Below are 54,307 nucleotides of genomic sequence, written 5' to 3'. Positions count from 1 at the left end.
ATGGGCCGTACGACGGCGATGAGTGCGGTCGAGACGACGACGAAGGCCGCGACCTGGACCACGGCGTCACCGCCGAAGACGCCGGCGGCGACCGCGGCCGCGACGGCGCCGACCGCGAGCATGCCGAGTTCGGGCATCGCGGTGATCACGAGCCCGATGCCGAGCGCTGCCGCGCCGATCAACCACCAAACCCACGCGTCGATTTCCACATGGTCATGGTAGGACTGCGGACCCTGTCACCGACAGGGCGCCGATCGTTCGAAAGGCCCTTCTTACCGGGGTTTCGCGGGGTGAAGGTGTGGGTCAGGAGAGCGGGAGGCCCTGTGCCGTCCAGCGGTCGCCGACCTGCTCGACGACGAGGGGGAGGCCGAAGCAGAGGGAGAGGTTGCGGGAGGTCAGTTCGAGCTCCATGGGGCCGGCGGCGAGCACCTTGCCCTGGCGGATCATCAGGACGTGGGTGAAGCCCGGCGGGATCTCCTCGACGTGGTGGGTGACCATGAGCATCGAGGGGGCGATCGGGTCGCGGGCGAGGCGGCCGAGACGGCGTACGAGGTCCTCGCGCCCGCCGAGGTCGAGGCCGGCGGCGGGCTCGTCGAGGAGGAGCAGCTCGGGGTCGGCCATCAGGGCGCGGGAGATGAGGGTGCGCTTGCGCTCGCCCTCGGAGAGAGTGCCGAACTTCCGGTCGAGGTAGTCGCTCATGCCGAGGCGGTCGAGGAAGGCGCGGGCGCGCTGCTCGTCGACGTCCTCGTAGTCCTCGTTCCAGGTGGCGGTCATGCCGTACGCGGCGGTGAGCACCGTCTGGAGGACGGTCTGGCGCTTGGGGAGCTTCTCGGCCAGGGCGATGCCGGCCACGCCGATGCGCGGGCGCAGCTCGAAGACGTCGGTGCCGGGCTTGCCGAGGGTCTCGCCGAGGATGGTGGCGGTGCCCTTGGTCGGGTAGAGGTAGCTGGACGCGACGTTCAGGAGGGTGGTCTTGCCGGCGCCGTTCGGGCCGAGGATGACCCAGCGCTCGCCCTCCTTGACCGACCAGGAGACCTGGTCCACCAGAGCCCGGCCCTCGCGGACCACGGATACGTCCTGAAGCTCCAGAACATCGCTCATGAGCGCGTTGTCTCCCCTTGCAGTGTGACCGGTCTCGGCGTCTCGGCGTCTCGGTGGTCGCGTGCGCCTGTGGGCGCAGCCCTCAACGAAATCTACGCCACCGGTCCACCCCTTCATTCCATCGGTCCGGTCCTTAGGGTGGGGGCATGCTCTCGGAACCACGTTCAGGACGCCTTGCCGCTTGGGGAAATGCCCTTTTGGCCGGACTTGTCTCACCGGATGACGCCGTGCACGAGATCGTCGGTGACGACGCCGTGCACCGGGTGGAGGGGGTGCCCGGCGAGTCGGCGCCCGTGGGGCTCACGCTGGGGTTGGGGCGGCTGCGGACACTCGGGGTGAGCGGGCTGCGGATCGCGCTGCCGGCGCCGGGGCATCCGCTGGGGCTGAGCGGCCCGCCGGAGTTCAACGCGCGGGCGATGGATGCCGAGGAGGCGGTGATCTGTCACGGTGCCGCGTTCGGGCTGGTGCCGGGGGTGTACGAGGCCGGGCCCGACGGTGATGTGCATGTCGAGGTCGTCTGGCAGGTGCTGCCGGTCCGGGAGGCTCCACCGGCGGACGTGCCGTCGCTGGGTGAGGCCGAGCGGGAGCTCGCGGAGGGCCTGCGGGAGGCGACCGAGGTGCTGTCCCGGCTGGATGTGGCCGGATCGGGGCCCGTGGCCGAGGCGGCGATCGACGCGTACCGGGCGCGGGCCGAGCGGGGGCGGGAGGTGTTGGCGCCGGGGTATCCGCCGCGGGCGGTTCGGGTGCTGGAGCTGGCGCAGCGGGTGGGGCTGCTGGTGTCGCTGGCGCGGGAGAACGGGCACGGGGGTGCGGTGAGCTCCGCGGAGATGGGGGCTCGGACGGAGGCGTTGCGGCCGGTTGAGCGGGTGGCCCGGCGTGCGCAGGTGGCCGCGTACAACTCCGTTGTGGAGGAGCGGGAGCGGGGGGTGCGGTGAGTGTGGGGCGCCGGGTGAGGGGCGTTGCCGTACCTGGGGGCTCCGCCCCCAGACCCCGTGTCGGCCCTGAACGGGCCTTGTCCTCGATCGCCGGACGGGCTGGTCGATGGCAAGCAGACCGGCCCCCCGGGAAGCCCGGGAGGCCGGAGGTCACTGCCTGTTCTGGGGGGTCGTCACTTGTTGACGGCCAGGTTGCCGAAGGCGGGGTTCAGGACGCCGACGACGTTCACGCTGTTGCCCGAGACGTTGACCGGGATGTGGACCGGGGCCTGGACGAGGTTGCCCGAGGCGACGCCCGGGGAGCCCACGGCCTGGCCGTCGGCGTGCGCGCCGTCGGTGGCGGAGGCCATTCCGGCACCGGCGGCCAGCAGGCCACCCGCCACCATCGTCACGGCCGCTGCCTTCTTCAGGTTCTTCACTTCTAAGCCCTCCTTGCGATTGCCGCGGCAGTCGCCGCAGCACGCACTGGAGAACGGTGGAGATCCACGAAGGATGCGCCATCCGGGGGACATTCCCACGACGGTATGAATCTCAGTCCGGAGCGGAACCCTCCGGACTGCCGTCCGTCACGCCCTGCGCAGAGCGTTTCAGCCGGTCACGCCATGGCGTACGGCCCACAGGGCGGCCTGGGTGCGGTCCGCGAGGTCGAGCTTCATCAGGATGTTCGAGACGTGCGTCTTGACGGTCTTCTCGGACAGGACCAGGGCCCTGGCTATCTCCCGGTTCGAGCGGCCGTCCGCGATCAGCCCGAGCACCTCGCGCTCCCGCTCCGTCAGCGACCCCCCTCTCCCCTGCGCCGAGTTGGCCTCCTCCTGGGACAGCAGGGCGCCCGCGACCTCGGGCTGCAGCAGGATGTGTCCGGCGTGGACCGAGCGGATGGCTCCGGCGAGCGCGTCCGGATCGATGTCCTTGTAGACGTACCCGGCGGCGCCCGCGCGCAGGGCCGGGATCACCGTGCGCTGTTCGGTGAAGCTGGTGACGATGAGCACGCGCGCGGGGTTGTCCAGCTCGCGGAGCTTGCGCAGGGCGTCGACGCCGTCCATCCCCGGCATCTTGACGTCCATGAGGACGACGTCCGGCTTCAGCTCCTCGGCGCGGGCCACTCCCTCGGCGCCGTCCGCGGCCTCCCCCACGACCTCGATGTCGTCCTGCACTTCGAGGAAGGTGCGCAGGCCCCGGCGGACCACCTGGTGGTCGTCGACGAGCAGCACCTTGATTGCGTCAGCCACCGGGGACCTCCATCTCGATCACGGTGCCCTTGCCGGGCGCCGATTCCACGGTCAGCGTGCCGCCGACGCCGCTCGCCCGGTCCCGCATGGAGACCAGGCCGAGATGGCGTCCCGCGCGGCGTACCGCCTTCGGGTCGAAGCCGCTGCCGTCGTCCATGATCCGCAGGACCGCTCCGCCGCCGCGCCGGTCCAGGGTCACGTCGACGTGCTCGCCCCCGGAGTGCCGCAGGGCGTTGTGCAGGGCCTCCTGGGCGACGCGCAGCAGGGCCTCCTCCTGGGCGGAGGGCAGGGCCTTCACTCCGCGGCCGGCGAAGGTGACACGGGCGCTGTGGGCGCGGTCGAGGACCTGGATCTGGGTGCGCAGGGTGGCGACGAGACCGTCCTCGTCGAGGGCGGCGGGGCGCAACTCGACGACCGCGGCGCGCAGTTCGTCGGCGGCCTCGGCGGCGAGCGCGGCGACCTGGTGCATCTCGCCCTTGGCGCGGGCAGGGTCGCGGTCGACCAGGGCGGTGGCGGCCTGGGCGGTCAGGCGCAGCGAGAACAGCTTCTGGCTGACCGCGTCGTGCAGCTCGTGGGCCAGGCGTGAGCGCTCCTCGGCGATGGTCAGCTCACGGCTGCGTTCGTACAGGCGGGCGTTGGTCAGGGCGATCGCGGCGTGCTGGGCGAGGATGGAGAGGAGTTCCTCGTCCTCGGCGGTGAAGCCGCAGCTGCCCTCCGGCTTGAGGCAGTTCTTGTTGGCGAGGAACAGTGCGCCGATGACCTCGTCGCCGTCGCGGATCGGCAGGCCCAGGAAGTCGGACATGTCGGGGTGCGCCGACGGCCAGCCCTCGAAGCGGGGGTCCTTGCGGACGTCGGCGAGGCGCTCGACCTTGGCGTCCTGGAGCATCGCGGCGAGGATGCCGTGCTGGCGGGGCAGCGGGCCGATGGCCTTCCACTGCCGGTCGCTGACCCCGTCGACGACGAACTGGGCGAAGCCTCCGTGGTCGTCCGGCACGCCGAGCGCGGCGTACTGCGCGTCGAGCAGTTCGCGGGCCGAGGCGACGATCGTCTTGAGGACGTCGCGCACCTCCAGATGCCTGCTCATGGCCAGCAACGCGGAGCTCACCGCGGAGAGGCCGGACCTGGGGGCTTGACTCATGCCCTCACCGTACCGGCGGGGTGTGACAGCCGGATCGGACCTGCGGCGGCGGCCGGCTGGGGCGCCGGTCCTAGTCCTCTGGTCCCCCGGTCGGCGACGTAGGGCGAACGGCCCCGGGTGCTCGGCCTAGGACGAAGGGCCCCGCGATGTTGCGGCCCGCGTCCGAGGCGGTGCGGGCGGCCCCGTTCCTACGTTGAGGGCACCGCCGATCCGAGGCGGCTGGACGAGGGGACGGTTGTCATGCCGGTAGCGATCATCACGGGGGCCTCGAAGGGGCTGGGGCGGGCGCTCGCCGAGGCGCTGGCCGCGCGCGGCTGGGATCTGGTGCTGGACGCCAGGACGCCGGAGGTCCTGAAGGAGACGGCGTCCGGGCTGAGGGAAGCGCACGGCACGCGCGTGACGGCGGTGCCGGGGGACGTCACGGACGCCGGGCACCGGGCCGCGCTGGTGGCGGCCGCCCGGCAGCTGGGCGGCGTGGATCTGCTGGTGAGCAACGCCAGCGCGCTGGGCGCCGAGCCGCTCCTGCGCCTGGACGCGCTGCCGCCGGCGGGGCTGCGGCGGGCTCTGGAGGTGAATGTGGTCGCCGCGCTGGCCCTGGTGCAGGAGGCGCTGCCGCTGCTGCGGGCGGCCCGGACCGGGGCCGTGATCACGGTGAGCTCGGACGCGGCGGCCGAGGCGTACGAGACATGGGGCGGTTACGGGGCGTCGAAGGCGGCCCTCGACCATCTCGCGGCGGTGCTCGGCGAGGAGGAGGCCGGGCTGCGGGTGTGGGCGGTGGACCCCGGGGACATGGCCACGGACCTGTACGCGGCGGCCGTACCGGACGACGACGATCCGCGGCCGGCGCCGGCGAGTGTCGTGCCGGCGTTCCTGCGGCTGCTGGACGAGCGTCCGGCGAGCGGCCGCTACGGGGCTCCGGCGCTGCTGGAGGGGCGGCGATGACGCCGGCGGTGCGGGTGCCCGGGGAGTTGTCGGCGCGGGTTCCGGCCGAGCAGCGAGGGCCGGGGCTTGGCCGGGATGCCGTACGACTGCTGGTGTCGCGGGGCACCGCGGTGTCTCATCACACGTTCCGTGAGCTGCCGCGGCTGCTGCGGGCCGGGGATCTGCTGGTCGTCAACACGTCGGAGACGCTGGCCGCGGCCGTGGACGGGTGGGTCGGGCACGCGCGCGTGGTGGTGCACTTCTCCACGCGCGGGGACGACGGGCGGTGGGCTGTCGAGCTGCGCGATCCGGACGAGCGGGGCACTACGCGCGCGCATGTATGGAGCAGTGCGCGAGGCGCTCGCTGGAAGGGTGGTGGCGGGCGACGGGCGGGAGGGCCCGCGGGTGGTGAGGTGCGGCTGCCGGGCGGGCTGCGGCTGGTCCTGGAGGAGCCGCTGAGTACGGGGAGCGAGCGGTTGTGGTGGGCTCGGGTCGCCGGGCCAGGGGGCAGCGGGCCCGTCGACCGCCACGGTCCGGAGGGCGGGGCGGACCGCTCGGCGGCCGGCGCGGGCTCGGGGGTCCTCGGGCTGATGCGGGCGCACGGGCGGCCGATCCGCTACTCCTACACCGAGCGGGATCAGCCGCTGTCCGTGTACCAGACGGTGTTCGCGCTGCCGTCGGCCGACGGTGCGGGCAGTGCGGAGATGCCGAGCGCCGCGCGGCCCTTCACGGTCGGGCTGGTGACGGAGCTGGTCAGCAGGGGCGTGCAGGTCGCGCCGATCAGTCTGCACACCGGGGTGGCCTCGGCCGAGGCGCACGAGCCGCCGTATCCGGAGCGGTTCGCGGTGCCGGAGGCGTCCGCCCGGCTGATCAACGCGGTGAAGGCCGGGGACGGCCGGGTCGTCGCCGTGGGGACGACGGCCGTACGGGCCGTGGAGTCGGCGGCGGACGCCGACGGGGTCGTACGCGCGCGTGAGGGGTGGACGGATCTCGTCGTGACACCGGAGCGCGGGGTGCGGGTGGTGGACGGGCTGCTGACCGGGCTGCACGAGCCGGAGGCGTCGCATCTTCTGATGCTGGAGGCGGTCGCCGGGCGGGACGCGATCGGCCGCAGCTACGAGGAGGCGCTGCGCGGGCTCTACCTGTGGCACGAGTTCGGCGACGTGCACCTCATCCTCCCGGCCGAGAACCCTCACACAGAGCATTGCTTCAGCAACTCCTGGTGAGACCGACAGTCGGCCGGTGTGAGCCCGCGCATAGGGTCCACATCACGTACGAAAGTCCGTAGTAGGTAGCGACGTCCCTTTTGAGCGGCACGGACGGCCCTGTCTGTCCTATTTTGCCCTTCCCGGCTCCACTATCGAGGATCGTACGTCACACCTTTGCCAGGCAATTTTGCGGCCGCTAACAATGGCTCTCGTCGCTCAGCGCCGTGGGTTCAGCCCGCGGCGTTTGTGCAGGAAGCACCCGTGTCCCGTGTCGGACAGCGAGCGACCTCCGCGCTATTCGAAGAGGTCCCACTGCCATGCTCAAGAACACCAAGAACCGTGGTCTCAGTCGTTCCATCAACAAGCGTCAGAAGATCGCGATCGCAGGTGTCACCACGCTCGGTGCCGCTGCCCTGGCCATCTCCGCCGTACCCGGCAACGCCACGACGACCACGGCCGAAGCCCCCGCGGGCAAGGTGGCCTACAGCAACGAGCAGATCAAGGACGTCAAGGGCAGCGTCACCGACCAGCTCGCCGGCGAGAAGGTGAAGGCCGCGGAGATGACGGCCAGGCACAAGGCCGCCGTGGCCGCCGCCAAGCACCGCGCCGCCGTGGCCGCCGCCGAGCACCGCGCCGCCGTGGCCCACGACAAGCACGTGGCCGCCCAGGCCGCCGCCAAGCAGCGGGCCGCCAAGGCCGCCGCCGCGAAGAAGGCCGCCGCCGAGCGCAAGGCGAAGGAGGCCGCGAGCCGGTCCGCCAAGCGCGCCGCGGTCAAGCCCGTCGCCGCCAAGAAGACCTACGCCAACAACCTCGACGGCTGGATCCGTGAGGCCCTGGACATCATGAAGAAGCACAACATCCCGGGCACCTACCACGGTCTGCACAAGAACATCATGCGTGAGTCCTCGGGCAACCCGAACGCGATCAACAACTGGGACATCAACGCCCAGAACGGCGTCCCGTCGATCGGTCTGCTCCAGGTCATCAAGCCGACCTTCGACGCGTACCACGTCCCGGGCACCGCCCACAGCCAGTACGACCCGGTCGCGAACCTGACCGCCGCCGCCAACTACGCGGCCGACCGGTACGGCTCGATCGACAACGTCAACAGCGCGTACTGAGCGAGGTAGGCGCGGGCCTCTGATCCGTACGCCGAAGGGCGGCACCCTCCTGACGGGGTGCCGCCCTTCGGGCGTCGTACGGGTACGGCTACTTGCGCATGACCTCGGGCTCGTGGCGGCGCAGGAAGCGGGCCACGAAGATGCCGCAGATCACGCCGAGGACGATCAGGGCGATCATGTCCATGGCCCAGACGCCGACGGTGTGCTCCCACAGCGGGTCGTTGCTCTCGCCCTGGCCGGGCGGGCTGATCTTGTTGAAGTCCAGCGTGGCGCCCGCGGCCGCCACCGCCCAGCGCGACGGCATCAGATACGAGATCTGGTTGGCGCCGATCGAGCCGTTGAGGGCGAAGAGGCAGCCGGTGAACACCACCTGGATGATCGCGAACATGACCAGCAGCGGCATGGTCTTCTCGGCGGTCTTCACCAGGGCCGAGATGATCAGGCCGAACATCATCGAGGTGAAGCCCAGCGCCATGATCGGCACCGACAGCTCCAGCAGCGTCAGCTTGCCGAAGACCAGGCCCTCCTCCGGGATCTCCCGGCTCGCGAAGCCGATGACGCCGACCATCAGGCCCTGGAGCACGGTGATGAAGCCGAGCACGAACACCTTGGACATCAGGTACGCCGAACGGGACAGGCCGGTGGCGCGCTCCCGCTCGTAGATGACCCGTTCCTTGATCAGCTCACGCACGGAGTTCGCGGCGCCGGCGAAGCAGGCACCCACCGCGAGGATCAGCAGCACGGTGGTGGCCGTGCCGTTCGGGATGATCCGGCCCGTCTGCGGATTGGCCGGGTTGGGCAGCAGGCTCTTGCCCGAGTCGATCAGCAGGCTCACCGCGCCCAGGACGCCCGGCAGGATCACCATCAGGGCCAGGAAGCCCTTGTCGGAGGCGATCACCGAGACGTAGCGGCGCACCAGCGTGACGAACTGCGACATCCAGCCCTGCGGCTTCGGCGGCTTCATCGCCTGCATCGGAGGCATCTGTACGGACTGCGGAGCAATCGCGTCGATGTCCGCGGCGTACATCTGGTAGTGCTGCGAGCCCTTCCAGCGTCCGGCCCAGTCGTAGTCGCGGTAGTTCTCGAAGGCGGAGAAGACATCGGCCCAGGTGTCGTAGCCGAAGAAGTTCAGCGCCTCCTCGGGCGGGCCGAAGTAGGCGACCGCGCCGCCCGGCGCCATCACCAGGAGCTTGTCGCACAGCGCCAGCTCGGCCACCGAGTGGGTCACGACGAGGACCGTACGGCCGTCGTCGGCCAGGCCGCGCAGCAGCTGCATGACGTCGCGGTCCATGCCCGGGTCGAGGCCCGAGGTGGGCTCGTCCAGGAAGATCAGCGACGGCTTGGTCAGCAGCTCCAGGGCCACCGAGACACGCTTGCGCTGGCCGCCGGAGAGGGACGTGACCTTCTTGTCCCGGTGGATGTCCAGCTTCAGCTCGCGCAGCACCTCGTCTATCCGGGCCTCGCGCTCGGCCGCCGTGGTGTCGGCGGGGAAGCGGAGCTTGGCCGCGTACTTGAGGGCCTTCTTGACGGTCAGCTCCTTGTGCAGGATGTCGTCCTGCGGGACCAGACCGATGCGCTGGCGCAGCTCGGCGAACTGCTTGTAGAGGTTCCGGTTGTCGTAGAGGACGTCGCCCTGGTTGGCCGGTCGGTAACCGGTCAGCGCCTTGAGCAGGGTCGACTTGCCGGATCCTGACGGGCCGATGACCGCGATGAGCGACTTCTCCGGGACGCCGAAGGAGACGTCCTTGAGGATCTGCTTGCCGCCGTCGACCGTGACGGTGAGGTGGCGGGCCGAGAAGGAGACCTCACCGGTGTCGACGAACTCCTCGAGGCGGTCGCCGACGATGCGGAACGTGGAGTGACCGACGCCGACGATGTCGGCCGGGCCGAGCAGTTGCGAGCCGCCCTTGGCGATCGGCTGACCGTTGACGTACGTGCCGTTGTGGGAGCCGAGGTCGCGGATCTCCATGCGGCCGTCGGGCGTCGAGTGGAACTCGGCGTGGTGCCGGGAGACCTGGAGGTCGGAGACGACCAGTTCGTTCTCCAGGGCACGGCCGATGCGCATCACACGGCCGATGGAGAACTGGTGGAACGTGGTGGGGCTGCGGTCGCCGTAGACCGGCGGCGCCCCCGCCGCGCCACCGGGACCCTGCTGCTGCGGGATGTGCGCGGCCTGCTGCGGCTGCTGCCAGCCGGCCTGCTGGGCCTGCGGCTGCTGCTGCTGCGGCGTCGGCTGCTGGGCCCAGCCTGCCTGGGCGCCCTGCGCGGCGTACGGCTGCTGCTGCGGCTGGGCCTGCGGCGTGGCGACGGAGGCCGCGGTGCCGGAGAGATCCAGTCGCGGTCCGTCGGTCGCGTTGCCCAGGTGAACGGCCGAGCCCGGGCCGATCTCCAGGTGGTGGATCCGCTGGCCCTGCACGAACGTGCCGTTGGTGCTGCCGTGGTCCTCGATGACCCAACTGCGGCCGCTCCAGCTGATCGTGGCATGCCGCCAGGACACCCTGGCGTCGTCGAGCACGATGTCACCCTGCGGATCGCGTCCGAGGGTGTAGGACCTGGACGGGTCGAGCGTCCAGGTCCTTCCATTCAATTCCAGTACGAGTTCCGGCACTCCATGCCCCACTGAGTAGTCCCCCGAGTTACCCCCATCACAGGGAGTCTAGGGATGTCGAACATCGTCGGGAACTATTTCAGGCTCGGCCCCCTGACCGAAAGCCGGGCCTTGTGTGGACCACGCTCCACGCGCTTCGACTGGTTCCGTTGACGGGGTTGAAACCAGCCCGGAGAGTGGTAATCCACGCGAGGGGGACATGCGCGGCGACCGGCCGCGCCGCGGATCGGGGGGTCTGCCATGAGTGCGTCCACGTACGTCGGGACCTCGAAAGGCGCGAGGCTGCCGTGGGGAGACATCCTGCTCTCCGCGACAGCGGCGGTGAGCTGGGCGTTGATCGGGATGGCCGGCACGGCGGCGCTCGGACTGCATCTGCTGGAGGCGGATGCGGCGAGTTCCCTGGGCCCGATGACCGCCGCTGTGGTGGCCCTTGGGGCGGGTGGTTCCGTCACGCCGTCCGGAGATGTGTCCGCTTTCGGTCTGACCGGCGCGCAGGCGGCGACCGCCATCGAGATCACGCCACTCGGGGTGAGCCTGGTCGGTGCGGTCCTGCTGTCGTGGTTCTTCCTACGGTCGTTGCGGGGCGCGGGAGTTGTGATCGCGCCGGCCGAACTCCTCGCACGCGCGGGCACGGTGGTCGCGCTGTTCGTGGCGACGCTGGGCGGCCTGGCGTGGGCCGGGCACGACGTCATCACGATCGACGGGAGCTCGCTGGGGCTGGACGACCTGCCGGGCGGGGGTGGCGGCGGTCTCGAGATCCCCGGAGTCGGCGACATCGGCGGGCTGCTGCCCGACCAGGTCGGCGACCTCATCGACGCCAAGGCCGCGGTCGGCTTCACGGTGGACACCGCGCCGACGCTGCTCGGCGGCCTCGGCTGGTCCGCCGGCATCCTGCTGATCGCGCTGCTGGCCTCGCGCCGCACCCCGCTCCCCCGTGCCTGGAACGCGGTGCACCGTGTCGTACGGCCCGCCGTGTCCGCCCTCGTCACGGTGCTGCTGGTGGCGGTCGTGGCCGGGCTCGCGGCGGCGGCGTACGCGGCCATCGGCGACGACCACCCCAAGCGGATCGCGGGCGCCGCGCTGCTCGGCGCCCCGAACGGCGTGTGGCTCGGCATCCCCGTCGGTCTGTTCGTGCCGTTCGACGGCCGGGCCTCGGGAGTCCTGGTGGGCCTGCTCCCGGACCCCCTGGACGACCTCCTGAACAGCGACGCCGACCAGTCCGTGACCCTGAGCCGGCTGGCCGACCTGGACAGCCGGGTGTGGCTGCTGGGCGTCGCGGCGGCGGTGACGATGCTGCTGGCGGGCGTTCTGACGGCCGCGCGGACGCCGGTGGTGCCGAGGGGCGGCCCGGGGGTCGAGGCGGTGGGCGGCTCGGGTGCGGGGTCGGCCGGTGGCCCGGGTGCCGGGTCCGTGCGGGGTGCGGGTGATCACGGGGACGTACGGGACCCGGGGACCCTCCGTTTCGCCGTGCGGTGTGCGCTGCGGCTCGGGATCGTCACGGCGTTGACGCTGCCGTTGCTCTCCTGGCTGGCGGAGGTGTCCGTGGACGCCTCGCTGTCGGTGCTGGGGTTCGACGCGTTCGGCGCCGGGGTGGAGCTGCGGGGGAACCTCGGCATGGCGCTGGTGCTCGGGGCGGTCTGGGGAGCGGGGGCGGGTGCCGTGGGCGCGCTGCTGGCCCGCGCGACCGGGGCCGCGGGGCAGCGGGCGGCGCCGTTGGCCCTGGGGGCGGCGGTGGGCGGGGCGGATCGGGGCTCGGATGCTGGTACGGCCGCCGAGGCACCCGGTGCTCCGGGGCACGCCGGCCGGTCCGGGCCGTACGCCCCGGGTACGCCGTACCGGCCCCCGAACCCCGACACGAACCCGTACCTGCGGGTGCCGGACGGTCTGCGCGAGCCGGAGGACGCCCGGCCGCCCCACGCCGACGGCGGGCCCGAGGAGCCGCCGCCCGGCAGGGGCGACGACATGTACGGCGCGCCCACGGTCGTGCGGCCGTTCACACCGCCGCCGAGGTCGCCCCGGACTCCGCGAGGGCGTCGGAACGGGTCCTCGTCCGGAACGGGCGACGGGCCGCCGCCACCGCCGCCACCCCCTCCCGCCCCGCCGCCGAGGAAGCCCAAGGGACGTCCCTGAGGGTCCGGGAGGCCACCGGCACGTGGCCGTGAGGTGTCGGGCCACAGGTTTTCCTGGGGCGGTGCACAGCAACCGGTACGGAGATGTCCGGAACGTAAGACCTTCGCCATCCTGTCGACACCCACTGTTCCGTGTCCGCTAGACGGACCTCAGGGGCGGCAGGCACTGGGTGCCGGATACGGTGGAAGCACCATGAGCGCTTCGCAGACCTCAGAGATTCCCGCCGTCCCCACACTTCTCGTCAAGATCTTCGGGAAGGACAGGCCGGGTATCACCGCCGGCCTCTTCGACACCCTGGCCGCCTACTCGGTCGACGTGGTCGACATCGAGCAGGTCGTCACCCGAGGCCGGATCACGCTGTGCGCGCTCGTGACGCAGCCGCCGGCCGGCATGGAGGGTGACCTGCGGGCGACCGTCCACAGCTGGGCGGAGTCGATGAAGATGCAGGCGGAGATCATCTCCGGCCTCGGCGACAACCGTCCGCGCGGCCTCGGACGCTCCCTGGTGACCGTGCTCGGACACCCGCTCACCGCGGAGGCGACGGCCGCCATCGCGGCCCGGATCACCAAGTCCGGCGCCAACATCGACCGTATCTTCCGGCTCGCCAAGTACCCCGTGACAGCGGTGGAGTTCGCGGTCTCCGGCGCCGAGACGGAGCCGCTGCGCACCGGCCTGGTGACGGAGTCCGCGGCACTGGGTGTCGACGTCGCGGTCGTCGCGGCCGGGCTGCACCGCCGCGCCCAGCGTCTGGTCGTCATGGACGTGGACTCCACGCTCATCCAGGACGAGGTGATCGAGCTCTTCGCCGCGCACGCCGGCTGCGAGGACAAGGTGGCCGAGGTGACGGCGGCCGCCATGCGCGGGGAGCTGGACTTCGAGCAGTCGCTGCACGCGCGCGTGGCGCTGCTGGCGGGGCTGGACGCCTCGGTGGTGGAGAAGGTGCGCACCGAGGTGCGGCTGACGCCGGGGGCGCGCACGCTGATCCGCACGCTGAAGCGGCTCGGCTATCAAGTGGGAGTCGTCTCGGGTGGGTTCACGCAGGTCACCGATGATCTGAAGGAGCGGCTCGGGCTCGACTTCGCCCAGGCGAACACGCTGGAGATCGTCGACGGCAAGCTCACCGGCAGGGTGACCGGCGAGATCGTGGACCGGGCGGGCAAGGCGCGGCTGCTGCGCCGGTTCGCCGCGGAAGCCGGGGTGCCGCTGTCGCAGACGGTGGCGATCGGTGACGGCGCCAACGACCTGGACATGCTCAACGCGGCCGGGCTCGGCGTCGCCTTCAACGCGAAGCCGGTGGTGCGGGAGGCCGCTCACACGGCGGTGAACGTGCCGTTCCTGGACACGGTCCTGTATCTGCTCGGCGTCACCCGCGAAGAGGTCGAGGCCGCGGACATGCACGACGACGAGGACTGACGACCCGCACCGGACGCGCCCTGCGGGAGGCCCGGACGTCCTGCGTGCGCAGGGGCCCGGCACCATGACGGTGCCGGGCCCCTTCGTGCGGGTCGGTCACTCGGACGGGGCCCAGTAGTCGAGCAGCGTGGCCACCCCGGGCTCCAGCGTCTTCCAGGAGCCGCTGAAGGACAGGACGGCGAAGGCGGCGGCCGGGAAGCCGCGGCGGCTCATCCGCTCGCGCGCGTCACCGTCGGCGGAGCCGGACAGCACGTCGGCGAGGCCCTGCACACCGGGGTTGTGGCCGATCAGCAGGACGTCGTGCGCGTCGTCCGGGGTTTCGTTGAGCAGGGCGATCAGCTCGCCGGGCGAGGCCTCGTAGACCCGCTCTTCGTAGACGGTCTTCGGCCGGTGCTGGAACTCGTGGACGGCGAGCTTCCAGGTCTCCCGGGTCCGGGTCGCGGTGGAGCACAGGGCCAGTTCGAAGGGGATGGCGGTGTCGGCCAGCCTGCGGCCGGCCTCCGCCGCGTCCATGCGGCCCCGCTCGGCGAGCGGCCGCTCATGGTCGGTCACCTGTGGCCAGTCGGCTTTCGCATGCCGGAAGAGGACGATCCTGCGGGATTCTGGGACGCTCATGAGATCCAGCTTCGCACGAAACAGGCCATGGGGCGCAGGTAGTTGACCGGCGCCTCCGGGGGCGCTCAGTGCGTGATCAGCTGCTGTATGCGCTCGAAGAGCTGGGTGACCGCGGGCTCGGCGGTGGCGGCCTGCGCGTCCGCCGGGTTGAGTATCAGGGTCAGCAGGGTGATGAACGCGAGCGTCGGCAGGGCGATGGCCCACCAGGGCAGCCGGATCTCGGCACGGCCCGGGGACGCCGGCTGGGGCGGGGTGTGCGTACGGGCCGACATGATGCCTCCGCGGATCTTCGAGTGGTCGGTGTCCGCTCGTCGCGGCCACACTTCGAAGTTACGGACCGATCGGCCCTCAACCCATCCGGTGATCCACCCAGTTGACCCTGACACACACCCCCTAGGGGATGGTGGTGCCAGCCCCACCATCGGCCGCCGAGGTGTGCCTTTCGGCGTCCCTCGGGGACCGGGTTCAGGGTGAGGCGATCGTCGCGATGATGCCGATGATCACGAAGATGGCGAAGAACGCGCCGAAGACGAGCAGCAGCTTCTTCTGGCCGTTCTGGGGGTTCGGGTCGAGCACTGGCATACGGGAAGTCTCCCATCCGCCGCCCGTGCCCGCCCCGCCGGGGTGTGCTCAGCGGGCCGCTTCCTCCTCCACGACGCGGTCGCGTCCCGCGAGGACGCCTACCGCCATCTGCGGGATCATCAGGCCGGCCATGAGGGCGATCGGCAGCCCCCAGCCGCCGCTGTGCTGGTAGAGCACTCCGACCAGGAGCGGGCCGGGGATGGAGATCAGATAGCCGGTGCTCTGCGCGAAGCCCGAGAGCTGGGCCACGCCCGCGCTGGACCGGGCGCGCATGCCGACCATGGTGAGGGCCAGCGGGAACGAGCAGTTGGAGACGCCCAGCAGCACGGCCCAGACCCAGGCGCCGGAGACCGGGGCAAGGTACAGGCCGGCGTAGCCGACGAGGCCGCAGGCGCCCAGCGCGAGCACGATCGGCCCCTGGTGGGGCAGCCTGGTGGCGAGGCGCGGGATGACGAAGGCCAGCGGCACGCCCATCACCATGGTGACGGCGAGCAGCAGGCCCGCCTTGCCCGCGTGCACTCCGGAGTCCCGGAAGATCTGCGCCATCCAGCCCATCGTGATGTAGGCGCCGGTGGCCTGGAGCCCGAAGTAGACGGCGAGGGCCCAGGCGGTGCGGCTGCGGGTGACGCGCACCGGGGGCGCCTGCACGCGCGCGTGGCTCTCGCGCCCGGCGGCCGTGCCGGGCGCCGCCGAACGGTCCCGCACGAAGGGGACCCACGGCACCACGGCGGCCACCGCGAGGCCCGCCCACACCGCGAGGCCGCTGTGCCAGTTCCCGCCCAGCAGGTCGGTCATCGGCACCGTCACGGCCGCGGCGGACGCGGTGCCCAGGGCGAGGGCCATGGAGTACAGGCCGGTCATGGAGCCGACCCGGTCGGGGAACCAGCGCTTGACGATGACCGGCATCAGGACGTTGCTGACCGCGATGCCCATGAGGGCGAGCGCGGTGGCGGCCAGGAAGCCTGCCGTACCGCCCGCGTACGGTCGTACGAGGAGGCCCGTGGCGATGGCGACCATGCCGGCGCACACCACGGCGCCGGGGCCGAAGCGGCGGGCCAGGCGCGGGGCGGCTACGCCGAAGACGGCGAAGCACAGCGGCGGCACGGAGGTGAGCAGTCCGGCCACGCTGCCGCTCATGCCGAGGGAGTCGCGGACCTCTTCGAGGAGGGCGCCGAGGCTGGTGATGGCGGGGCGGAGGTTGAGCGCGGTCAGCACGATGCCGGCCACGAGCAGCCGCATCGTCCACGCGCGCGTGGCGGGCTCCGAGAGGGTCGGGGTCTCAGGGGTGCGTATGCGCATGGACGTCACCGTCCGGGTGGATTCCTCGCTTGCCATGCCGCCCATCATAGAATCATGGGATGATTGGTTGTCCACCCCCGGGACCCACAGTCCCGGTCCTGACGTGCGAAGGTGTGCCATGCCCCTGAGCCACCCCCGCCGCTCGGCGCTGTCCGAGCAGGTCATCGCGGCCTTGCGGAACCAGATCGCCACGGGCGAATGGCCCGTCGGCTCCCGCATCCCGACCGAGCCCGAGCTGGTCGAGCAGCTCGGCGTGGCCCGCAACACCGTCCGCGAGGCGGTCCGCGCGCTCGCGCACAACGGCCTGCTGGACATCCGCCAGGGCTCCGGCACCTACGTCGTCGCGACCAGCGAGCTGGCCGGCGTCATGCACCGCCGCTTCACCGACGCCGACCCCCGGCACATCGCCGAGCTGCGCTCCACGCTGGAGTCGGGTGCCGCCAAGCTGGCCGCCGTGCGGCGCACGGAGAAGGACCTCAAGCAACTGGACACGCTGCTGGCGCGGCGCGAGGAGGCCTGGGAGTCGGGCGGCACGGAGGCGTTCGTGGCGGCGGACGCGACCTTCCACCTGGCCGTGGTCGCGGCCTCCCACAACGACGTGATGACCGCGATGTACGCGGATCTGGGCGAGGTCCTGGTGGACTGGCTGCGCGACGACGTGGGCACCGAGCTGACGCCGGAGACGTATCTGGACCACGCGCGGCTGGTCGACGCGATCCGCGCGGGAGACGCGTCCGCCGCCGCGGACGAGGCGGCGGGCTATCCGTTCCACTGCCGTCCGGGCCGTGTCAGCCCTGCCGCCGGTGACTGACCCACACCGAGTCGATCTCCTTCCAGCAGCGCGCCGACAGCCGCACGGTCTGGGCGGGCTCGGCGGCCACCGGGGAGCCGTCGCTGTCCAGGTCCCACCAGCGGGCGCACTCCACATGCAGGCTCACGCTGTCGGTCTCCGGATACGGGTTGTGGCAGAACGCGGTCGCCCGGGAGCCGGTGACACTGATCCGGCACGCGGCACCGAACGGCTCCTCGGGCTCTGTCTCGGCGCCCGCTGCCGCGGAGTGCACACGCGCGTGGGCGATCGCCGCGCAGGACACCGGCAGGACGAGCGCGACGGCGACGGTCGTTGAGGCCAAGCGGCGGGACAAGCGCACAACGGGACCTCCTCGGCCGTACGGGAGAGGGGTTCGCGTGAGGAACGCGTACTCCAGGGTGCGCGGCCCGCGGGCCCTGCCGCCTCGCCTGATGGGCCGAACGGGTGACGCCCCGCTCCCCGCGCGGCGGCGGGAAACGGGGCGTCGAGGGTGTACGGGAGGTCAGGCGCCGATGGCGTGCAGACCGCCGTCCACGTGGACGATCTCGCCCGTGGTCTTCGGGAACCAGTCGCTCAGCAGGGCGACGACGCCCTTGCCGGCCGGCTCCGGGTCCTTCAGGTCCCACTCCAGCGGGGCGCGGGTGTCCCACACGGAGGCGAGCTCCGCGAAGCCCGGGATGGACTTGGCGGCCATCGAGCCGATGGGGCCGGCCGAGACGAGGTTGCAGCGGATGTTCTGCTTGCCCAGGTCACGCGCCATGTAGCGGCTGGTGGCCTCCAGGGCGGCCTTGGCCGGGCCCATCCAGTCGTACTGCGGCCAGGCGTACTGCGCGTCGAAGGTGAGGCCGACGACCGAGCCGCCGTTCTGCATCAGCGGCAGGCAGGCCATGGTCAGCGACTTCAGGGAGTACGCCGAGACGTGCATGGCGGTGGCCACGGACTCGAACGGCGTGTTCAGGAAGTTGCCGCCGAGGGCGTCCTGCGGGGCGAAGCCGATGGAGTGCACGACGCCGTCGAGGCCGCCGAGCTCCTCGCCGACGACGTCGGCCAGCCGGCCGAGGTGCTCGTCGTTGGTGACGTCGAGCTCGATGACCTTGGTGGGCCTGGGGAGCTTCTTGGCGATGCGCTCGGTCAGCGTGGGCCGCGGGAAGGCGGTCAGGATGATCTCGGCGCCCTGCTCCTGGGCCAGCTTGGCGGTGTGGAAGGCGATGGAGGACTCCATCAGCACACCGGTGATCAGGACGCGCTTGCCCTCGAGAATTCCACTCATGTTGATCAGTGACCCATTCCCAGTCCGCCGTCAACGGGGATGACGGCTCCAGTGATGTACGAGGCGTCGTCCGAGGCGAGGAACCGCACCGTCGCGGCGATCTCCTCCGGCTGCGCGTAACGACCGAGCGGCACCTGCTTCACGATGCCCTCACGCTGCTCGTCGGTGAGCACCTTGGTCATGTCGGTGTCGACGAAGCCGGGCGCGACGACGTTGAAGGTGATGTTGCGCGAGCCCAGCTCACGGGCGAGGGAGCGCGCGAAGCCGACCAGGCCGGCCTTGGAGGCGGCGTAGTTGGCCTGGCCGGGACCGCCGAACAGCCCGACGACCGACGAGATCAGCACCACGCGGCCCTTCTTGGCGCGCAGCATGGCGCGGTTGGCCCGCTTGACCACGCGGAAGGTGCCGGTGAGGTTGGTGTCGATGACCGAGGTGAAGTCCTCCTCGGACATGCGCATCAGGAGCTGGTCCTTGGTGACGCCGGCGTTGGCGATCAGCACCTCGACGGGGCCGTGCTCGGCCTCGATCTCCTTGTAGGCCTGCTCCACCTGCTCGGTGTCGGTGATGTCGCACTTGACGGCCAGGAAGCCGGCCGGCGGCTCACCCGAGCGGTATGTGATCGCGACCTTGTCGCCGGCGTCGGCGAATGCGCGGGCGATGGCGAGGCCGATGCCCCGGTTGCCTCCGGTGACGAGAACCGAGCGGCTCAACGGATCACCCTTTCGATAGGGGTCTGACACACCCGCCCGAACAGCTGGGTGACAGGCGGCTTCTCCGAAAACCTATCGGGCCGCTCCCCGCCGGGGACATTCGGGCACCGACAGTGGCGTACGGGAGTCACTGTCGGGTCTCTACAGAAACATGCCGACTCCAGCCGGAAACGTGTGGTCCACCGGCCCGCCCGCGCGACATGATCGTGCCGACAGGCCACGACAGCAGGGAGACCTCCGTGCCTCATACGATCGATGAAGCCTTCACGGCGCTTCCGCTACGCGCCCTGGCCGACGCGGCGCTGGCACGCGCGCGTGCGCTCGGCGCGGAGCACGCGGACTTCCGGTTCGAGCGGGTGCGCAGCGCGTCCTGGCGGCTGCGGGACGCCCGCCTCGCCGGGTCCTCGGACACCACCGACCTCGGCTACGCGGTGCGGGTGGTGCACGGCGGGACCTGGGGCTTCGCGTCCGGGGTCGATCTGACGCCGGACGCCGCCGCCAAGGTCGCCTCGCAGGCGGTCGCCATGGCGAAGCTGTCCGCCCAGGTGATCAAGTCGGCGGGGTCGGACGTGGCGGTACCTCCCGCGCCTTTCGGGCAGCGGGGGAGGGTGGAGCTCGCCGACGAGCCGGTGCACGCCGAGAAGACGTGGATCTCGTCGTACGAGATCGACCCGTTCACCGTGCCCGACGAGGAGAAGTCGGGGCTGCTGGCGGACTGGAGCGCGCGGCTGCTCGCGGCGGACGGCGTCAACCACGTGGACGCCTCGCTGCTGACGGTCCACGAGAACAAGTTCTACGCCGACACCGCCGGGACCGTGACCACTCAGCAGCGCGTCCGGCTGCACCCGCAGCTGACCGCGGTGTCGGTCGACGAGTCGAGCGGCGAGTTCGACTCCATGCGCACGATCGCGCCGCCGGTCGGCCGGGGCTGGGAGTACCTGACGGGGACCGGCTGGGACTGGGAGAGCGAGCTGGAGCAGATCCCCGGGCTGCTCGCCGAGAAGATGCGGGCGCCGAGTGTGGAGGCGGGGCCGTACGACCTCGTCGTGGACCCCTCCAACCTGTGGCTGACGATCCACGAGTCGATCGGGCACGCCACCGAGCTGGACCGCGCCCTCGGCTACGAGGCCGCCTACGCCGGCACCTCCTTCGCCACCTTCGACCAGCTCGGCAAGCTCCGCTACGGCTCGGACCTGATGAACGTCACCGGTGACCGCACCGCCGAGCACGGCCTCGCGACGATCGGGTACGACGACGAGGGCGTCGCCGGGCAGTCCTGGGACCTGGTGAAGGACGGCACCCTGGTCGGCTACCAGCTGGACCGGCGCATCGCGAAGCTGACCGGGTTCGAGCGCTCCAACGGGTGCGCGTTCGCCGACTCCCCCGGCCATGTGCCGGTGCAGCGCATGGCCAACGTCTCCCTCCGGCCGGATCCGGCCGGGATGTCGACCGAGGATCTGATCGGCAGCGTGGACCGCGGGATCTACGTCGTCGGCGACCGGTCCTGGTCGATCGACATGCAGCGCTACAACTTCCAGTTCACCGGGCAGCGGTTCTTCCGGATCGAGAACGGGCGGATCACCGGCCAGCTGCGGGACGTGGCCTACCAGGCGACGACCACCGACTTCTGGGGCTCGATGGCGGCGGTGGGCGGCCCGCAGACGTACGTCCTCGGCGGCGCCTTCAACTGCGGCAAGGCCCAGCCGGGCCAGGTCGCGGCGGTCTCGCACGGCTGCCCGTCGGCCCTCTTCAAGGGCGTGAACATCCTCAATACAACGCAGGAGGCGGGTCGATGAGCGCCGGCATCAGGATCTGCTGGGACTCCGGGGGCCCGCGGCGGCGGCCGCCGATGTCACAGCCCCCGGGAAAGCACAGTCTGAACACCACGCAGGAGGCCGGTCGATGAGCGCCAGTACCAACAAGCCGCACGAGATCGTCGAGCGGGCCCTTGAGCTGTCGCGGGCGGACGGGTGCGTCGTCATCGCCGACGAGCAGTCGACCGCCAATCTGCGCTGGGCGGGCAACGCGCTGACCACGAACGGCGTCACGCGCGGGCGGACGCTCACCGTCGTCGCGACCGTCGACGGCAAGGAGGGCACCGCCTCCGGTGTCGTGTCCCGCTCGGCCGTGACCCTGGACGAGCTGGAGCCGCTGGTGCGGGCCGCCGAGGCCGCCGCCCGCTCCGCCGGGCCCGCCGAGGACGCGCAGCCGCTGGTGGCGGACGTACCGGCGTCGCAGGACTTCGCCGACGCCCCGGCCGAGACGTCGTCGACGGTGTTCGCCGACTTCGCCCCGGCACTGGGCGAGGCGTTCGCACGCGCGCGTGCGGGCGGACGGGAGCTGTACGGCTTCGCGAACCACGAGATGGTGTCGACGTACGTGGGCACGTCCACGGGGCTGCGGCTGCGGCACGACCAGCCCAACGGCACGCTGGAGCTGAACGCCAAATCGCCGGACCGCACCCGCTCGGCCTGGGCGGGGCGCGCCACCCGGGACTTCAAGGACGTGGACCCGACGGCGCTGGACGCCGACCTGGCCGTACGCCTCGGCTGGGCCGAGCGGCGTCTGGAACTGCCGGCCGGCCGGTACGAGACGCTGCTGCCGCCGACCGCCGTGGCCGACCTGCTGATCTACCAGCTCTGGTCGGCGTCGGGCCGGGACGCGGCCGAGGGCCGGACCGTGTTCTCCAAGCCGGGCGGCGCGACCCGCCTCGGGGAGAGGCTGAGCGAGCTGCCGCTGACGCTGCGCAGCGATCCGAACGAGCCGGGCCTGGAGTCCGCGCCCTTCGTGATCGCGCACTCCTCCGGGGGCGACCAGTCGGTGTTCGACAACGGGCTGCCGCTCACGGCCACCGACTGGCTGCGCGAGGGCGAGCTGAGCCACCTCACGACCACCCGGCACAGCGCGGGCCTGACCGGTCTGCCCCTGGCACCGGCGATCGACAACCTGATCCTGGACGGCGGCCAGGACCGCTCGATCGAGGAGATGGTCGCGAGCACCGAGCGCGGGCTGCTGCTGACCTGCCTCTGGTACATCCGGGAGGTCGACCCGGCGACGCTCCTGCTCACGGGCCTGACCCGGGACGGTGTGTACCTGGTCGAGAACGGCGAGGTGACCGGCGAGGTCAACAACTTCAGGTTCAACGAGTCGCCGGTGGATCTGCTGGGGCGGGCGAGCGAGGCCGGCCGTACCGAGAAGACCCTGCCCAGGGAGTGGGGCGACTGGTTCACCAGGGCCGCGATGCCGGCTCTGCGCGTCCCCGATTTCAACATGAGCTCTGTCAGTCAGGGCGTATAACCTCGTAGTCGGCTGTCACCCGACTGCCCGAGATCATCAAGGAGACACGAGAACCGTGACGGACATCGTCGACGAGCTGAAGTGGCGTGGCGTGATCGCCCTGTCCACTGACGAGGACGCATTGCGCAAGGCGCTCGCGGACGGTCCCGTCACGTTCTATTGCGGTTTCGACCCGACCGCGGCCAGTCTGCACGTCGGCCACCTGGTGCAGGTCCTCACCATGCGCCGCCTGCAGCTGGCGGGTCTGCGCCCACTGGCGCTGGTCGGCGGCGCGACAGGCCAGATCGGCGACCCGCGCCCCACGGCCGAGCGCACGCTGAACGACCCGGAGACGGTCGCGAACTGGGTGAACCGGCTGCGCGGGCAGATCGAGCCCTTCCTCTCCTTCGAGGGCGACAACGCCGCGGTGATGGTGAACAACCTCGACTGGACGGCCGGTCTGTCGGCCATCGAGTTCCTGCGGGACATCGGTAAGCACTTCCGCGTCAACAAGATGCTCACCAAGGACTCCGTCGCCCGGCGGCTCCAGTCCGAAGAGGGCATCAGCTACACCGAGTTCAGCTACCAGCTGCTCCAGGGCATGGACTTCCTGGAGCTGTACCGGCGCTACGGCTGCACGCTCCAGCAGGGCGGCAGCGACCAGTGGGGCAACCTCACGGCGGGCCTGGACCTGATCCACCGGCTGGAGCCGCACGCGGGTGTGCACGCGCTGGCGACGCCGCTGATGACCAAGGCGGACGGCACCAAGTTCGGCAAGACCGAGGGCGGCGCCATCTGGCTCGACCCGGAGATGACGACGCCGTACGCGTTCTACCAGTTCTGGCTGAACGCGGACGACCGGGACATCTCGACCTACCTGCGCATCCTCTCCTTCAAGTCCCGCGAGGAGCTGGAGGAGCTGGAGAAGCAGACCGAGGAGCGTCCGCAGGCGCGGGCCGCGCAGCGTGCGCTGGCCGAGGAGCTGACGACGCTGGTGCACGGCGCCGACCAGACGGCCGCCGTGATCGCCGCGTCCCGTGCGCTCTTCGGGCAGGGCGAGCTGACGGATCTCGACGACGCGACGCTGGCGGCGGCGCTGTCCGAGGTGCCGCACGTCCAGGTCGGCGAGCTCGGCCCGGTGGTCGATCTGTTCGCCGAGGTCGGGCTGGTGGCCAGCAAGTCGGCCGCTCGGCGCACCGTGAAGGAGGGCGGGGCCTACGTGAACAACGTCAAGGTCGCCGGCGAGGACGCGGTGCCCGCGAAGGAGGACCTGCTGCACGGGCGGTGGCTGGTGCTGCGGCGCGGGAAGAGGAACCTGGCGGCGGTGGAGTTCACCGGCGCGTAGCGCTCCGCGGGGCGCGCCGATTCGGGGTGCGTCGTAGGGGTGCGGTGGTCTGCGGGCTGCGGCTTCGTCGTGGCTGGTCGCGCAGTTCCCCGCGCCCCTTTGGGCGTTGCCCCTGATCAGTTACGTCTGTTGCGTCTTCTTCCTGCCGATCGTTGCCGCGTAGAGCATGTCGCCCAGGTAGACGATGATCACCGCGGCGACGATCTGGAAGATGTGCCGGCTCCAGTCGATGCCGCGGGTGGACTCGACGCCGAACGCGCGGGCGACGGAGTTGCCGACGATGGCGCCGAGGATGCCGAAGATCGTGGTCAGCCAGAGCGGGCTGTGCTGCTTGCCGGGGATGATCAACTTGGCCAGCAGGCCCAGTACGAATCCCACGATGATCGCCCACAACCAGCCCATGGCTGCCTCCTCGTACGGCTCGGGGTGAGCAGTAGGCCCAGTCTTGGTCCGGCCCTGGTACGCCGCATGCGGGGTGCCGCCGTACGCGTTACGGCTCACTGCGTTCCCCCAGGTGGCAGGGGCCCCGGTCTCGTAGGCGGCGCAGGCGAGGCGTAACGTGGAGGGTGTCCCGGGACGGGCCCCCGACCGGGGACAGAGGGGCACGGGCAGGGGAACAGTCCGATGCGGGCGGATGGTGGAATGTGATGCGGAAGCTGCACGCGAGCGGCAACACCGAGGTGTTCCGGATCACCGGGGCCCGCACGGGTCTCCAGGAGGATGTGCGCGGCCGGCAGCGTCGGTACATCATCTCCATGTCGATCCGCACGCTTTCGGTGATCCTCGCGGCCTCGCTGTGGAACGTGGAACGGCATGTCGCGATCGTGGCGTTGGTGCTCGGCGCGGTCCTGCCGTACATCGCGGTGGTGGTCGCCAACGCGGGGCGGGAAAATGCGCCGTCTCTGCCGTCGACGTTCGTGAGCTCGCCGATGCGGACGATGATCGCGCCGCCGCGGACGAACGACGGTTTCGCGGAATCGGCCCCGGAAGATGTGGTGGACGACTCGGCACCCGGCGCACAAAGCAAACCGCACGACGGGTCGTGATGCTGCGGACCGGCGGGTTCCGAAAGACGACTCCGCGCCAAGCTCAGGAAAAGCTCAGATCAATCGTGTTGTTCCGGTGCCGGGCGACGGGTTACCCGTGACATACTTCGTAGGCGCTCCGCATCCCCCGTCGGAGCGACGGACCGACGCCGGGCAGCTCCCCCCGTGGCTGCTCGGCGTCGCCTTTTTGTGCGCGACTTGTGAGATGAATCCGTGAGTGAGACACCCATTTGTTCTGCCAAGGGATGTCGCGTCGATGCCGTGTGGGTACTGGCGTGGAACAACCCGAAGATTCATACGCCGGAGCGGCGCAAGACCTGGCTCGCGTGCGAGGAACATCGCGAGCATCTGTCGCAGTTTCTCGGGGTGCGGGGGTTCTTGAAGGACGTCGTCCTGTTGAAGGAATGGGAAGAGGCCCCTTCAGCCACCGATGGCTGACATCGGCCTGTCCGGCTGGACGAACGACGGGTCGTCCAGACCCGCGCCCGCTTTCTTGCCCCACATCGCCAGGCGCCAGATACGGGCGATCTCCTCGTCGGGTGCGCCGGAGCGCAGGGCCGCTCGAAGGTCCGTCTCCTCCTTGGCGAACAGGCACGTGCGTATCTGACCGTCGGCGGTGAGGCGGGTGCGGTCGCAGGCCGAGCAGAACGGGCGGGTGACCGAGGCGATGACACCGACGACATGCGGGCCGCCGTCGACCACCCAGCGCTCCGCCGGGGCCGAGCCACGCTTCTCCGCGCCCTCGGCGGTCAGCTCGAAGCGGGTGCGCAGGGACGCAAGGATGTCACCGGCGGTGATCATGCCGTCGCGCTTCCAGCCGTGCTGGGCGTCCAGGGGCATCTGCTCGATGAAGCGCAGTTCGTAGTCGTGCTCCACGGCCCAGGCCAGCAGGTCGGGGGCCTCGTCCTCGTTCAGACCCGGCATCAGGACCGAATTGACCTTGACCGGGGTCAGGCCGGCGGCGCGCGCGGCGTCGAGGCCCTCGATGACGTCCTTGTGGCGGTCGCGGCGGGTGAGGGTCTTGAAGACATCGGGGCGCAGGGTGTCCAGGGAGACGTTGACCCGGTCCAGGCCGGCGGCCTTCAGGGCGGCCGCGGTGCGCCTCAGGCCGATGCCGTTCGTCGTCAGGGACATCTGGGGGCGCGGGGCCAGCGCGGCGACCCGCTCCACTATGCCGACCAGGCCGGGGCGCAGCAGGGGCTCGCCGCCGGTGAAGCGGACCTCCTCGATACCGAGGGAGGTGACGGCGATGTCGATCAGGCGGACGATCTCGTCGTCGGTGAGCAGGTCGGGCTTGGCCAGCCACTGCAGGCCCTCTTCGGGCATACAGTACGTGCACCGCAGGTTGCAGCGGTCGGTCAGCGAGACCCTCAGGTCGGTGGCCACTCGGCCGTAGGTGTCGATGAGCACGTTGGCCCCCTCCCTCGACGCGACCAGTTTCAACTTCCGTCACCTGTGAGCCTACGTGACCGCACTGACAGTGACACAGGCCCGATCCCACGACGTGCGACGCGGCCGCGTCGTAGATCCCTACGACACGGCCGCTCAGGGGGCCTGCTCAGTGGGCGCCGGTGCCGGTCAGGGACCGGACCTCCAGCTCCGCGTACTTGCCGGCGTCGGGCTCCTCCTTGGACAGGACCGTGCCGAGCCAGCCCATGAGGAAGCCGAACGGGATGGAGATGATGCCCGGGTTCTTCAGCGGGAACCAGGCGAAGTCGACGTCCGGGAACATCGCCTTCGGGTCGCCGGAGACGACCGGTGAGAACAGCACCAGACCGACGGCGACGATCAGACCGCCGTAGATCGACCACAGCGCGCCCTGGGTGGTGAACCGCTTCCAGAACAGGCTGTAGAGGATCGTCGGCAGGTTGGCGGAGGCCGCGACCGCGAAGGCCAGGGCGACCAGGCCGGCGACGTTCAGGTCGCGGGCGAGGGCGCCGAGGAGGATGGAGACGGCGCCGATGCCGATGGTGGCGAGGCGGGCCGCCCTGACCTCCTCCTTCTCGGTGGCCTGGCCCTTCCTGATGACGTTGGCGTAGATGTCGTGGGCGAACGACGAGGACGAGGCCAGTGTCAGACCGGCGACGACCGCGAGGATCGTCGCGAAGGCCACCGCCGAGATGGTGGCGAGCAGGATCGCGCCCCAGGCCGAATCGACGCCGCCGAGGTGCAGGGCGAGCAGTGGCGCCGCGGTGTTGCCGGACGGGTTGGAGGCGATGATCTCGTCCTGGGAGATCAGCGCGGCGGCGCCGAAGCCGAGGGCGATGGTCATCAGGTAGAAGCCGCCGATGATGCCGATCGCCCAGTTCACGGACTTACGGGCGGCCTTGGCGTTGGGCACCGTGTAGAAGCGGATCAGGATGTGCGGCAGACCGGCGGTGCCCAGGACCAGGGCGATGCCGAGGGAGATGAAGTCCAGCTTGGAGGTGCCGGTGGCGCCGTACTGGAGGCCGGGCTCCAGGAAGGCGGCGCCCTTGCCGCTGTTCTCGGCGGCCTTGCCCAGCAGATCCGAGATGTTGAAGTTGAACTTCAGCAGCACCAGGAACGTAATGAGGATCGTGCCACTGATGAGCAGCACGGCCTTGACCATCTGGACCCAGGTCGTGCCCTTCATGCCGCCGATGGAGACGTAGACGATCATCAGGACGCCGACGAGGCCGACGATCAGGACCTTGCCGGCGTCGGAGGTGATGCCGAGCAGCAGCGAGACCAGGACGCCGGCACCGGCCATCTGGGCCAGGAGGTAGAAGATCGACACGACGATCGTGGAGGTGCCGGCCGCCGTGCGCACGGGTCGCTGGCGCATGCGGTACGCCAGCACGTCACCCATCGTGTAGCGGCCGGAGTTCCTGAGCGGCTCGGCCACCAGGAGCAGGGCGACCAGCCAGGCGACCAGGAAGCCGATGGAGTACAGGAAGCCGTCGTAGCCGAAGAGGGCGATGGCGCCCGCGATGCCGAGGAACGACGCGGCGGACATGTAGTCGCCGGAGACGGCGAGGCCGTTCTGGAAGGCGCTGAAGGACCGGCCGCCCGCGTAGAAGTCGGCGGCGTCCTTGGTCTGGCGGCCGGCCCAGACGGTGATGAACAGGGTCGCCACCACGAAGCAGGCGAACAGGGTGATGATCAGCGACCGGTGCTCGCCGGCCTCGTTCGCGGCAAGGGTCATCGCGGGGCTCATGCGCCGCCCTCCATACGTGTCTTGATGGCCTCGGCCTTGGGGTCGAGCTTGGCGCCGGCGTGGCGCGAGTACCACCAGGCGATGAGGAACGTGGTGACGAACTGGGCGATACCGAAGACGAACGCGATGTTGATGTTGCCGAACAGCTTGGTGCCCATGAAGTCGCCCGCGTAGTTGGAGAGCAGGACGTACAGCAGGTACCAGGCGATGAAGGCGACGGTCAGCGGGAAGGCGAAGGAGCGGTAGGAGCGGCGCAGTTCACCGAACTCCGCACTCTGCTGCACCTCGGTGAACTCCTCGGTGGAGGGGAGTTGATGTTGCTCTTTCGAGGGGGGCGGTGCGTCGGTAGCCACGGAGTCTCCTCGCGTTGCGGGCGCTGTTGCGACGGTGGACGGGGAAGGTTGGGGGGTTGGGGACGGCTCGGGGGTCGGGGACGGCTCGGGTGCGGGCATGGCGGCTCTGTTCTTAGCAGTGAGATGGATCACATGAGCCGGCTGGCGATGGTAGGGCCCCGGCGGGTGATCCAACAGGGGGGCTCGATCGTGCTCGCGCCTCCTGCACAAGGTCACGGCGCCACGCGAGGACCGGTTCAACTCCCCGGGTCTCTTTCCGAAGTCGTCTCGGCCGGATTGCTGGCCAGGAGGTTCAGGGATAACTTCGCCCCAGCACCACTCGTCATGTACCTGCCCGAGCGCCACACGCGGCTCGGGCGGTTCCGGTTCCGGATGATGTGGAGATCCCATGGCTCATCTGCGGTCCAGACGGCGACTCGCCCTCGCCGTCCCGCTCGTTCTCTCGCTGACCGCCTCGCTCGGCTTCCTGCCGACGGCGGCCTCGGCGGCACCGCCCACCGAGTCCGTCGCACAGGCCGCGGACGACGGGCCCGCACTGGCCTATGTCGTGAACACCAGGCCGGACCGCCGCACGGTGGATTCGGTGCGCAAGGCGATCAAGGCGGCCGGGGGGACCGTCGTGATCGCGTACGACCGGATAGGCGTGATCGTCGTCCATTCGGCGCAGGCCGGCTTCGCCGAGACGATGCGCAAGGTCCGCGGGGTGCAGTCGGCGGGCGTGACGCGTACGACGCCGCTGACCGCCGCCGGGACGACGGACGAGGGTCCCGTCCAGGTCCTGACGGAGCAGCAGGCCACGCGGACCACCAGGGCGTCGGGCGCCGCCGGTGACAGCGAGCCGCTCGAGGCCGACCAGTGGAACCTGCGTGCCATCGGCGCCGACCGGGCCGCGAAGATCAACCCGGGCAGCCCGAAGGTGACCGTCGCCGTGATCGACAACGGCGTCGACGACACCCACCCCGACCTCGCCCCGAACTTCTCCGCGGCCCAGTCCGCGAACTGTGTCGGCGGCAAGGCGGACACCGGCGCCGGCGCCTGGCGGCCGTACACCACCGCCGACTCCCACGGCACGCACGTGGCCGGCGAGATCGCCGCGCCCCGCAACGGCATCGGCATCGCCGGTGTCGCCCCGGGCGTGAAGGTCTCCGCCATCAAGGTGAGCGACCCCGTCAACGGCCTCTACTACCCCGAAAGTGTCGTGTGCGCCTTCGTGTTCGCCGCCGACCACGGGGTGGAGATCACGAACAACAGCTACTACGTCGACCCGTGGCTCTACAACTGCGTGGGCGACCCGGACCAGCGGGCGATCGTGGACGCCGTCAACCGGGCCCAGCTGTACGCCCAGCGCAAGGGCACCCTCAACCTCGCCTCGGCCGGCAACTCCAACCACGACCTCGACTCCGACGCGCTCGTGGACGACAGCAGCCCCGACGACTCGACACCGGTCGAGCGCACCATCGACCCGCACCAGTGCTTCGACGTGCCGACCCAGCTGCCGGGCATCGTCACGGTCAGCGCGACGGGCGTGAAGAACCTCAAGTCGTACTACTCCTCGTACGGGTACGGCGTGGTCGACATCGCGGCCCCCGGCGGCGACCGGCTCTACCAGATCCCCGACACGCCGTCGAAGAACGGCCGCATCCTGGCCACCCTCCCGAACAACCAGTACGGCTACCTCCAGGGCACGTCGATGGCCTCCCCGCACGCCGCGGGCGTCGCCGCGCTGCTGAAGTCCCGCTACCCGAAGGCGACTCCGCACCAGCTGCAGGCGCTGCTGAAGGCCCAGGCGGACAACCCGGGCTGCCCGGAGTCGTACGACCAGAACGGCGACGGCACGCCGGACGCGGTCTGCGTGGGCGGCAAGCGGGTCAACGGGTTCTACGGATTCGGGATCGTGAACGCCCTGGACGCCGTCGACTGAGACCCGTACTGCATAGTGCGGTCATGACTGCACTCGGTACTGCCTGGTCCGCGGTGGGCGGCGATGCCGCCCTGCTGCCGCGGGTGTCGACCGTGGTGCGGGAGGGCGCGCTCGATGCGCGCCTTCCCGTACGGGAGTTGGCGCGCGCCTGTGTGGGCGCGTGCGCGCTGGCCGCCGCCGAGCTGGGGGCGCGGCGGGCCGGGCGGGCCGAGGTGCCGCGGGTGCGGCTGGACGACGGGGCGATCGCCACGGCGTTCGTGAGCGAACGGCACCTGCTCGTCGGCGGGCGCGCGCCGGTCTGGTTCGCGCCGCTGTCCAAGTTCTGGCGGACGGCGGACGGCTGGGTGCGCACGCACGCGAACTATCCCCATCACCGGGCCGGGCTGCTGGCCGGGCTGGGTGTGGCACAGGAGGATCCGGACGCGATCGGGGCGGCGCTCGCCGAGCGGTCCTCGCACGAGGTGGAGCAGGCCGTGTACGCGGCCGGCGGGCTGGCCGTGGCGCTGCGTACGCCACGCGAGTGGGCGGCGCACGAGCAGGCGCCGGCGGTGGCGCGGCGGCCGCTCGTCGAGCACGAGCGGCTGAACACGGCACGCGCGCGTGCGCTCCCGCCCCTCGACGGCACTCCCCTGCTGCCCGCGGCCGGGGTCCGCGTCCTGGACCTGACGCGGGTCATCGCCGGACCGGTCGCCACCCGCACGCTCGCGCTGCTCGGCGCGGACGTGCTGCGCCTGGACCCGCCGCGGCTGCCCGAACTGCTCGACCAGCACACCGACACGGGCTTCGGGAAGCGCTCGGCGACGCTGGACCTGGCCGCCGACCGGCGCACCTTCGAGGAGCTCCTCGCGGCGGCCGACGTCGTCGTCACCGGCTACCGGCCGGGCGCCCTGGACCGGTTCGGGCTGTCCGCGCGGGCACTGGCCGAGCGCCGGCCCGGGCTGGTCGTGGCACAGCTGTCGGCCTGGGGCGCGTACGGGCCGTGGAGCGGGCGGCGCGGCTTCGACAGCCTGGTGCAGGTCGCCACCGGGATCGCGGCGACCGAGGGATCCGCCGAGCAGCCCGGAGCGCTGCCCGCGCAGGCCCTCGACCACGGCACCGGGTATCTGCTGGCGGCGGCCGTTCTGCGGGCGCTGACCGAGCGGGCGGAGCAGGGGGACGGGCGCTGCGTACGGCTGGCGCTGGCGCGTACGGCTCGTTGGCTGACGGACGGGATCGAGCCGGGCCCGCGGGGGGACGTGGCGTACGAGGCGCCGGACGCGTGGCTCGGCGAGCGGGACAGCGCGCTCGGGCGGCTGCGGTACGCCCGGTCGCCGGTGTCCTTCGAGGACGGTCCCCGCGACTGGGCGCGACCGCCCGGGGTGTGGGGCGCGGATCCGGCACGGTGGGACTGAACGCAGGGGGCGCCGGAGCCGTACTCCAGGACGGAATGCTCTGCCCCTACTTGTTTTCCGGCGCTTGCCCAGCTCTGCGTCGCTTTGTGAAGATCTTGAGGTGATGTCGACAAGTTCCTCCCCCGGCGTGTCCGACGGGAGCGCGCCCGGGCCGCGTCCCGGCCTGGCGCGGGCCGTCGCCGTGGTCGCCCTGGTGGCGCTCGCGGCGCTGATACCGCTGCTCGGGCCGTCGGCCGCGCTGCACGGCACCGGGGAGGCCGCCGCGCCCGGCACCGGTGGCATCGGGCTGCTGCGTGCGGTGCTGTTCGCGGCGCTGTGCGTCCCGTCGGGGGAACTGTTCGTGGACCGGCTGGCCCGGTCCGTGCCCGGCGCTCCCGCGGTCCGGCCGCGCAGCTGGGCGCCGTACGCCGCGGGCGTCGGCTTCGTCGCCGCGCTGGGGCTCGCCTCGGTCGTCTCCACCGGCAACCTCGTGCCGCACAGCCCGGCCGACCTCGACGTCGGCGGCCTGTACGCCTCGCGCGACGGCAAGCTCGCGCTGCTGGAGGTCAACGCCTTCGCCGCGGCCGGCCTGTGCGCCCTCTCGCGCCGGCCGGCCTCGCAGGTCTGGCCGCTGGCCGCGGTCGTGATCGCCGAGGCGCTGCGCGCGCACCCCACGACCGAGTACGGCCCGCTGCTCGGCTCGGGTCTGACGCTGGTGCATCTGACCTGCGCGTCGCTCTGGGTGGGCGGGCTGCTGTACGCCCTGCGGACCCTGCGCGGGTGGGGCGTCCGGGAGGCGGGGGCGGCGCTGCTGGGCCTCTACGCGCGCGTGGCGGCCGTACTGCTGGCCGCCATCACCGCCACGGGGGTGTGGAGTTCGCTGCGCCGGATGCCGTCGGACACGGTCCTCGACCAGCTCACCGGGACGGCGTACGGGCGGGCCCTGCTGGCCAAGGTGCTGCTGGTGGCGGCCGTGGCCGGGCTCGCGCTGTGGGCCCGGATCCGGCTGAGCCGCGCGGCCGACCCGCTGACCGCCTGCTCCCCCGCACGGGCGGAGGTCGTCGCCCTGTCGGTGGTGGTCGCGCTGTCGGGGCTGCTGACGGCGCTGCCGGTGCCGATCCGCTGGTGAACCGTCACACCGTCAGCGGCCCCGCACCGGGGTCGGTCGGCGACGAGGACCTTCAGGGCGGTGTGCTCGTCCATCGCCTTGCTGCCGGCCGGGACCTCCTCCGGGCCGACGGTCAGGCCGAAGACCGGCGACGGGTCGATCGTGGCGTTCAGGACGTCGGGCAGCAGCTCGGGGATGCAGGTGCGGACCGGCGCGTCGGTGGGCTCGTGCACCACGGGGTCGGGCACGTCCTGCACGCGCATGTCGAAGGGGGCGTGCAGGGTGGTGGCGCGCATGGCGAGGGTCCTTCTCGTCTTTCGTCGTACGAGCGCTCAGGGGGTGGTGAGCGCGTCTCCCACCGCACGTCCCGCAGGGCACCCGGCGCGCTTCGAGGGTCCTGGGTGCCGCGCTGAGCTGCGGAAACGGCATCGGGAGAACGGCCCCGAGCGCTACACCCCCGCCACGTCCAGCAGCGACCCCGCCGCATAGGTGACCCCCATGGCGAGTGCGCCGCCCACCACGTTGCGCAGCATCGCCCGGCCCGGTGCGGCGGCGCCGAGGCGGGCGCTGCTCCAGCCGGTCAGGGCGAGCGAGGCCAGGACGGAGACGACGGTGACCGCCACCCGCCACTCGGCCGGCGGCAGCACCATGGCCAGCAGCGGCAGCAGCGCTCCGGCCGTGAACGCCAGGAAGCTCGCCCAGGCCGCGTGCCACGGGTTGGTCAGCAGGTCCGGGTCGATGCCGAGTTCCACGCGCGCGTGCGCCTTCAACGCGTCACGTTCCGTCAGCTGGGCCGCCGCCTCCTGGGCCACGTCCCTTGACAGGCCGCGGCGCTCCAGCAGTTCCGTCAGCTCCTCCAGCTCCGCCTCCGGCTGCTCCCGCAACTCCCGCTTCTCCTGGGCGAGCGCGGCCTTCTCCGAGTCGCGCTGGGTGGAGACCGAGACGTACTCCCCCGCCGCCATCGACATCGACCCGGCGAGCAGCCCGGCCAGCCCGGCCGTGAGGAGGGCCGAGCGGTCGTCCGTCGCGCCCGCCACGCCGACGACGAGGCCCGCGGTCGACACGATGCCGTCGTTCGCCCCGAGGACGGCCGCCCGCAGCCAGTTCAGCCGCTCCCCCAGCGGGCCGCCGTGCGCCTCGTCATGCGTTGGTTCGGTCATATGCGGAGGATCGCACCGCGCGGGGCATCGGGGACGTTCCGACGCTCCACCGCGGGCGGCGGCCCCGCCCGGCGTACGGCAACGGCGTGCGCCGGCCGCGCGGTTGACGTTCCCGCGTTCGCCGGGCTCGAACAGGCGGGCGAGGCAAGGCACCTGACGGCGAGGTGTGTCAGTGGCGGCCCGTATCCTCAGTGACCATGCTCGAAGACCGTACGACCGAAGCGTCCTCCCCCACAGCGTGGCCGGCCGCGTATCCCCAGGGGTACGCGGTCGTTGACGTGGAGACCACCGGCCTGGCCCGGGACGACCGGATAATCTCCGCGGCCGTCTACCGGCTGGACGCACAGGGCCAGGTCGAGGACCACTGGTACACGCTGATCAACCCGGAGCGTGACCCGGGCCCGGTCTGGATCCACGGTCTGACGAGCGACGTGCTGGAGTCGGCGCCCCTCTTCCAGGACATCGCCGAGGAGTTCTCGACCCGGCTCGACGGCCGGGTGCTCGTCGCGCACAACGCCGTCTTCGACTGGCAGATGATCGCGCGGGAGTACGCGCGCGCGCAGCGCGAGGCCCCGGTGCGGCAGCGGCTGTGCACCATCGCGCTGTCCAAGGAGCTGGCGCTGCCGCTGCCCAACCACAAGCTGGAGTCGCTGGCGGCGCACTTCGGCGTCGTGCAGCAGCGGGCGCACCACGCGCTGGACGACGCACGCGTGCTGGCCGAGGCGTTCCGGCCGAGCCTGCGGGCCGCGGCGGCGGGCAGCGTGCGGCTGCCGCTCCAGGAGTGCCGGCCGCTGACAGAGTGGCGGGACACCGCCGCGCCCCGGATCGGACAGCAGGCGGGGAGCTACGGCGGCTACAGCGGTGGCTACCGGCCGACCAGTTGGCGCCCGTCCCGCAAAAGGCCCGCCTGCCCCTATCCCAACCCAGGCCGGTACGAAGACGGCAAGAGGCTCAAACAGGGCATGCGGGTGGCCTTCTCCGGGGACACGTCGATCGAGCGCGACCTGCTGGAGGACCGCGCGGTCGAGGCCGGGCTGCATGTGGCCACGAGCCTGTCCCGGCTGACCAGCCTGCTCGTCACCAACGACCCGGACTCGGGCACCTCGAAGGTGGTCAAGGCCCGCCAGTTCGGGACGCCGGTGGTGGACGAGGCGGCGTTCGGACAGCTCCTTCGGGACGTGGAACCGGCGTCGGAGCGGTGACCGTACGGACGGGTGATTGCCGGGCGACTCGCCCGGGGCCGTCCCGGCGCGCGCCGCGATGACCGCTCACCCTGTGGCGCATGGCGACATGTGAAGTCTGCGGAAACGACTACGGCATGACCTTCGAGGTGCACGCGCAGGGCGCGGTGCACGTCTTCGACTGCTTCTCCTGTGCGATCCACCGCATGGCACCCATCTGCGAGCACTGCCGTGTGCAGATCATCGGGCAGGGCGTCGAGGTCGACGGTCAATGGTTCTGCGGCGCCCACTGCGCTCGCGCGGAAGGAAAGGCGGGGATCGTCGACAAGGTGTGAGCAGGTACCCGGCTGAGAGCACCCCACGCCCGAGTTGTACGGTCGTGGGGTGTACCGCTTCCTGTTGTCCCGGCAGTGGGTGATCCTCACGCTGGTCGCCCTGATCCTCATCCCCACGATGATCCGGCTGGGCTTGTGGCAGATGCACCGCTACGAGGAGCGCAGCGCCCGCAATCAGCTGGTCGCCGACGCGCTGGAGTCGAAGCCGGTACCGGTGGAGAAGCTGACGGCCCCGGGGCACACGGTCACCTCCAAGGAGCGGTATCGCACGGTGACCGCGCGGGGCCGCTTCGACACCGAGCACGAGGTCGTGGTCAGGCGGCGCGTCAACGCCGACGAGGAGGTCGGCTTCCACGTCCTGACGCCCCTGGTACTGACGGACGGCAAGGTGCTGCTGGTCAACCGCGGCTGGATCCCCGCGGACGGTCCGAGCCAGACCGCCTTCCCCGAGGTCCCCGCCGCGCCGGGCGGCACCGTCACGGTCACCGGGCGGCTGATGCCGGACGAGACGACCGAGGCGAGCGGCATCAAGAACCTCAAGGGCCTGCCCGACCGGCAGGTCATGCTGATCAACAGCGAGCAGGAGGCCGGGCGGCTGGACGCGCGGGTGCTCGGCGGGTACGTCGTGCAGACGGCGCCCGAGCCGAAGGGGGACACTCCGGAGCTGATCGGCAAGCCGGGCAACGAGAACGCTCCGCTGAATTACGCGTATGCCCTGCAGTGGTGGTTGTTCGCGGCCGGCGTGCCGATCGGGTGGTGGATTCTGGCTCGTCGGGAGGCGCGGGATCGCGGCGCTGCCGTTGCCGTGCCGGAGGAGTCCGAGTCGACGCCCGCCGGGGTGTAGCGATCTCGCCGTGGGGGTTGTGACCGTGGGCGGCTGCGGGTCGCCGGTGGCCGGTCCACGAACCACCCGCAGCCGCGGTCCGAGTCGACGCCCGCCGGGGTGTAGCGATCTCGCCGTGGGGGTTGTGACCTTGGGCGGCTGCGGGTCGCCGGTGGCCGGTCCACGAACCACCCGCAGCCGCCCACCGGCATCAGCAGCAGCGGCCCTCCGGCCGGCCCTCCCGGTGCCGCAGGCTCAGGACTGCCGCCAGCTCACGCACGTACCACCGCACCCATCGCACCGCCCTCATGACCGAGCCCCGACCAGCGGCTCGCCGTCCCGCTCGGGTACGTCGATGCGGGACTCCACGTACGGCGCCTCGGTCGTCGGCAGTGGCTCGGGCGCACGGACCGCGCGGACGCAGACCACCGCGCAGTTGACCAGGACCGTGAGGACCAGGAGCAGGAAGATCGCCATGAGCACGCCGTCGACCGTGTTGTTGAGCACGATGGTGTGCATGTCGTCCATGTCCGTGGCGCCCGGCAGCAGCTGACCGTCCTCGATGGCCTGCGCGTACTTGTCCCGCAGGGCGAAGAAGCCGATCGCGGGGTTGTCGGAGAAGATCTTCTGCCAGCCGGCGGTGAAGGTGACGGCCACGTCCCAGGCCAGCGGGATGCCGGTGACCCAGGCCCAGCGCAGCCTGCCGGACTTGATCAGGACGGTGGTGGTGACGGCCAGGGCGACGGCGGCCAGCAGCTGGTTGGCGATGCCGAACAGCGGGAACAGCTGCTTGATCCCGCCGAGCGGGTCGGTGACACCGGCGTAGAGGAAGTAGCCCCACGCCCCGACGACCAGGGCGCTGGTGATCCAGATGCCGGGCTTCCAGGTGACCCGGCCGATCGGCTTGAAGACGTTGCCGAGCATGTCCTGGAGCATGAAGCGGCCGACGCGGGTGCCGGCGTCCACCGTGGTCAGGATGAACAGCGCCTCGAACATGATCGCGAAGTGGTACCAGAAGGCCTTCATCCCGGCGCCGCCGAGCACCCCGGAGAAGATCTCCGACATGCCCACGGCGAGGGTGGGCGCGCCACCGGAGCGGCCGACGAGAGTCTCCTCCTCGACCGCCTTCGCCGCGGCCGTCAGCTGGTCCGGGGTGATGGTGAAGCCGAGGTTCTTCACCGCCTCGGCGGCGCTGTCCACGGTCGGGCCGAGCAGGGCGGCCGGGGCGTTCATGGCGTAGAACAGGCCGGGTTCGAGCACGCACGCGGCGATCAGCGCCATGACGGCGACGAAGGACTCCGTGAGCATGGAGCCGTAGCCGATCAGCCGGACCTGGGACTCCTTCTGGATCAGCTTCGGGGTGGTGCCCGAGGAGACCAGGGCGTGGAAGCCGGACAGGGCACCGCAGGCGATGGTGATGAACAGGAAGGGGAAGAGGGAGCCGGCGAACACCGGTCCGGCGCCGGTCGAGGCGAACTCCGTCACCGGCTCGGCCCTGAGGTTCGGGGCGGCGATCACCACGCCGACGGCCATCAGGGCGATGGTGCCGACCTTCATGAAGGTCGACAGGTAGTCGCGGGGGGCCAGCAGCATCCACACCGGCAGCACGGAGGCGACGAAGCCGTAGCCGACCAGGCAGAAGACCAGGGTCTCGGGGCTCCAGACGAAGTACTCGGCGAGTGCGGAGTCCTGGATCCAGCCGCCGCCGAGGATGGCGAGCAGCAGCAGGGCCACGCCGATGAGGCTGGTCTCCACGACCTGGCCCGGCCGCAGATAGCGCAGGTAGAAGCCCATGAAGAGGGCGATCGGGATGGTCATGGAGACCGAGAAGGTGCCCCACGCGGACTCGGCCAGCGCGTTGACGACGACCATCGCAAGCACCGCGAGCAGGATGATCATGATGGCGAAGACGCCGATCAGCGCGGCGGCGCCGCCCACCCTGCCGATCTCGTCCCGGGCCATCTGGCCGAGGCTCTTGCCGTCCCGGCGCATCGACAGGAACAGGACGATCATGTCCTGCACCGCCCCGGCGAAGATCACGCCCGCGATGATCCAGATCGTCCCGGGCAGATAGCCCATCTGGGCGGCCAGGACCGGGCCGACCAGCGGGCCGGCGCCGGCGATCGCCGCGAAGTGGTGGCCGAACAGCACCCGCTTGTCGGTGGGGTGGTAGTCGACGCCGTCCTCCAGGCGTTCGGCGGGGGTGGCGCGGGTGTCGTCGACCTGGAGGACCCGGCGGGCTATGAAGCGCGAGTAGAAGCGGTAGGCGATCGCGTACGAGCCGAGGGCCGCGACCACCAGCCAGACGGCCGAGATCTCCTCGCCCCGGGACAGCGCGAGCACGGCCCAGCCGAGGGCGCCGACGAGGGCCACGGCGGTCCAGATCGCGAGGGACTTCCGCGACATCCGGGGTCTTTCCGGCGTCGGGCTACCGGATTCGGGCATGGCTGATACGGGCATGGCGGCTCCTGACCTGAACAGGTGGGACAGCGGGGGTGCAGCAGGAAGGGAATTGCGGCTCAGCGATGTCGATGTCGGTCCGTCAGCGCGTACGCGGCGAGCAGGCAGAGGCCGCACCCCGGCACCCAGGCGAGCTGGTACCAGTAGAAGAACGGCGTCCCGGCCAGCCGCGGTGCGGCACCGGCGTACCAGGGGACCCACAGCAGACCCGCGGCGGGCGCGAGGAGCAGTACGGCGATCGCGACGTGCCGTAGCCGGTGATGCCCGGTCCGTGCCATGACCTGCGCTCCTCTCCCGCTCGCTGTGGGTCTGTGCAAGAGTTGCCCACCTCCCGGAACCGGTTGACAGCCGGATTCCGGAAAAATTTCCGCCGGTTCCCTGTCCTCCGTTCCGGCGGTTCGCGCAACTCATGCGCAGGGGTACAGGCACACCAAGGACGGTGACCCATGGCCGACGGCGCCATGACCGCGACGTTTCTCGCCGTGATCGGCGGAGCGTCGCTGCTCGCCGTCACCGCGCGGCGCCTCAGCCCGAGCGACCGGCTGCCGTCCTTGGAGGGCTGGGCACTGGCCGACCGCAGCCTCGGCCCGCTGTGGACCTGGCTGCTGCTCGGCGGCACGATCTTCACCGCGTACACCTTCGCGGCGATACCCGGGCTCGCCTACGGCAACGGCGCGCCCGCCTTCTTCGCGGTGCCGTACACGGTGATCGTCTGCCCGCTGGCCTTCGTGCTGCTGAGCCGGCTGTGGGAGGTGGCCCGCCGGCACGGTTATGTCACGGCGGCCGACTTCGTGCGCGGCCGGTACGGCTCACCGCCGCTGGCCTTGGTGGTCGCGCTGACCGGTATCCTCGCGACGATGCCGTATCTCGCGCTGCAACTGCTCGGGATCCGGGCGGTGCTCGCGGCCGGCGGCGTGTATCCGCGGGGCGCGGCCGGTGATCTGGTGATGGTGGCGCTGTTCGCGGGGCTGGCCGTGGCCACCTACCGGCACGGGCTGCGCGCCCCCACCGTCATCTCCGCGCTCAAGGCCGTGGCCGTCTTCGTGTCGCTGACCGCGGTGACCTGGCTGGTCCTGGAACGGCTCGGCGGCCCGGGTCCCGTCTTCGACGGCGCCGCCGAACGCCTCGGCGGCCCGGCGCTGCTCCTCACCCCCGAGCAGCAGCCGGCCTACGCCACCCTCGCCCTCGGCTCCGCGCTCGCCCTGCTGATGTACCCGCATGTGCTGACCGCCGGGTTCGCCGCCGACGGCCCGCGCACCCTGCGCAAGGTGTCCGTGGCGCTGCCCGCCTGGACCGGGCTGCTCGCCCTGTTCGGCTTCCTCGGCATCGCGGCCCTGGCGACGGGGGTGCGCGCCCCGGAGGGCGGTGCCGAGGCGGCCGTACCGATGCTCGTCGACCGGCTGATGCCGGCGCCGCTCGCGGGGCTGGTGTTCGGCGCGATCACCGTGGGGGCACTGGTCCCGGCGGCGGTGATGTCGATCGCGGCCGCCACCGGCTTCGTACGCAACGTGTACGTCGAGTACGTGCATCCGACGGCCACGCCGAAGCGGCAGGTGCGCATCGCCAAGGCCGTGTCGCTGACCGCGAAGGTGGGCGCGGTGGCGTTCGTGTTCGGGCTGCGCGACCAGGACGCCATCAACCTCCAGTTGCTCGGCGGGGTGTGGATCCTCCAGATCTTCCCGGCCGTCGCGATCGGGCTGTTCACCTCGTGGCTGCATCCGCGGGCGCTGCTCGCCGGGTGGGGCGTGGGCATGGTGGCGGGGACCTTCATGGTCGTACGGCAGGGCTTCTCCTCGATCGTGCCGCTCGGCCCGGGACCGGAGATCTACGCCGGGCTCGCCGCGCTGTTCCTCAATCTGACCGTCGTCGTGGCGGGGACCGCGGTGCTCAGCCGCCTCGGCGTCCCGCGCGGCGCCGATCTGACCGACCTGCCGTCGCGCCTGAACGTCGGGCGGCGCCCCGAGACGGGAGCGAACAACCCGTGAGACAGCATCTGAGACCGCAGAGCGGTGCCGCGATACCGGCCGCCGCCGTCCCCCTCGCCCCGGCCGCGAGCGACCCGGCCGACGCGGCGCGCGAAGCCGGCCTGGCCCGGCTGTTCGAGCTGCACTACTCCTCGATGCTGCGCCTGGCCGTCCTGCTCGGCGCCGACGACCCGGAGAACGTCGTCGCGGAGGCCTACTACCAGATCTACCGCAAGTGGCGCCGGCTGCGGGACGCCGAGGCGGCCGAGGCGTATCTGCGCTCCACCGTGTGCAATCTGACGCGGATGCGGATACGGCACCTCCAAGTGGCCCGCAAGCACGTCGAGAAGCCGGCGGACGAGGTCGTCGCGTCCGCCGAGAGCACCGCGCTCCTGCACGACGACCAGCGCGTCCTGATCGACGCGCTCCAGCAGCTGCCCGCCCGGCAGCGCGAGGCGCTGGTGCTGCGGCACTGGCTCGGGCTGAAGGAGAGCGAGATCGCCGCGGCGATGGGGATCTCCTGCGGCTCCGTCAAGACGCACACGGCACGCGGCCTGGCCGCCCTGACCCAGGCGATGGAGGCCCGGCGATGACGCATCAGGACACGACTCCGTCGCCCGGCGCATCGGCGGAGCGCACCGAGCGGGAGCTGCGCGAGGCGCTCGCCGCGCTCGCCGGCGGGGTGCCGGAGGCCACGCCCGACACCTATCGCACGGCGCGCGGCCAGTGGCTGCGCCGGGAACGCCGGCGCCGGATCGTCCTCGCCGTCCTCATCACGGTCGTGTTCGCACTGGCCACCCTGATCGGCCTGTGGGTCCTCAACCACGCCCCCGCGGAGCCCGGCGTCATCTTCTCCGGCACCGGTTCCCCGGCGGCCACGTCACTCCCCCGGCCCCACCCCTGATTGGCCCACCCGCCCTCGGGGAACCCGCAATTGCGTGCACCCGCGCATCGAGGACTACGCCCTGATCAGTGACGAGCAGACGGCTGCCCTGATCGGCAAGGACGGCTCGGTCGACTGGCTCTGTCTGCCCCGGTTCGACTCGGCCGCCTGCTTCGCCAGACTCCTCGGCGACAAGGACAACGGCCACTGGCGGATCGCCCCCAAGCACGCCGAGGGCCTGTGCTCCCGCCGTGCCTACCGCCCGGACACCCTGGTCCTGGACACCGAGTGGGAGACCGAGGAGGGCGCGATCCGGGTCACCGACCTGATGCCCCAGCGCGACCGCGCCCCGGACCTGGTGCGCGTCGTCGAGGGGCTGCGCGGCCGTGTCACCGTGCGGAGCACCCTGCGGCTGCGCTTCGACTACGGCTCGATCGTGCCGTGGGTGCGCAAGTCCCACGGCCACCGGGTGGCCGTCGCCGGCCCGGACTCGGTCTGGCTGCGCAGCGACCCCGCGGTGCCGACCTGGGGCGAGGACTTCGGCACGCATTCGGAGTTCACCGTCGAGGAGGGCGAGCAGGTCGCGTTCGTCCTGACCTGGCACCCCTCGCACGAGCCCCGCCCGCCGATGATCGACCCGTACAGGGCGCTGCACCACAGCATCCGGGACTGGCGCAAGTGGGTGGGGCACTGCCGCTTCGACGGCCCCTACCGCGACACCGTCGTCCGCTCCCTGATCACCCTGAAGGCCCTCACCCACCGGCCGACCGGTGGCATCGTCGCCGCCCCCACCACCTCGCTCCCCGAGGAGCCGGGCGGTGTCCGCAACTGGGACTACCGCTACTGCTGGCTGCGCGACTCCACCCTCACCCTCAACGTGGGCCTGTCCGCGGGCTATCGCAAGGAGGCCGAGGCGTGGCGCGACTGGCTGCTGCGCGCGGTCGCCGGCGATCCGGCCGACCTGCAGATCATGTACGGCATCGCGGGCGAGCGCCGGCTGCCCGAGTTCGAGGTGCCATGGCTGTCGGGCTTCGCGGACTCGGTGCCCGTACGCATCGGCAACCAGGCCGTGGAGCAGCTCCAGTTGGACGTGTACGGCGAGGTCATGGACACGTTGGCGCTGGCCCGGGAGGCGGGGCTGCCCACCAAGTCGCACATGTGGGCGATCCAGGTCGCCCTCGTGGAGTGGCTGCGCTCGGCGTGGCGCCAGCCCGACGAGGGGCTGTGGGAGGTGCGCGGCGGCCGGCGGCACTTCGTGCACTCGAAGGTGATGGTGTGGGTGGCCGCGGACCGCGCGGTGCGCGCCCTGGAGCGGAACCCGCAGCTGGAGGGCGACCTGCACGGCTGGCGGGAGTTCCGCGACGAGGTCCACCGCGAGGTCGTCGAGAAGGGGTACGACCCCGAGCGGAACACCTTCACGCAGTCCTACGGCTCCCGTGAACTGGACGCCGCGCTCCTGCTCATCCCGCGCGTCGGCTTCCTGCCGCCCGACGACCCGCGCGTCGTCGGCACCATCGACGCGATCCGCACCGAGCTCGACCACCGGGGCTTCCTGCGCCGCTACAGCACCGACGAGACGACCGTCGACGGACTGCCGGGCAGCGAGGGCACGTTCCTGGCCTGCTCGTTCTGGCTGGCCGAGGCCCTGCACATGACGGGCCGCGAGCAGGAGGCACGCGATCTGTTCGAACGGCTGGTGGGGCTCACCAACGACGTCGGTCTGCTGGCCGAGGAGTACGACCCGGTCTCCGGCCGCCAGCTCGGCAACTTCCCGCAGGCCTTCAGCCACATCGGCCTGGTCAACACCGCCCTCGCCCTGTACGGGGGCGACCGGGCAGGATAGGGGCCATGGATCTTGGGCTGAAGGACCGGGTGTACGTCGTCACGGGGGCCACCCGTGGACTGGGCAACGCTGCGGCACGTGAGCTGGTCGCCGACGGGGCGAAGGTCGTGGTGACCGGCCGGGACGAGAAGCGGGTCGCCGACGCGGCGGCCGAACTGGGGCCGAACGCGGCCGGTGTCGCGGTCGACAACGCCGAACCGGACGCCGCGGCCCGGCTCGTCGCCGCCGCGCGCGACACCTTCGGCGGCTTCGACGGCGTTCTCGTGAGCGTCGGCGGGCCGCCGGCCGGGTTCGTCGCGGACAACACGGACGAGCAGTGGCAGTCGGCGTTCGAGTCGGTGTTCCTCGGCGCGGTCCGGCTCGCCCGGACCGCGGCGGCGGAGCTCGACGAGGGCGGGGTCATCGGGTTCGTGCTGTCGGGGTCGGTGCACGAGCCGATTCCGGGGCTGACCATTTCGAACGGACTGCGGCCGGGGCTCGCCGGGTTCGCCAAGTCGCTCTCGGACGAGCTGGGGCCGCGCGGTATCCGGGTGGTCGGGTTGCTGCCGGCCCGGATCGACACGGACCGGGTGCGCGAGCTGGACGGGATGTCGGCGGACCCGGAGGCGACCCGGGCCGCGAACGAGGCCCGGATTCCGCTGCGGCGGTACGGCGACCCGGAGGAGTTCGGACGCGCGGCGGCGTTCCTGCTGTCGCCGGCCGCGTCCTATCTGACCGGGATCATGCTGCCGGTGGACGGCGGCATGCGGCACGGGTTCTGAGCTCTCGCCCCGTCAGCTGACCCGCTCGGCACCGTGTTTGACGCCCTTGAGACGGACCTCCGCCGGAAGTGCCGCCAGGCCCGCCGAGTTGCGGGCGTGGGCCAGGGCCTGCTCGGTGAGGTCGTTCAACGCCGTCCCCGGGTTCACATGCGGTGCCAGCAGGAGCCGTACCCGGGTCTCCGGGGTGCTGCGCCTGCCCGTCAGGTGCACGTGGGCGCGCTGGACGCCCTCCAGGCCGGCCGCCTCGTTCGCCAGCACGCTCTCCAGGGCCCGGCCGCGCAGCAGCGCGCCCTCGCCGTCCCCCGTGTCCACCAGGACCTCCGCGAGGCGGCGCCGGCGCAGGTTCGCGGTCAGCCACCACAGGGCGAGCAGGACCAGGACGACGAGTACGGCGATGACCGTCGGCCACCACCAGGTGTCGTCGCGCCAGCGGGTGCGTTCGGCGTCACTGAGCAGCACGTCGTGGCGGTCGTCGTGGATCCACCAGGACGGGGCCGGGGCGCCGAGGCCCACGGCGAGCACCGAGCCGCCGAGTGCGAGCAGCACCAGTCCGACGAATCCGATCAGCACCCGGTTGACGGCCTTGAGCACGGCTCTCACCCCTTCCGTCCGAGCCGGCGTACACGGACCGAGAGCGACGGCGGGCGGGACAGCCCGAGGCCCCTGATCGCGTCCGCGAGCGTGGCGTCCAGGTCGGCGCGTACGTCGTCCAGATCGCGGAAGTGCGAGACCGCGCGGACGTCGGCCTTGGCCCGGCGCATCCGTACCCGTACCGACTGGACACCGGAGATCTCCATGGCCCGGTCGCGCAGGACGAGGGCGGCCAGGTCACGGTGGAGGCCCGCGCGTACGTCGGTGTGCGTGCGCCGCATCGGCAGCACCCGGCGCAGTCCGGGCGTGGCGGCCAGGACGAGCAGCCACAGCCCGAGGGCGGCGGCGATGCCCGCGCCGACCAGCACCCAGACGTCGTCGAGGGGGCGCTCGGCGAGCTGGTGGGCCAGTTCCCGGCGCCAGGCCATCGGGGGCCGCTCGGCGCGCACCGAGGCGATGTCGTACAGGAAGACGCCCGCGAGGAACAGCAGCACGAGCGCCGTGATCGCGGCCGGGATCCGGCGGGCCGACCAGAAGCGGCGCTCGCGGCCGCCCTCGCCGTCGAGCACCTGCGGGGGCTCGTAGTCCGCCGCCGACGCCGACTGGTCGAGCGGCTCGGGACCGGCCTCCTTCTCCAGGACCGGCAGTGGTTGTGTGGTGCCCTCGGACCCCTGGGACTCGCTCATCGCGTCCTCCGCTGCGCCGCGCCCTGCCCGGGCGCCGGGTGCAGCCGCTCCACGTGCACGGCGACCTCCGGCACCTCCATGCCCACCAACGCGCCTACCCGCTCCACGACCCGCCGACGCACGGCCGCGCACCGGGAGCCGATGTCGGTGGGGTAGTCGAGTTCGACGTGGACACGGACCCGGGCGGCCTCGGCGGTGGTCCCCTGCGCGGCCTGGGGGCGGATGACGACGTGGGCGTAGGCCCGGGCGGCGTCCTTGGGCAGCCGCCCGACGGCCTCGCGTGCCGCCTGGGAGGCGATCTTCGTGACGACACGTTCGGCGATCCGGGTGGCCCCGCGCTCACCGGCCGGGACGACGGCCGAGGGTCCGCCGGTCGCCGCGGCCTCGGCACTCACCGACGTCACCGCCGTTCGCGCCGGCCGTCACGCTGGCGGAAGAAGTCGCCGAGTTCGTAGTCACCCTCGACGAACCGGCCGACGATGAACCCGACGGCGCCCAGTGCCGCCACCAGCAGGAAGGCGCCGAACCCGCCGAAGTATCCGGCGAAGCCCAGCGCCATGCCGGCGATCATGCCGACCACGGCCATGCTCATGGTGCCCTCCGATCGGTTGCCCCCGGCGCCTGCCTACGTCCCCAGTCACTGGATCCGGGGCTGCTCCGGCTCTTCTTCCTCTTCCTCGGGAAGCTTCACATCACTCACCGCGATGTTGACCTCGACGACTTCGAGGCCGGTCATCCGCTCGACGGCGGCGACGACGTTCTCCCGGACGGCACGCGCCACGTCGGCGATCGAGACGCCGTAGTCGACGACGATCTCCAGGTCGAGCGCGGTCTGCACCTCGCCGACCTCGGCCTTGACGCCGCGGGTCACGGATTTCGACGAGCCGGGCACCCGTTCCTTCACGGCGCCGAAGGTGCGGCTGATCCCGCTGCCCATCGTGTGCACGCCGACCACGTCGCGCGCGGCCATGCCGGCGATCTTCTCCACGACGCCGTCGGCGATGGTGGTCCGCCCACGGCCGGCCGGGTCACCCCCACCGCGCTTGGTGGTCCTGCGCGACGGCGCCACTGTCTCCTCAGGGTGCTGCGTCCGGTTCTGCTCCGTCTCGGTCATCGCCGTACGTCCCTTCGGTCTGGCGTTCCTTCGACCACCGTAAGCGCGGTTGCCGCACCGCGCTGCGGGGATGCGGCAGGCTGGAGGAATGACGACGGCGGACAGGTGGACGCAGGCGGTCCGGCATCAGGTGGGGCTCGGCAGGCTGCTGCCGCTCGGGGGCGCGCACGACGGCGCCTGGATCTCCGAACAGGCGGCCGAGGCGGTGCTGCGGCGCGCGGCCGGGAACATGCGCGGGGCGCGTCTGGACGCGCTGCGGATCGCGCTCGGTGACCCGGAAGCCGTCCAGGACGCCGCGGTACCGGCACCGCCGAGCGCCCTGCCGCCGGGCCCGCTGCGGGTGACGGCCGACTTCGCGGCGACAGCGGCCCAACCGCTGCCGGCGACGGCGGACCGGCTGCGCGCACTGCTGACGGCCGCCGCGACGGAACGCCTCGGTCTGAGGGTGACGGAGGTGGACCTACGGGTGACGGCCCTGCTCGACGAGGACGCCGAACCGGATGCCGTACGTCCGCCGGAGCCGGGGCAGGCCGACGGACCTGCGGACCCCGAGGAGGAACGCGTCGTGGCCGCGGCCCTGGCGGTCCCGGGGGTGGTTCGGCTGACCGCCGTTCTGGGCGGGTCGGGTCGTGCGGTGCACATCGAGCAGCGGCAGGTCACGGCAGCCCTGCCGCACCGGCATGCGCGGGTCGAGATCGCGGTGAGCGGGGACCACCGGGCCCTGGACGTGGCCCGGGAGGTCCGCGAAAGGGTGCGGGCGGCGCTGACGGACCGTCCGACGGTGGCCGTGCTGGTGACGGCCGTCGGCTGACCGCCCGCGGCTCACTCGCCGAGGCCGGCCAGATCCCGCAGCCGTCGTGCCTGCGCGGCCCGCTCGGCGCCGCGCTGCTCGTCGTACGTACGGTCCACGGCACCACGGATCAGCGCCTTGGTCTCGATGACCGCGTCACGCGGCGCGGCGACGATCGCCCCCGCCAGGTCCCGTACGGCGTCGTCGAGCTGGTCGACGGGCACCGCGAGGTTGGCGAGGCCGCTGCTCACGGCCTCCTCGGCCAGCACGAAGCGCCCTGTCACACAGATCTCCAGCGCGCGGCCGTAGCCGACCAGCCCGACGAGCGGATGCGTGCCCGTCAGGTCCGGAACCAGCCCGAGGCTGGTCTCGCGCATGGCGAACTGCACGTCGTCGGCGACGACGCGCACGTCACAGGCGAGCGCGAGCTGGAAGCCCGCCCCGATGGCATAGCCCTGCACGGCGGCGACGGACACGATGTCGTTGCGCCGCCACCAGGTGAAGCCCTCCTGGAACTCGGCGATGGCAGCGTCGAGTTCACCGTCGCTGCTGCGCGCGAGTTCCACGAAGGAAGGCTCGCCCTCGATCCCCTCGGGGGTGAACATCTGCCGGTCGAGTCCGGCGGAGAAGGCCTGGCCCTCGCCGCGCAGCACCACGACCCGCACGTTGCCCGGCAGGACCTGCCCGGCCTCCGCGAGCGTCCGCCACATGGCGGGGCTCTGCGCATTGCGTTTGGCCGGGTTCGTCAGGGTCACCGTGGCGATCGCGCCGTCGACGGTGAGCCGTACGCCGTTCTTGTCGAGCAGGGGAGCGAGTTCCTGGTCGGGCGAAGCCATGCGGTGCCTCCGATGCGTGCGGTCAGCCAGGGGATGCCGGAGAGGCACCCACTAAGTGACTGCACAGTAACCACCCGGCCAGTCAGCCGACCGACCGGGTGGCCACCATCGAAGCCGATGGGCCGCCCGGGCTCAGGACGATGCGGCCTTCTTGCCCCGCGTCGCCCCGCCACGCCCACGGAGCGTGACGCCCGATTCGCTGAGCATCCGGTGAACGAAGCCATACGAGCGACCGGTTTCCTCGGCCAGCGCCCGAATACTCGCACCGGAGTCGTACTTCTTCTTCAGGTCTGCCGCGAGCTTGTCGCGCGCGGCGCCGGTTACCCGGCTGCCCTTCTTCAGAGTCTCGGCCACCCGTGCCTCCTCATGGGAAGTGCGCTCTGGTCTCCTCATGATCACCCCTCCGGGCCTTCATGGCCACCCATTCGGCAAGGTCCGTGAGACATGGTTTTGACGACAGGAGCACATCCCCACATGCGGAATCTTGAATTCCGACGTGTTCCGTCCGTACGCCCGAACGGGTTCATTTGCGAAGGCCCAGGTCAGGGCAGCACGACGGCCGAGCCCTTGTCGATAAAGGACTCGGCCGCGCATTCGATGTAGCACACACCTCGGTACGAGGAGATCTCACACAGATGATGGATCACCGATGGGCCGAATGATCCATAGCCTGTTGATCACGCATTCGATCAAGCGAGAGCGACGAGATCCGCGTAATCGGCGCCCCACAGGTCCTCGACGCCGTCCGGCAGCAGAATGATCCGCTCCGGCTGGAGCGCCTCGACGGCACCCTCGTCGTGGGTGACGAGGACGACGGCGCCCTTGTAGGTGCGCAGCGCGCCGAGGATCTCCTCGCGGCTGGCCGGGTCGAGGTTGTTGGTCGGCTCGTCCAGGAGCAGCACGTTCGCCGACGACACCACGAGGGTGGCGAGGGCGAGACGGGTCTTCTCACCGCCGGAGAGGACACCGGCGGGCTTGTCGACGTCGTCGCCGGAGAACAGGAACGAACCGAGCACCTTGCGGACCTCGACGAGGTCCAGGTCGGGGGCGGACGAGCGCATGTTCTCCAGGACCGAGCGCTCCGGGTCGAGGGTCTCGTGTTCCTGGGCGTAGTAGCCGATCTTGAGGCCGTGGCCGGGGATCACGGCGCCGGTGTCCGGCTGCTCGGCACCGGCGAGGAGCCGGAGCAAGGTGGTCTTGCCGGCGCCGTTGAGGCCGAGGATGACGACCCGGGAGCCCTTGTCGATGGCCAGGTCGACGTCGGTGAAGATCTCCAGTGAGCCGTACGACTTCGACAGGCCCTCGGCGGTCAGCGGGGTCTTGCCGCAGGGCGCCGGCTCCGGGAAACGGAGCTTGGCGACCTTGTCGGAGACGCGTGCCGCTTCGAGCCCGGCGAGCAGCCGGTCGGCACGCTTGGCCATGTTCTGCGCGGCGACCGTCTTGGTGGCCTTGGCGCGCATCTTGTCGGCCTGCGAGTGCAGCGCGGCTGCCTTCTTCTCGGCGTTCTGCCGCTCGCGCTTGCGGCGCTTCTCGTCGGCCTCGCGCTGCTGCTGGTAGAGCTTCCAGCCCATGTTGTAGACGTCGATCTGGGCGCGGTTGGCGTCCAGGTAGAAGACCTTGTTCACGACCGTCTCGACCAGGTCGACGTCGTGGGAGATCACGATGAAGCCGCCGCGGTAGGTCTTGAGGTAGTCGCGCAGCCAGACGATCGAGTCGGCGTCGAGGTGGTTGGTCGGCTCGTCGAGCAGCAGGGTGTCCGCGTCCGAGAACAGGATCCGGGCCAGCTCGATACGGCGGCGCTGACCGCCGGAGAGGGTGTGCAGCGGCTGGCCGAGCACCCGGTCGGGCAGGTTGAGCGCGGCGGCGATGGTGGCGGCCTCGGCCTCGGCGGCGTACCCGCCCTTGGTGAGGAACTCCGTCTCCTGACGCTCGTACTGCCTGAGGGCCTTCTCGCGGGTGGCGCCCTGGCCGCTCGCGATGCGCTGTTCGTTCTCGCGCATCTTGCGGATCAGTACGTCCAGGCCGCGCGCGGAGAGGATGCGGTCGCGGGCGAGGACGTCGAGGTCGCCGGTGCGGGGGTCCTGCGGGAGGTAGCCGACCTCGCCGGAACGGGAGATGTTGCCGCCGGCGGGGATGCCCTCGCCGGCGAGGCACTTGGTGAGGGTGGTCTTGCCGGCGCCGTTGCGGCCGACCAGGCCGATGCGGTCGCCCTTGGCTACGCGGAAGGTCGCGGACTCGATGAGGACGCGCGCACCGGCGCGCAGCTCGATACCGGAGGCGGAGATCACGGACAGACTCCAGGCGGAAGGTGGGTGGCGGAATGGGCGGCTGAGGACGTTCCCGCCGTCTAGTGCGCGAGGAGAATGGCCATGGGGCCAGTCTAACGGGGCCGTGCAACCACTTTTTCTGGGATCGGGTGTTCGGGCGCCCTGCCGTGACGTACGGCACTTCGTGGGTGCGGGTTCGGTTCACGGGCCGTTGTCAGTGGTCGCTGCGAGACTGGGCGTATCCATCACAGGTGGGGACCACAAGGGGTGATCGGCATGGCAGGCACGAGTGAGGGGCGTCCGAGCATCTGCCCGACGCTGCGCTACGCGGACGCGAAGGCGGCGATCAAGCAGCTCACGGAGGCCTTCGGGTTCACGGAACTCGCGGTGTACGAGGGCGAGGGCGGCGAGGTGGCGCACGCCGAGCTGGCGCAGGGCAACGGCGCGCTGATGCTCGGCTCGAAGGGCACCGGCAGCGCCTTCGACAGGGCGATGAAGGACTCGGGCACGACCGGGGTGTACGTCGTCGTGGACGACGTCGACGCACACCACAGGCGTGCCGTGGAGAACGGCGCGGAGATCCTGATGCCCCCGACGGACCAGGACTACGGCTCACGGGACTACATGGCCCGGGACCTCGAGGGCAATGTGTGGAGCTTCGGCACCTACGCCCCCGAGATCAAGGGCTGAGGCCGGCCCGGCTCAGCTCCCCCCGGTGTGCACCTGGAAGGCGGCACGGCGCACGGCCTTCGCGAGGGCGGGGTCGGGGTGCGCGGCGGCGAGCGCGACCAGGACCTGGACGGTGCGGGGGTGGCCCACCGCACGTACCTCGTCCAGGAGCGCGGGGACGGTCGGCTGGAGCGCGGACTCCAGGTGCCGGACGAGCATCGCGGCCTCGCCGTGGTCGGTGACGGCGGCGGCGGTGTCGACCCACAGCCAGGTGGCCTCTTCCCGGGTGAGCACCTCGTGGGCGTCCTCGGGGTCGACGCCGTCGTGCTCGGCGAGCCACAGCAGGGCGTACGGCCGCAGGGCGGGCTCGTCGACGACGCCGCGTACGTCGGGCTCGGCGGGGGCGCCGACGACGCGCAGCGCCTCGAAGGCGAGCCCGCGCAGGAGGGCGTCGTCGCCGCGGGCGGCGACCAGGAGCTCGGTGACGGCGCTGCCGACGGGGCGGGCGGCGAGCCAGGCTCTGTACTCGTCGCGGGCGGCGTTCGGGCGGAGCTGGGCGCAGCCGCGCAGCATGTCCTCGGCGGCCTGCTCGATGTTCCCGGCGGGGCTCTGGGCGGCGACGCAGATCTGCTCCAGCTTGACCCAGACGGCCCAGCTGCCGAGCGGGGTGAGCGTGGCCTGTCCGTCGCCGCAGGTGAGGGCGCCGACGGAGGTGAGGGCGTGCAGGGCCCAGTCGAGGAGCGGGGCGAGAGGCGTGTTCTCGGCGGGAACCGGGACGGCGACCGGCTCGGGGCGCGGCCCGTAGGGGACCTCGCACCGCTCGGTGCGCAGTTCGGTGACGCGCTGCTCCAGCAGGTCCAGCAGCTGCTCCACGGGGACGGGCCCGGCGGACAGCTGGAGGAAGGAGAGCACCTGGGGCAGGGCGGAGACGACATCGGCGACGGCGCCGTGCTCGAAGTGGTCGGGTTCCGGGTGGGCGAGCGACCATGCGTCGAAGAGGGCCACCCAGCCGCGCAGTACGGCGCTGTCGTCGCGGTCCCAGGCGCGCAGCCGCCAGCCGGGGCGGGCGCTGTCGCCGTGCACCTCGACGAGACCGGCGAGCCGCGCGGTGTCCCAGTCGGCCTGCACCTGAGCCACGGTCAGACCCAGGTCCGCGGCCGCCCGTTCGGCGGTCGCTTCGGAGAGGGTGCCTTTGCCGTCGGAGTGGCCGCGGCCGGGGCGCAGCGCGGTGTCGGCCCAGTGGGCGACGCGGGCCGCGGCTGCCAGACCCGAGCGAGCCATTCTGGCCAGCTCGGACCGGGCCGGCGTGCCCTCCGGGGGGCGTGGTGCGGGACGGCGTGGGCGCCGCTGGTTCACGGCTCGGGGGGCGGCGGCCAGGGGTCGCGGGCGGACGAGTCGAAGCCTGGAGTCGCGCGGGATACGGGACGTCACGGGTGCAGTCTTCCGGTTGACGGTCCGAAAACCCAAACGGAATGTCACGAGGGGCGACGGGGATGGCCAACGCACGGGGCCCGGCGAGCGGCTGAGGGCCGACAACAGGCCAGTGGTACGCCCTTAAACGGAACCTGCGCGACCGGTGCGGGCAGGGCGGGCCGGGGGCGCAGGCCAAGGCCGCCGCCTCCGCTGCGCGCCCCTCACATGAGCGGCGTCACGAACCGGCGCAGGGACTCCTCGTAGGACTCGGGGTCGGCGTTCCACATGGCCCCGTGGGGGGCTCGGTCGACCCGCTGGAGGGTCACCAGGTTGGGGTGGGCGTCGGCCAGGCGGCGGGACAGGGCCCAGGGCGCCACCCGGTCGTCGGGGCCGTGGAAGACCAGGGTCGGGACGGTCAGGGGGGCGCGGACCCCGCCGTCGGCGTTCATGCCGGTACGCCCCTGTGCGGCGCGGACGGCGAGCGGCAGCAGCGCGCTGGGCGTGTGGCGGGCCGTGGCGAGGGCACGCAGCGTGGTCTCCCAGCTCAGGACCGGGGAGTCCAGGACGAGGCCGGAGACCCGGTCGCGCAGGCCCGAGTACGCGGCGGCCCGCAGCGCCATGGTCGCGCCGGTGGACCAGCCGAGCAGGACGAGCTGCTGGGCGCCGTACCGCACGGCGTAGCGCATCGCCGCGTCCAGATCCCGCCACTCGGTCTCGCCGAGGTGGTTCAGGCCGTCCGGCGGGCGGGGTGCGCCCAGGTCGCCGCGGTAGGCGAGGGCGAGGACCGGGAAGTGGCGGCCGTTGAGGAACCGCATGACGTTCATGGCCTGTTCACGGGTCGTGCCGAGGCCGTGCACGGCGATGACCCAGGTGTCCCGGGCGGCGGGCACGAACCAGGCGGGCAGGGAGCCGAGTTCGCCGGGGATGTCGACGTCGGCGTGGTCGAGGTCGAGGGCGGCGCTCGGGTTGCCGACGTAGACGTTCGGGGTGAGCCAGACGTTGTCGCCGGGCTGGAGGGTGCCGTGCGTGACGCGTTCGAGTCGGCGTACGACGGTGTCGGCGGAGTGCTTCGCCGCGGCGAGGACGGGGCCGACGACCGCGTGCGAGCCGTCGCCGGACAGGCCGTAGGTGCCGGGGCGCAGGGTGGCGAGGTCGCGGGTGAGCGCGATCTGGCCGGCGGCCGTGGCGTGCACGGTGAGACGGGGTTCGGTGGGCAGGGGCCTGCCGGGCTGCGCCGTCAGCGCGGCGCCACTGGCGAACCGCCCGGCGGCGACGCTCGCGGCGCCGGCGGCCAGAGCCACGGTGACGGCAGCGGCCGTCGCTTTGACAGTGCGCACCCATCCAGTGTCCGGGCGGACGGCTGGAGAGGCCAGTGGAGGGCGCGCCTGGGGGTGCCGGGGTTCGTAGTCCGGCGGCTGCGGGTCCGTGGGGGCTGGTCGCGCAGTTCCCCGCGCCCCTGAAAGACAGGGCGTTGCAGCGGGCCCGCGCCAAGCCATGACCCCCGCCGCCACAACCGCTCGCGCAGTTCCCCGCGCCCCTCAAGACAGGGCGTTGCAGCGGGCCCGCGCCAAGCCATGACCCCCGCCGCCACAACCACTCGCGCAGTTCCCCGCGCCCCTCAAGACAGGGCGTTACAGCGGGCCCGCGCCAAGCCATGACCCCCGCCGCCACAACCACTCGCGCAGTTCCCCGCGCCCCTGAAAGCAGGGCGTTACAGCGGACCCGCGCCAAGCCATGACCCCAACCGCCACAACCACTCGCGCAGTTCCCCGCGCCCCTGGGGCGTTCCAGCCGCGTACGGCGGTGAGGGGACGTGCCGGGGGGTGTCCGCCCGCAGCGGCGG

The 54,307-nt window shown here is 71.7% G+C and carries 55 protein-coding genes and 1 pseudogene (1 of these 56 cut by a window edge); 25 read left to right on the top strand and 31 right to left on the bottom strand.

From position 1 onward, the window contains the following. Both AC3ETA_RS40675 and AC3ETA_RS40670 read right to left on the bottom strand, forming a co-directional pair. Positions 1-209, bottom strand: partial view of an NfeD family protein gene (locus AC3ETA_RS40675; RefSeq protein ID WP_432197932.1) — the start only. The gene continues 223 nt to the left of window position 1, outside the view; only the first 209 of its 432 coding nucleotides appear in the window; it begins with the start codon at positions 207-209; its stop codon lies off the left edge, out of view. 94 nt (positions 210-303) lie between these two features. After that, positions 304-1,101: an ABC transporter ATP-binding protein gene (locus tag AC3ETA_RS40670; protein WP_126903004.1), complete on the bottom strand. Its 798-nt coding sequence runs from the start codon at positions 1,099-1,101 to the stop codon at positions 304-306. Positions 1,102-1,247: 146 nt separating this feature from the next. Between AC3ETA_RS40670 and AC3ETA_RS40665 the strand changes: the two genes are divergently transcribed. Then, positions 1,248-2,036, top strand: coding sequence for a hypothetical protein (locus AC3ETA_RS40665; protein WP_432197931.1), 789 nt, complete (start codon positions 1,248-1,250; stop codon positions 2,034-2,036). 173 nt (positions 2,037-2,209) lie between these two features. On the opposite strand, the gene chpE is transcribed toward AC3ETA_RS40665, so the two are convergent. From chpE to AC3ETA_RS40650, 3 genes are all read right to left on the bottom strand, one after another. Then, positions 2,210-2,455 (bottom strand): chaplin ChpE, encoded by a 246-nt coding sequence (chpE, locus tag AC3ETA_RS40660; protein ID WP_392859078.1) that lies wholly within the window; start codon positions 2,453-2,455, stop codon positions 2,210-2,212. A gap of 168 nt (positions 2,456-2,623) precedes the next feature. Continuing rightward, a complete protein-coding gene (locus tag AC3ETA_RS40655) occupies positions 2,624-3,265 on the bottom strand; it encodes a response regulator (protein WP_432197930.1) in 642 nt (213 codons plus the stop codon). Next, complete coding sequence (locus tag AC3ETA_RS40650; RefSeq protein ID WP_432197929.1) at positions 3,258-4,403, bottom strand: GAF domain-containing sensor histidine kinase; 1,146 nt, start codon at positions 4,401-4,403, stop codon at positions 3,258-3,260. Before AC3ETA_RS40650 ends, AC3ETA_RS40655 begins: the two co-directional genes overlap by 8 nt. A 240-nt stretch (positions 4,404-4,643) precedes the next feature. Between AC3ETA_RS40650 and AC3ETA_RS40645 the strand changes: the two genes are divergently transcribed. From AC3ETA_RS40645 to AC3ETA_RS40635, 3 genes are all read left to right on the top strand, one after another. Beyond that, positions 4,644-5,345 (top strand): SDR family NAD(P)-dependent oxidoreductase, encoded by a 702-nt coding sequence (locus AC3ETA_RS40645; RefSeq protein ID WP_432197928.1) that lies wholly within the window; start codon positions 4,644-4,646, stop codon positions 5,343-5,345. After that, a complete protein-coding gene (locus AC3ETA_RS40640) occupies positions 5,342-6,550 on the top strand; it encodes an S-adenosylmethionine:tRNA ribosyltransferase-isomerase (RefSeq protein WP_432197927.1) in 1,209 nt (402 codons plus the stop codon). The genes AC3ETA_RS40645 and AC3ETA_RS40640 overlap by 4 nt, the downstream gene beginning before the upstream one ends. A gap of 299 nt (positions 6,551-6,849) precedes the next feature. After that, a complete protein-coding gene (locus AC3ETA_RS40635) occupies positions 6,850-7,653 on the top strand; it encodes a transglycosylase SLT domain-containing protein (RefSeq protein ID WP_432197926.1) in 804 nt (267 codons plus the stop codon). A gap of 88 nt (positions 7,654-7,741) precedes the next feature. On the opposite strand, the gene AC3ETA_RS40630 is transcribed toward AC3ETA_RS40635, so the two are convergent. Further along, on the bottom strand, positions 7,742-10,261 hold the full coding sequence (locus tag AC3ETA_RS40630; protein WP_432197925.1) for an ABC transporter ATP-binding protein/permease: 2,520 nt from the start codon (positions 10,259-10,261) through the stop codon (positions 7,742-7,744). A 240-nt stretch (positions 10,262-10,501) separates the two neighbouring features. Here AC3ETA_RS40630 and AC3ETA_RS40625 point away from each other — a divergent pair, with 240 nt between their 5' ends. Both AC3ETA_RS40625 and serB read left to right on the top strand, forming a co-directional pair. Further along, positions 10,502-12,391 carry a streptophobe family protein gene (locus tag AC3ETA_RS40625; RefSeq protein WP_432197924.1) on the top strand — a complete coding sequence of 630 codons (1,890 nt, stop codon included), beginning with the start codon at positions 10,502-10,504 and terminating at the stop codon, positions 12,389-12,391. A 192-nt stretch (positions 12,392-12,583) separates the two neighbouring features. Then, complete coding sequence (serB, locus tag AC3ETA_RS40620; protein WP_432197923.1) at positions 12,584-13,804, top strand: phosphoserine phosphatase SerB; 1,221 nt, start codon at positions 12,584-12,586, stop codon at positions 13,802-13,804. 96 nt (positions 13,805-13,900) lie between these two features. Here the strand turns inward: serB and AC3ETA_RS40615 are convergent, their stop codons facing one another. From AC3ETA_RS40615 to AC3ETA_RS40600, 4 genes are all read right to left on the bottom strand, one after another. After that, a complete protein-coding gene (locus tag AC3ETA_RS40615) occupies positions 13,901-14,419 on the bottom strand; it encodes a SixA phosphatase family protein (RefSeq protein ID WP_432197922.1) in 519 nt (172 codons plus the stop codon). Positions 14,420-14,484: 65 nt separating this feature from the next. Then, complete coding sequence (locus AC3ETA_RS40610) at positions 14,485-14,691, bottom strand: hypothetical protein (RefSeq protein WP_432197921.1); 207 nt, start codon at positions 14,689-14,691, stop codon at positions 14,485-14,487. A 193-nt stretch (positions 14,692-14,884) separates the two neighbouring features. Beyond that, positions 14,885-15,001, bottom strand: coding sequence for an SGM_5486 family transporter-associated protein (locus AC3ETA_RS40605; RefSeq protein ID WP_093745518.1), 117 nt, complete (start codon positions 14,999-15,001; stop codon positions 14,885-14,887). A gap of 48 nt (positions 15,002-15,049) precedes the next feature. Then, positions 15,050-16,348, bottom strand: a complete 1,299-nt coding sequence (locus AC3ETA_RS40600) for a CynX/NimT family MFS transporter (protein ID WP_432197920.1) — start codon at positions 16,346-16,348, stop codon at positions 15,050-15,052. Positions 16,349-16,418: 70 nt separating this feature from the next. On the opposite strand from AC3ETA_RS40600, the gene AC3ETA_RS40595 reads away from it, so the two are divergent. Then, a complete protein-coding gene (locus AC3ETA_RS40595; RefSeq protein ID WP_432197919.1) occupies positions 16,419-17,111 on the top strand; it encodes a FadR/GntR family transcriptional regulator in 693 nt (230 codons plus the stop codon). On the opposite strand, the gene AC3ETA_RS40590 is transcribed toward AC3ETA_RS40595, so the two are convergent. The 3 genes from AC3ETA_RS40590 to fabG all read right to left on the bottom strand — a co-directional run bounded on the left by AC3ETA_RS40590 (position 17,089) and on the right by fabG (position 19,091). After that, the gene (locus AC3ETA_RS40590) at positions 17,089-17,451 is read right to left on the bottom strand and encodes a hypothetical protein (protein WP_432197918.1); all 363 of its coding nucleotides are present in this window, start codon (positions 17,449-17,451) and stop codon (positions 17,089-17,091) included. The two genes, AC3ETA_RS40595 and AC3ETA_RS40590, sit on opposite strands and share 23 nt — an antisense overlap. A 162-nt stretch (positions 17,452-17,613) precedes the next feature. Next, on the bottom strand, positions 17,614-18,381 hold the full coding sequence (gene fabI / locus AC3ETA_RS40585) for an enoyl-ACP reductase FabI (RefSeq protein ID WP_381690687.1): 768 nt from the start codon (positions 18,379-18,381) through the stop codon (positions 17,614-17,616). 5 nt (positions 18,382-18,386) lie between these two features. Continuing rightward, positions 18,387-19,091, bottom strand: a complete 705-nt coding sequence (gene fabG / locus AC3ETA_RS40580; RefSeq protein ID WP_030946159.1) for a 3-oxoacyl-[acyl-carrier-protein] reductase — start codon at positions 19,089-19,091, stop codon at positions 18,387-18,389. 239 nt (positions 19,092-19,330) lie between these two features. Here fabG and AC3ETA_RS40575 point away from each other — a divergent pair, with 239 nt between their 5' ends. From AC3ETA_RS40575 to tyrS, 3 genes are all read left to right on the top strand, one after another. Continuing rightward, the gene (locus AC3ETA_RS40575) at positions 19,331-20,887 is read left to right on the top strand and encodes a TldD/PmbA family protein (RefSeq protein WP_432197917.1); all 1,557 of its coding nucleotides are present in this window, start codon (positions 19,331-19,333) and stop codon (positions 20,885-20,887) included. A gap of 106 nt (positions 20,888-20,993) precedes the next feature. Beyond that, entirely contained in the window at positions 20,994-22,388 is a 1,395-nt protein-coding gene (locus AC3ETA_RS40570; RefSeq protein ID WP_432197916.1) for a metallopeptidase TldD-related protein, read from the top strand. 55 nt (positions 22,389-22,443) lie between these two features. Then, positions 22,444-23,712: a tyrosine--tRNA ligase gene (tyrS, locus tag AC3ETA_RS40565; RefSeq protein WP_432197915.1), complete on the top strand. Its 1,269-nt coding sequence runs from the start codon at positions 22,444-22,446 to the stop codon at positions 23,710-23,712. 120 nt (positions 23,713-23,832) lie between these two features. Here tyrS and AC3ETA_RS40560 read toward each other — a convergent pair whose 3' ends face one another. Then, the gene (locus AC3ETA_RS40560; protein WP_432197937.1) at positions 23,833-24,114 is read right to left on the bottom strand and encodes a GlsB/YeaQ/YmgE family stress response membrane protein; all 282 of its coding nucleotides are present in this window, start codon (positions 24,112-24,114) and stop codon (positions 23,833-23,835) included. A gap of 245 nt (positions 24,115-24,359) precedes the next feature. Here AC3ETA_RS40560 and AC3ETA_RS40555 point away from each other — a divergent pair, with 245 nt between their 5' ends. Together AC3ETA_RS40555 and AC3ETA_RS40550 are read left to right on the top strand one after the other, a co-directional pair. Beyond that, a complete protein-coding gene (locus tag AC3ETA_RS40555; RefSeq protein WP_432197914.1) occupies positions 24,360-24,758 on the top strand; it encodes a DUF3099 domain-containing protein in 399 nt (132 codons plus the stop codon). Between the two features lie 213 nt (positions 24,759-24,971). After that, on the top strand, positions 24,972-25,196 hold the full coding sequence (locus AC3ETA_RS40550) for a hypothetical protein (protein WP_432197913.1): 225 nt from the start codon (positions 24,972-24,974) through the stop codon (positions 25,194-25,196). On the opposite strand, the gene moaA is transcribed toward AC3ETA_RS40550, so the two are convergent. From moaA to AC3ETA_RS40535, 3 genes are all read right to left on the bottom strand, one after another. Then, a complete protein-coding gene (gene moaA / locus AC3ETA_RS40545; RefSeq protein ID WP_432197912.1) occupies positions 25,179-26,168 on the bottom strand; it encodes a GTP 3',8-cyclase MoaA in 990 nt (329 codons plus the stop codon). The two genes, AC3ETA_RS40550 and moaA, sit on opposite strands and share 18 nt — an antisense overlap. A gap of 148 nt (positions 26,169-26,316) precedes the next feature. Beyond that, the gene (locus tag AC3ETA_RS40540) at positions 26,317-27,936 is read right to left on the bottom strand and encodes a solute symporter family protein (RefSeq protein WP_432197911.1); all 1,620 of its coding nucleotides are present in this window, start codon (positions 27,934-27,936) and stop codon (positions 26,317-26,319) included. Further along, positions 27,933-28,289, bottom strand: coding sequence for a DUF485 domain-containing protein (locus AC3ETA_RS40535; RefSeq protein ID WP_107907302.1), 357 nt, complete (start codon positions 28,287-28,289; stop codon positions 27,933-27,935). Before AC3ETA_RS40535 ends, AC3ETA_RS40540 begins: the two co-directional genes overlap by 4 nt. 388 nt (positions 28,290-28,677) lie before the next feature. Between AC3ETA_RS40535 and AC3ETA_RS40530 the strand changes: the two genes are divergently transcribed. The 3 genes from AC3ETA_RS40530 (at position 28,678) to AC3ETA_RS40520 (ending at position 32,709) form a co-directional block, all read left to right on the top strand. Beyond that, entirely contained in the window at positions 28,678-30,210 is a 1,533-nt protein-coding gene (locus AC3ETA_RS40530; RefSeq protein WP_432197910.1) for a S8 family serine peptidase, read from the top strand. Between the two features lie 23 nt (positions 30,211-30,233). Continuing rightward, a complete protein-coding gene (locus AC3ETA_RS40525) occupies positions 30,234-31,601 on the top strand; it encodes a CoA transferase (RefSeq protein ID WP_432197909.1) in 1,368 nt (455 codons plus the stop codon). Between the two features lie 103 nt (positions 31,602-31,704). Next, positions 31,705-32,709, top strand: coding sequence for a CopD family protein (locus AC3ETA_RS40520; protein ID WP_432197908.1), 1,005 nt, complete (start codon positions 31,705-31,707; stop codon positions 32,707-32,709). A gap of 41 nt (positions 32,710-32,750) precedes the next feature. Here the strand turns inward: AC3ETA_RS40520 and AC3ETA_RS40515 are convergent. Both AC3ETA_RS40515 and AC3ETA_RS40510 read right to left on the bottom strand, forming a co-directional pair. Further along, positions 32,751-32,903 (bottom strand): annotated as a pseudogene (locus tag AC3ETA_RS40515) (alcohol dehydrogenase); the annotation flags it as partial. 234 nt (positions 32,904-33,137) lie between these two features. After that, positions 33,138-33,848, bottom strand: coding sequence for a VIT1/CCC1 transporter family protein (locus AC3ETA_RS40510; RefSeq protein ID WP_432197907.1), 711 nt, complete (start codon positions 33,846-33,848; stop codon positions 33,138-33,140). A 197-nt stretch (positions 33,849-34,045) separates the two neighbouring features. Between AC3ETA_RS40510 and AC3ETA_RS40505 the strand changes: the two genes are divergently transcribed. The 3 genes from AC3ETA_RS40505 (at position 34,046) to AC3ETA_RS40495 (ending at position 36,208) form a co-directional block, all read left to right on the top strand. Further along, positions 34,046-35,050 (top strand): DEDDh family exonuclease, encoded by a 1,005-nt coding sequence (locus tag AC3ETA_RS40505; protein WP_432197906.1) that lies wholly within the window; start codon positions 34,046-34,048, stop codon positions 35,048-35,050. A gap of 80 nt (positions 35,051-35,130) precedes the next feature. Further along, positions 35,131-35,364 carry a hypothetical protein gene (locus AC3ETA_RS40500; protein ID WP_037873332.1) on the top strand — a complete coding sequence of 78 codons (234 nt, stop codon included), beginning with the start codon at positions 35,131-35,133 and terminating at the stop codon, positions 35,362-35,364. Positions 35,365-35,413: 49 nt separating this feature from the next. Beyond that, entirely contained in the window at positions 35,414-36,208 is a 795-nt protein-coding gene (locus AC3ETA_RS40495) for an SURF1 family cytochrome oxidase biogenesis protein (protein WP_432197905.1), read from the top strand. 285 nt (positions 36,209-36,493) lie between these two features. On the opposite strand, the gene AC3ETA_RS40490 is transcribed toward AC3ETA_RS40495, so the two are convergent. Both AC3ETA_RS40490 and AC3ETA_RS40485 read right to left on the bottom strand, forming a co-directional pair. Beyond that, a complete protein-coding gene (locus AC3ETA_RS40490; RefSeq protein ID WP_432197904.1) occupies positions 36,494-38,647 on the bottom strand; it encodes a carbon starvation CstA family protein in 2,154 nt (717 codons plus the stop codon). Positions 38,648-38,706: 59 nt separating this feature from the next. Continuing rightward, positions 38,707-38,925, bottom strand: a complete 219-nt coding sequence (locus AC3ETA_RS40485) for a DUF3311 domain-containing protein (RefSeq protein WP_432197903.1) — start codon at positions 38,923-38,925, stop codon at positions 38,707-38,709. Positions 38,926-39,093: 168 nt separating this feature from the next. Here AC3ETA_RS40485 and AC3ETA_RS40480 point away from each other — a divergent pair, with 168 nt between their 5' ends. Genes AC3ETA_RS40480 through AC3ETA_RS40460 form a run of 5 tightly spaced genes read left to right on the top strand, consistent with a single transcriptional unit; the run spans position 39,094 to position 44,098 of the window. Continuing rightward, complete coding sequence (locus tag AC3ETA_RS40480) at positions 39,094-40,632, top strand: sodium:solute symporter family protein (protein ID WP_432197902.1); 1,539 nt, start codon at positions 39,094-39,096, stop codon at positions 40,630-40,632. Beyond that, complete coding sequence (locus AC3ETA_RS40475) at positions 40,629-41,204, top strand: sigma-70 family RNA polymerase sigma factor (protein WP_432197901.1); 576 nt, start codon at positions 40,629-40,631, stop codon at positions 41,202-41,204. Before AC3ETA_RS40480 ends, AC3ETA_RS40475 begins: the two co-directional genes overlap by 4 nt. Beyond that, a complete protein-coding gene (locus AC3ETA_RS40470) occupies positions 41,201-41,515 on the top strand; it encodes a hypothetical protein (RefSeq protein ID WP_432197900.1) in 315 nt (104 codons plus the stop codon). Before AC3ETA_RS40475 ends, AC3ETA_RS40470 begins: the two co-directional genes overlap by 4 nt. A gap of 34 nt (positions 41,516-41,549) precedes the next feature. Continuing rightward, positions 41,550-43,337 carry a glycoside hydrolase family 15 protein gene (locus AC3ETA_RS40465; protein ID WP_432197899.1) on the top strand — a complete coding sequence of 596 codons (1,788 nt, stop codon included), beginning with the start codon at positions 41,550-41,552 and terminating at the stop codon, positions 43,335-43,337. Positions 43,338-43,342: 5 nt separating this feature from the next. Beyond that, positions 43,343-44,098, top strand: coding sequence for an SDR family oxidoreductase (locus AC3ETA_RS40460; protein ID WP_432197898.1), 756 nt, complete (start codon positions 43,343-43,345; stop codon positions 44,096-44,098). Between the two features lie 12 nt (positions 44,099-44,110). On the opposite strand, the gene amaP is transcribed toward AC3ETA_RS40460, so the two are convergent. The 5 genes from amaP to AC3ETA_RS40435 are packed head-to-tail and all read right to left on the bottom strand — an operon-like array spanning position 44,111 to position 46,489. Beyond that, on the bottom strand, positions 44,111-44,698 hold the full coding sequence (amaP, locus tag AC3ETA_RS40455) for an alkaline shock response membrane anchor protein AmaP (protein WP_432197897.1): 588 nt from the start codon (positions 44,696-44,698) through the stop codon (positions 44,111-44,113). Then, the gene (locus AC3ETA_RS40450; RefSeq protein ID WP_432197896.1) at positions 44,695-45,375 is read right to left on the bottom strand and encodes a DUF6286 domain-containing protein; all 681 of its coding nucleotides are present in this window, start codon (positions 45,373-45,375) and stop codon (positions 44,695-44,697) included. Before AC3ETA_RS40450 ends, amaP begins: the two co-directional genes overlap by 4 nt. Next, positions 45,372-45,779 carry an Asp23/Gls24 family envelope stress response protein gene (locus tag AC3ETA_RS40445; protein ID WP_432197895.1) on the bottom strand — a complete coding sequence of 136 codons (408 nt, stop codon included), beginning with the start codon at positions 45,777-45,779 and terminating at the stop codon, positions 45,372-45,374. Before AC3ETA_RS40445 ends, AC3ETA_RS40450 begins: the two co-directional genes overlap by 4 nt. Beyond that, positions 45,776-45,967, bottom strand: coding sequence for a hypothetical protein (locus AC3ETA_RS40440; protein ID WP_432197894.1), 192 nt, complete (start codon positions 45,965-45,967; stop codon positions 45,776-45,778). The genes AC3ETA_RS40445 and AC3ETA_RS40440 overlap by 4 nt, the downstream gene beginning before the upstream one ends. A 45-nt stretch (positions 45,968-46,012) precedes the next feature. Further along, on the bottom strand, positions 46,013-46,489 hold the full coding sequence (locus tag AC3ETA_RS40435; protein ID WP_432197893.1) for an Asp23/Gls24 family envelope stress response protein: 477 nt from the start codon (positions 46,487-46,489) through the stop codon (positions 46,013-46,015). A gap of 88 nt (positions 46,490-46,577) precedes the next feature. Between AC3ETA_RS40435 and AC3ETA_RS40430 the strand changes: the two genes are divergently transcribed. Further along, a complete protein-coding gene (locus tag AC3ETA_RS40430; RefSeq protein WP_432197892.1) occupies positions 46,578-47,300 on the top strand; it encodes a nucleopolyhedrovirus P10 family protein in 723 nt (240 codons plus the stop codon). Between the two features lie 11 nt (positions 47,301-47,311). Here AC3ETA_RS40430 and AC3ETA_RS40425 read toward each other — a convergent pair whose 3' ends face one another. The 3 genes from AC3ETA_RS40425 to AC3ETA_RS40415 all read right to left on the bottom strand — a co-directional run bounded on the left by AC3ETA_RS40425 (position 47,312) and on the right by AC3ETA_RS40415 (position 50,403). Continuing rightward, positions 47,312-48,115 carry an enoyl-CoA hydratase/isomerase family protein gene (locus tag AC3ETA_RS40425; protein ID WP_432197891.1) on the bottom strand — a complete coding sequence of 268 codons (804 nt, stop codon included), beginning with the start codon at positions 48,113-48,115 and terminating at the stop codon, positions 47,312-47,314. 132 nt (positions 48,116-48,247) lie between these two features. After that, positions 48,248-48,469 carry a helix-turn-helix domain-containing protein gene (locus AC3ETA_RS40420; protein ID WP_004002281.1) on the bottom strand — a complete coding sequence of 74 codons (222 nt, stop codon included), beginning with the start codon at positions 48,467-48,469 and terminating at the stop codon, positions 48,248-48,250. A gap of 335 nt (positions 48,470-48,804) precedes the next feature. Continuing rightward, complete coding sequence (locus AC3ETA_RS40415; RefSeq protein WP_432197890.1) at positions 48,805-50,403, bottom strand: ABC-F family ATP-binding cassette domain-containing protein; 1,599 nt, start codon at positions 50,401-50,403, stop codon at positions 48,805-48,807. A 255-nt stretch (positions 50,404-50,658) separates the two neighbouring features. Here AC3ETA_RS40415 and AC3ETA_RS40410 point away from each other — a divergent pair, with 255 nt between their 5' ends. Further along, positions 50,659-51,072 (top strand): VOC family protein, encoded by a 414-nt coding sequence (locus AC3ETA_RS40410; RefSeq protein WP_432197889.1) that lies wholly within the window; start codon positions 50,659-50,661, stop codon positions 51,070-51,072. Positions 51,073-51,084: 12 nt separating this feature from the next. Here AC3ETA_RS40410 and AC3ETA_RS40405 read toward each other — a convergent pair whose 3' ends face one another. Together AC3ETA_RS40405 and AC3ETA_RS40400 are read right to left on the bottom strand one after the other, a co-directional pair. Continuing rightward, entirely contained in the window at positions 51,085-52,482 is a 1,398-nt protein-coding gene (locus tag AC3ETA_RS40405) for a hypothetical protein (RefSeq protein ID WP_432197888.1), read from the bottom strand. 203 nt (positions 52,483-52,685) lie between these two features. Then, positions 52,686-53,801: an alpha/beta hydrolase gene (locus tag AC3ETA_RS40400; protein ID WP_432197887.1), complete on the bottom strand. Its 1,116-nt coding sequence runs from the start codon at positions 53,799-53,801 to the stop codon at positions 52,686-52,688. Positions 53,802-54,307: the final 506 nt, after the last annotated feature.

It is taken from the genome of Streptomyces sp. bgisy027, from assembly GCF_057710365.1.
This window is presented reverse-complemented; position numbering and strand designations above follow the sequence as displayed.

What these genes read in the sequence shown, in the direction of transcription:
- AC3ETA_RS40635 (WP_432197926.1), top strand. Translation starts at nt 6,850, where the DNA reads ATGCTCAAGAACACCAAGAACCGTGGTCTCAGTCGTTCCATCAACAAG.
- AC3ETA_RS40540 (WP_432197911.1), bottom strand. Translation starts at nt 27,936, where the DNA reads ATGAGCCCCGCGATGACCCTTGCCGCGAACGAGGCCGGCGAGCACCGG.
- AC3ETA_RS40650 (WP_432197929.1), bottom strand. Translation starts at nt 4,403, where the DNA reads ATGAGTCAAGCCCCCAGGTCCGGCCTCTCCGCGGTGAGCTCCGCGTTG.
- serB (WP_432197923.1), top strand. Translation starts at nt 12,584, where the DNA reads ATGAGCGCTTCGCAGACCTCAGAGATTCCCGCCGTCCCCACACTTCTC.
- AC3ETA_RS40500 (WP_037873332.1), top strand. Translation starts at nt 35,131, where the DNA reads ATGGCGACATGTGAAGTCTGCGGAAACGACTACGGCATGACCTTCGAG.
- AC3ETA_RS40505 (WP_432197906.1), top strand. Translation starts at nt 34,046, where the DNA reads ATGCTCGAAGACCGTACGACCGAAGCGTCCTCCCCCACAGCGTGGCCG.
- AC3ETA_RS40670 (WP_126903004.1), bottom strand. Translation starts at nt 1,101, where the DNA reads ATGAGCGATGTTCTGGAGCTTCAGGACGTATCCGTGGTCCGCGAGGGC.
- AC3ETA_RS40610 (WP_432197921.1), bottom strand. Translation starts at nt 14,691, where the DNA reads ATGTCGGCCCGTACGCACACCCCGCCCCAGCCGGCGTCCCCGGGCCGT.
- AC3ETA_RS40600 (WP_432197920.1), bottom strand. Translation starts at nt 16,348, where the DNA reads ATGATGGGCGGCATGGCAAGCGAGGAATCCACCCGGACGGTGACGTCC.
- AC3ETA_RS40520 (WP_432197908.1), top strand. Translation starts at nt 31,705, where the DNA reads ATGTCGACAAGTTCCTCCCCCGGCGTGTCCGACGGGAGCGCGCCCGGG.
- AC3ETA_RS40480 (WP_432197902.1), top strand. Translation starts at nt 39,094, where the DNA reads ATGGCCGACGGCGCCATGACCGCGACGTTTCTCGCCGTGATCGGCGGA.
- AC3ETA_RS40665 (WP_432197931.1), top strand. Translation starts at nt 1,248, where the DNA reads ATGCTCTCGGAACCACGTTCAGGACGCCTTGCCGCTTGGGGAAATGCC.
- AC3ETA_RS40425 (WP_432197891.1), bottom strand. Translation starts at nt 48,115, where the DNA reads ATGGCTTCGCCCGACCAGGAACTCGCTCCCCTGCTCGACAAGAACGGC.
- AC3ETA_RS40450 (WP_432197896.1), bottom strand. Translation starts at nt 45,375, where the DNA reads ATGAGCGAGTCCCAGGGGTCCGAGGGCACCACACAACCACTGCCGGTC.
- AC3ETA_RS40440 (WP_432197894.1), bottom strand. Translation starts at nt 45,967, where the DNA reads ATGAGCATGGCCGTGGTCGGCATGATCGCCGGCATGGCGCTGGGCTTC.
- AC3ETA_RS40485 (WP_432197903.1), bottom strand. Translation starts at nt 38,925, where the DNA reads ATGGCACGGACCGGGCATCACCGGCTACGGCACGTCGCGATCGCCGTA.
- AC3ETA_RS40595 (WP_432197919.1), top strand. Translation starts at nt 16,419, where the DNA reads ATGCCCCTGAGCCACCCCCGCCGCTCGGCGCTGTCCGAGCAGGTCATC.
- AC3ETA_RS40530 (WP_432197910.1), top strand. Translation starts at nt 28,678, where the DNA reads ATGGCTCATCTGCGGTCCAGACGGCGACTCGCCCTCGCCGTCCCGCTC.
- AC3ETA_RS40640 (WP_432197927.1), top strand. Translation starts at nt 5,342, where the DNA reads ATGACGCCGGCGGTGCGGGTGCCCGGGGAGTTGTCGGCGCGGGTTCCG.
- AC3ETA_RS40510 (WP_432197907.1), bottom strand. Translation starts at nt 33,848, where the DNA reads ATGACCGAACCAACGCATGACGAGGCGCACGGCGGCCCGCTGGGGGAG.
- AC3ETA_RS40645 (WP_432197928.1), top strand. Translation starts at nt 4,644, where the DNA reads ATGCCGGTAGCGATCATCACGGGGGCCTCGAAGGGGCTGGGGCGGGCG.
- AC3ETA_RS40490 (WP_432197904.1), bottom strand. Translation starts at nt 38,647, where the DNA reads ATGCCCGTATCAGCCATGCCCGAATCCGGTAGCCCGACGCCGGAAAGA.
- AC3ETA_RS40555 (WP_432197914.1), top strand. Translation starts at nt 24,360, where the DNA reads ATGCGGAAGCTGCACGCGAGCGGCAACACCGAGGTGTTCCGGATCACC.
- AC3ETA_RS40430 (WP_432197892.1), top strand. Translation starts at nt 46,578, where the DNA reads ATGACGACGGCGGACAGGTGGACGCAGGCGGTCCGGCATCAGGTGGGG.
- AC3ETA_RS40460 (WP_432197898.1), top strand. Translation starts at nt 43,343, where the DNA reads ATGGATCTTGGGCTGAAGGACCGGGTGTACGTCGTCACGGGGGCCACC.
- AC3ETA_RS40570 (WP_432197916.1), top strand. Translation starts at nt 20,994, where the DNA reads ATGAGCGCCAGTACCAACAAGCCGCACGAGATCGTCGAGCGGGCCCTT.
- AC3ETA_RS40560 (WP_432197937.1), bottom strand. Translation starts at nt 24,114, where the DNA reads ATGGGCTGGTTGTGGGCGATCATCGTGGGATTCGTACTGGGCCTGCTG.
- AC3ETA_RS40625 (WP_432197924.1), top strand. Translation starts at nt 10,502, where the DNA reads ATGAGTGCGTCCACGTACGTCGGGACCTCGAAAGGCGCGAGGCTGCCG.
- AC3ETA_RS40615 (WP_432197922.1), bottom strand. Translation starts at nt 14,419, where the DNA reads ATGAGCGTCCCAGAATCCCGCAGGATCGTCCTCTTCCGGCATGCGAAA.
- fabI (WP_381690687.1), bottom strand. Translation starts at nt 18,381, where the DNA reads ATGAGTGGAATTCTCGAGGGCAAGCGCGTCCTGATCACCGGTGTGCTG.
- AC3ETA_RS40525 (WP_432197909.1), top strand. Translation starts at nt 30,234, where the DNA reads ATGACTGCACTCGGTACTGCCTGGTCCGCGGTGGGCGGCGATGCCGCC.
- AC3ETA_RS40470 (WP_432197900.1), top strand. Translation starts at nt 41,201, where the DNA reads ATGACGCATCAGGACACGACTCCGTCGCCCGGCGCATCGGCGGAGCGC.
- AC3ETA_RS40605 (WP_093745518.1), bottom strand. Translation starts at nt 15,001, where the DNA reads ATGCCAGTGCTCGACCCGAACCCCCAGAACGGCCAGAAGAAGCTGCTG.
- AC3ETA_RS40410 (WP_432197889.1), top strand. Translation starts at nt 50,659, where the DNA reads ATGGCAGGCACGAGTGAGGGGCGTCCGAGCATCTGCCCGACGCTGCGC.
- AC3ETA_RS40435 (WP_432197893.1), bottom strand. Translation starts at nt 46,489, where the DNA reads ATGACCGAGACGGAGCAGAACCGGACGCAGCACCCTGAGGAGACAGTG.